At 41.6% G+C, this 57,671-nt stretch carries 50 protein-coding genes (2 of these 50 running past the window's edge); 11 read left to right on the forward strand and 39 right to left on the reverse strand.

What is annotated here, in order from left to right; translation table 11 throughout:
* The 4 genes from NST74_RS18715 to NST74_RS18730 all read right to left on the reverse strand — a co-directional run.
* Positions 1-358: the beginning of an ABC transporter substrate-binding protein gene (locus NST74_RS18715; RefSeq protein ID WP_042129109.1), read on the reverse strand. 1,097 nt of this gene lie to the left of the window's left edge; 358 of the gene's 1,455 nt are visible here — the first part of the coding sequence; it begins with the start codon at positions 356-358; the stop codon falls past the left edge of the window.
* A gap of 57 nt (positions 359-415) precedes the next feature.
* A complete protein-coding gene (gene murQ / locus NST74_RS18720) occupies positions 416-1,321 on the reverse strand; it encodes an N-acetylmuramic acid 6-phosphate etherase (RefSeq protein WP_042129111.1) in 906 nt (301 codons plus the stop codon).
* Positions 1,322-1,895: 574 nt separating this feature from the next.
* Positions 1,896-2,759, reverse strand: coding sequence for a MurR/RpiR family transcriptional regulator (locus tag NST74_RS18725; protein ID WP_341113777.1), 864 nt, complete (start codon positions 2,757-2,759; stop codon positions 1,896-1,898).
* A gap of 511 nt (positions 2,760-3,270) precedes the next feature.
* Entirely contained in the window at positions 3,271-3,546 is a 276-nt protein-coding gene (locus NST74_RS18730; RefSeq protein ID WP_081954129.1) for an MMPL family transporter, read from the reverse strand.
* Between the two features lie 223 nt (positions 3,547-3,769).
* Here NST74_RS18730 and NST74_RS18735 point away from each other — a divergent pair, with 223 nt between their 5' ends.
* On the forward strand, positions 3,770-4,471 hold the full coding sequence (locus tag NST74_RS18735) for a response regulator transcription factor (RefSeq protein WP_076121043.1): 702 nt from the start codon (positions 3,770-3,772) through the stop codon (positions 4,469-4,471).
* A 6-nt stretch (positions 4,472-4,477) separates the two neighbouring features.
* Positions 4,478-5,869, forward strand: a complete 1,392-nt coding sequence (locus NST74_RS18740) for a sensor histidine kinase (protein WP_341113779.1) — start codon at positions 4,478-4,480, stop codon at positions 5,867-5,869.
* An 82-nt stretch (positions 5,870-5,951) separates the two neighbouring features.
* Here NST74_RS18740 and NST74_RS18745 read toward each other — a convergent pair whose 3' ends face one another.
* The 4 genes from NST74_RS18745 to NST74_RS18760 all read right to left on the reverse strand — a co-directional run bounded on the left by NST74_RS18745 (position 5,952) and on the right by NST74_RS18760 (position 10,382).
* On the reverse strand, positions 5,952-6,305 hold the full coding sequence (locus NST74_RS18745; protein WP_076121081.1) for a YxeA family protein: 354 nt from the start codon (positions 6,303-6,305) through the stop codon (positions 5,952-5,954).
* Between the two features lie 5 nt (positions 6,306-6,310).
* The gene (locus NST74_RS18750; RefSeq protein ID WP_341113781.1) at positions 6,311-8,230 is read right to left on the reverse strand and encodes an ABC transporter permease; all 1,920 of its coding nucleotides are present in this window, start codon (positions 8,228-8,230) and stop codon (positions 6,311-6,313) included.
* Positions 8,217-8,984: an ABC transporter ATP-binding protein gene (locus tag NST74_RS18755; RefSeq protein ID WP_339287275.1), complete on the reverse strand. Its 768-nt coding sequence runs from the start codon at positions 8,982-8,984 to the stop codon at positions 8,217-8,219. Before NST74_RS18755 ends, NST74_RS18750 begins: the two co-directional genes overlap by 14 nt.
* A 249-nt stretch (positions 8,985-9,233) precedes the next feature.
* Complete coding sequence (locus tag NST74_RS18760; RefSeq protein WP_341113783.1) at positions 9,234-10,382, reverse strand: VanZ family protein; 1,149 nt, start codon at positions 10,380-10,382, stop codon at positions 9,234-9,236.
* A gap of 183 nt (positions 10,383-10,565) precedes the next feature.
* On the opposite strand from NST74_RS18760, the gene NST74_RS18765 reads away from it, so the two are divergent.
* Positions 10,566-11,612: a DUF418 domain-containing protein gene (locus NST74_RS18765; RefSeq protein ID WP_341113785.1), complete on the forward strand. Its 1,047-nt coding sequence runs from the start codon at positions 10,566-10,568 to the stop codon at positions 11,610-11,612.
* Positions 11,613-11,758: 146 nt separating this feature from the next.
* Here the strand turns inward: NST74_RS18765 and NST74_RS18770 are convergent, their stop codons facing one another.
* On the reverse strand, positions 11,759-13,027 hold the full coding sequence (locus NST74_RS18770) for a hypothetical protein (protein WP_341113787.1): 1,269 nt from the start codon (positions 13,025-13,027) through the stop codon (positions 11,759-11,761).
* 249 nt (positions 13,028-13,276) lie between these two features.
* On the opposite strand from NST74_RS18770, the gene NST74_RS18775 reads away from it, so the two are divergent.
* On the forward strand, positions 13,277-13,750 hold the full coding sequence (locus NST74_RS18775; protein WP_341113788.1) for a hypothetical protein: 474 nt from the start codon (positions 13,277-13,279) through the stop codon (positions 13,748-13,750).
* 164 nt (positions 13,751-13,914) lie between these two features.
* Here NST74_RS18775 and hcp read toward each other — a convergent pair whose 3' ends face one another.
* The 20 genes from hcp to NST74_RS18875 all read right to left on the reverse strand — a co-directional run bounded on the left by hcp (position 13,915) and on the right by NST74_RS18875 (position 39,503).
* Positions 13,915-15,207 (reverse strand): hydroxylamine reductase, encoded by a 1,293-nt coding sequence (gene hcp / locus NST74_RS18780; RefSeq protein WP_341113789.1) that lies wholly within the window; start codon positions 15,205-15,207, stop codon positions 13,915-13,917.
* A gap of 94 nt (positions 15,208-15,301) precedes the next feature.
* Positions 15,302-16,708 (reverse strand): MFS transporter, encoded by a 1,407-nt coding sequence (locus NST74_RS18785; protein ID WP_156114827.1) that lies wholly within the window; start codon positions 16,706-16,708, stop codon positions 15,302-15,304.
* 207 nt (positions 16,709-16,915) lie between these two features.
* Entirely contained in the window at positions 16,916-17,374 is a 459-nt protein-coding gene (locus NST74_RS18790) for an SHOCT domain-containing protein (protein ID WP_052414648.1), read from the reverse strand.
* A 417-nt stretch (positions 17,375-17,791) separates the two neighbouring features.
* Complete coding sequence (locus tag NST74_RS18795; RefSeq protein WP_341113793.1) at positions 17,792-18,898, reverse strand: GerAB/ArcD/ProY family transporter; 1,107 nt, start codon at positions 18,896-18,898, stop codon at positions 17,792-17,794.
* Between the two features lie 33 nt (positions 18,899-18,931).
* Entirely contained in the window at positions 18,932-20,113 is a 1,182-nt protein-coding gene (locus NST74_RS18800) for a Ger(x)C family spore germination protein (protein WP_341115929.1), read from the reverse strand.
* Positions 20,103-21,680 (reverse strand): spore germination protein, encoded by a 1,578-nt coding sequence (locus NST74_RS18805; protein ID WP_341113795.1) that lies wholly within the window; start codon positions 21,678-21,680, stop codon positions 20,103-20,105. Before NST74_RS18805 ends, NST74_RS18800 begins: the two co-directional genes overlap by 11 nt.
* A 554-nt stretch (positions 21,681-22,234) precedes the next feature.
* Complete coding sequence (locus tag NST74_RS18810; protein WP_341113797.1) at positions 22,235-23,635, reverse strand: ADP-ribosylglycohydrolase family protein; 1,401 nt, start codon at positions 23,633-23,635, stop codon at positions 22,235-22,237.
* 315 nt (positions 23,636-23,950) lie between these two features.
* Positions 23,951-24,622 (reverse strand): CAP domain-containing protein, encoded by a 672-nt coding sequence (locus tag NST74_RS18815; protein ID WP_341113798.1) that lies wholly within the window; start codon positions 24,620-24,622, stop codon positions 23,951-23,953.
* 221 nt (positions 24,623-24,843) lie between these two features.
* Positions 24,844-25,719, reverse strand: a complete 876-nt coding sequence (locus NST74_RS18820; RefSeq protein ID WP_341113799.1) for an amidohydrolase family protein — start codon at positions 25,717-25,719, stop codon at positions 24,844-24,846.
* The gene (locus tag NST74_RS18825) at positions 25,706-28,882 is read right to left on the reverse strand and encodes a GNAT family N-acetyltransferase (protein ID WP_341113800.1); all 3,177 of its coding nucleotides are present in this window, start codon (positions 28,880-28,882) and stop codon (positions 25,706-25,708) included. Before NST74_RS18825 ends, NST74_RS18820 begins: the two co-directional genes overlap by 14 nt.
* 221 nt (positions 28,883-29,103) lie before the next feature.
* Positions 29,104-30,279, reverse strand: coding sequence for an MFS transporter (locus tag NST74_RS18830; protein WP_341113802.1), 1,176 nt, complete (start codon positions 30,277-30,279; stop codon positions 29,104-29,106).
* A gap of 230 nt (positions 30,280-30,509) precedes the next feature.
* Positions 30,510-31,529 carry an LCP family protein gene (locus NST74_RS18835; RefSeq protein ID WP_341113803.1) on the reverse strand — a complete coding sequence of 340 codons (1,020 nt, stop codon included), beginning with the start codon at positions 31,527-31,529 and terminating at the stop codon, positions 30,510-30,512.
* A gap of 30 nt (positions 31,530-31,559) precedes the next feature.
* Positions 31,560-32,681, reverse strand: coding sequence for an FtsW/RodA/SpoVE family cell cycle protein (locus NST74_RS18840; RefSeq protein ID WP_341113804.1), 1,122 nt, complete (start codon positions 32,679-32,681; stop codon positions 31,560-31,562).
* 145 nt (positions 32,682-32,826) lie between these two features.
* Positions 32,827-33,360: a hypothetical protein gene (locus tag NST74_RS18845; protein ID WP_076121127.1), complete on the reverse strand. Its 534-nt coding sequence runs from the start codon at positions 33,358-33,360 to the stop codon at positions 32,827-32,829.
* 90 nt (positions 33,361-33,450) lie between these two features.
* Positions 33,451-34,836, reverse strand: coding sequence for a sensor histidine kinase (locus tag NST74_RS18850; protein WP_076121128.1), 1,386 nt, complete (start codon positions 34,834-34,836; stop codon positions 33,451-33,453).
* A gap of 3 nt (positions 34,837-34,839) precedes the next feature.
* Positions 34,840-35,544 (reverse strand): response regulator transcription factor, encoded by a 705-nt coding sequence (locus tag NST74_RS18855; protein ID WP_341113806.1) that lies wholly within the window; start codon positions 35,542-35,544, stop codon positions 34,840-34,842.
* 137 nt (positions 35,545-35,681) lie between these two features.
* The gene (locus NST74_RS18860) at positions 35,682-36,764 is read right to left on the reverse strand and encodes a Gfo/Idh/MocA family protein (RefSeq protein ID WP_341113807.1); all 1,083 of its coding nucleotides are present in this window, start codon (positions 36,762-36,764) and stop codon (positions 35,682-35,684) included.
* Positions 36,765-36,781: 17 nt separating this feature from the next.
* Positions 36,782-37,699: a helix-turn-helix domain-containing protein gene (locus NST74_RS18865; RefSeq protein WP_231573819.1), complete on the reverse strand. Its 918-nt coding sequence runs from the start codon at positions 37,697-37,699 to the stop codon at positions 36,782-36,784.
* A gap of 30 nt (positions 37,700-37,729) precedes the next feature.
* The gene (locus tag NST74_RS18870; RefSeq protein WP_341113808.1) at positions 37,730-38,734 is read right to left on the reverse strand and encodes a Gfo/Idh/MocA family protein; all 1,005 of its coding nucleotides are present in this window, start codon (positions 38,732-38,734) and stop codon (positions 37,730-37,732) included.
* Positions 38,735-38,948: 214 nt separating this feature from the next.
* Positions 38,949-39,503, reverse strand: a complete 555-nt coding sequence (locus NST74_RS18875) for a GNAT family N-acetyltransferase (protein ID WP_341113809.1) — start codon at positions 39,501-39,503, stop codon at positions 38,949-38,951.
* An 86-nt stretch (positions 39,504-39,589) separates the two neighbouring features.
* Here NST74_RS18875 and NST74_RS18880 point away from each other — a divergent pair, with 86 nt between their 5' ends.
* Together NST74_RS18880 and NST74_RS18885 are read left to right on the forward strand one after the other, a co-directional pair.
* Positions 39,590-40,171, forward strand: coding sequence for a LysE family translocator (locus NST74_RS18880; RefSeq protein ID WP_341113810.1), 582 nt, complete (start codon positions 39,590-39,592; stop codon positions 40,169-40,171).
* Positions 40,172-40,190: 19 nt separating this feature from the next.
* Positions 40,191-40,964, forward strand: a complete 774-nt coding sequence (locus NST74_RS18885) for an AraC family transcriptional regulator (RefSeq protein ID WP_341113811.1) — start codon at positions 40,191-40,193, stop codon at positions 40,962-40,964.
* A gap of 27 nt (positions 40,965-40,991) precedes the next feature.
* Here the strand turns inward: NST74_RS18885 and nagA are convergent, their stop codons facing one another.
* From nagA to NST74_RS18915, 6 genes are all read right to left on the reverse strand, one after another.
* Positions 40,992-42,134, reverse strand: a complete 1,143-nt coding sequence (gene nagA / locus NST74_RS18890) for an N-acetylglucosamine-6-phosphate deacetylase (protein WP_341113812.1) — start codon at positions 42,132-42,134, stop codon at positions 40,992-40,994.
* A 23-nt stretch (positions 42,135-42,157) separates the two neighbouring features.
* Positions 42,158-42,943 carry a DeoR/GlpR family DNA-binding transcription regulator gene (locus tag NST74_RS18895; protein ID WP_341113814.1) on the reverse strand — a complete coding sequence of 262 codons (786 nt, stop codon included), beginning with the start codon at positions 42,941-42,943 and terminating at the stop codon, positions 42,158-42,160.
* 166 nt (positions 42,944-43,109) lie between these two features.
* Positions 43,110-43,589: a DinB family protein gene (locus NST74_RS18900; RefSeq protein WP_341113815.1), complete on the reverse strand. Its 480-nt coding sequence runs from the start codon at positions 43,587-43,589 to the stop codon at positions 43,110-43,112.
* 38 nt (positions 43,590-43,627) lie between these two features.
* On the reverse strand, positions 43,628-45,094 hold the full coding sequence (locus tag NST74_RS18905) for a protein adenylyltransferase SelO (RefSeq protein ID WP_341113817.1): 1,467 nt from the start codon (positions 45,092-45,094) through the stop codon (positions 43,628-43,630).
* A gap of 198 nt (positions 45,095-45,292) precedes the next feature.
* Positions 45,293-46,582 (reverse strand): L-cysteine desulfidase family protein, encoded by a 1,290-nt coding sequence (locus NST74_RS18910; protein ID WP_341113818.1) that lies wholly within the window; start codon positions 46,580-46,582, stop codon positions 45,293-45,295.
* A 110-nt stretch (positions 46,583-46,692) separates the two neighbouring features.
* The gene (locus NST74_RS18915) at positions 46,693-47,400 is read right to left on the reverse strand and encodes a DNA alkylation repair protein (RefSeq protein WP_341113819.1); all 708 of its coding nucleotides are present in this window, start codon (positions 47,398-47,400) and stop codon (positions 46,693-46,695) included.
* A 402-nt stretch (positions 47,401-47,802) separates the two neighbouring features.
* Between NST74_RS18915 and NST74_RS18920 the strand changes: the two genes are divergently transcribed.
* Positions 47,803-48,648 carry a lipase family protein gene (locus NST74_RS18920; RefSeq protein ID WP_341113820.1) on the forward strand — a complete coding sequence of 282 codons (846 nt, stop codon included), beginning with the start codon at positions 47,803-47,805 and terminating at the stop codon, positions 48,646-48,648.
* 62 nt (positions 48,649-48,710) lie between these two features.
* Here NST74_RS18920 and NST74_RS18925 read toward each other — a convergent pair whose 3' ends face one another.
* The gene (locus tag NST74_RS18925; RefSeq protein WP_341113821.1) at positions 48,711-49,052 is read right to left on the reverse strand and encodes a DUF4181 domain-containing protein; all 342 of its coding nucleotides are present in this window, start codon (positions 49,050-49,052) and stop codon (positions 48,711-48,713) included.
* A 414-nt stretch (positions 49,053-49,466) separates the two neighbouring features.
* Here NST74_RS18925 and NST74_RS18930 point away from each other — a divergent pair, with 414 nt between their 5' ends.
* Positions 49,467-49,898, forward strand: a complete 432-nt coding sequence (locus NST74_RS18930) for a flavodoxin domain-containing protein (protein WP_341113823.1) — start codon at positions 49,467-49,469, stop codon at positions 49,896-49,898.
* 144 nt (positions 49,899-50,042) lie between these two features.
* Here the strand turns inward: NST74_RS18930 and NST74_RS18935 are convergent, their stop codons facing one another.
* The gene (locus NST74_RS18935; RefSeq protein ID WP_341113824.1) at positions 50,043-52,112 is read right to left on the reverse strand and encodes a serine hydrolase domain-containing protein; all 2,070 of its coding nucleotides are present in this window, start codon (positions 52,110-52,112) and stop codon (positions 50,043-50,045) included.
* 83 nt (positions 52,113-52,195) lie between these two features.
* Positions 52,196-52,918: an MOSC domain-containing protein gene (locus tag NST74_RS18940; RefSeq protein WP_341113825.1), complete on the reverse strand. Its 723-nt coding sequence runs from the start codon at positions 52,916-52,918 to the stop codon at positions 52,196-52,198.
* A 216-nt stretch (positions 52,919-53,134) separates the two neighbouring features.
* Here NST74_RS18940 and NST74_RS18945 point away from each other — a divergent pair, with 216 nt between their 5' ends.
* The 3 genes from NST74_RS18945 to NST74_RS18955 all read left to right on the forward strand — a co-directional run bounded on the left by NST74_RS18945 (position 53,135) and on the right by NST74_RS18955 (position 56,411).
* On the forward strand, positions 53,135-54,583 hold the full coding sequence (locus NST74_RS18945; RefSeq protein WP_341113826.1) for an ATP-binding protein: 1,449 nt from the start codon (positions 53,135-53,137) through the stop codon (positions 54,581-54,583).
* 92 nt (positions 54,584-54,675) lie between these two features.
* Complete coding sequence (locus NST74_RS18950; RefSeq protein WP_341113828.1) at positions 54,676-55,527, forward strand: AraC family transcriptional regulator; 852 nt, start codon at positions 54,676-54,678, stop codon at positions 55,525-55,527.
* Positions 55,527-56,411, forward strand: a complete 885-nt coding sequence (locus NST74_RS18955) for a DMT family transporter (RefSeq protein WP_341115930.1) — start codon at positions 55,527-55,529, stop codon at positions 56,409-56,411. The genes NST74_RS18950 and NST74_RS18955 overlap by 1 nt, the downstream gene beginning before the upstream one ends.
* Positions 56,412-56,747: 336 nt before the next feature.
* On the opposite strand, the gene NST74_RS18960 is transcribed toward NST74_RS18955, so the two are convergent.
* Positions 56,748-57,671: the 3' portion of a hypothetical protein gene (locus tag NST74_RS18960; RefSeq protein ID WP_341113830.1), read on the reverse strand. Its footprint extends 3,558 nt past the window's final position; only the last 924 of its 4,482 coding nucleotides appear in the window; the start codon falls outside the window, past its right edge — the gene reads right to left on this strand; it ends in the stop codon at positions 56,748-56,750.

Raw genomic sequence — 57,671 nt, forward strand, 5'->3', positions numbered from 1 at the left:
AAATTCCTGAAGCACCGATAAAAGCAATATCTGGAGGAGAACCTGCATTTACTTGAGTATCAAGTTTTTGCGTCATATCTTCCCAGCTCGCTGGCTCGATTTTCAAAGTCAAGTTAGGATGTAGTGTATTAAATTCTTTTTCCATATCAGCAAAACGTGTTTGATAGTTCGCTGATATCGGAGGTAAAAGTGCTGTAATCGTATCCTTTTTAGGCTCAGAACCACCGTTACTAGTTCCTGTGTTACCGGAATCTGTAGAAGCTGGAGCGTTATTTCCGTTTCCTCCGCAAGCCGATAATAGTGATACCATCATGATTCCTGACAAAAACAGAGTTAATCCACGTGATCTTTTTTTCATCGAAAACAGCCTCCTCAATTATTAATAGCATCCATCCTGTTATTCCACTTTTCACACCTAAACCAATGATGCGATTGCCTGTTTCAAGCGTCCTCCGTTTGTGTTAAGTACTTGTTCTGCTTCTTTTGCATCTAACCCCGATTTAATCATCATAATTGCCAGCTTACAGTTCATAGATGCTTTTTCAAGTGTTTCTGCGGCGGTTGATGTATCTACACCAGTCGTGTTCATGATGATACGAATCGAGCGATCTACGAGCTTAAAATTACTAGCCTTCAGATCAACCATCAAGTTGTTGTACGTTTTTCCTAACTTGACCATTGTGCATGTTGTCAGCATATTAAGCACCAACTTCTGAGCAGTTCCTGCCTTTAATCGAGTCGAACCGCTAATGACCTCAGGTCCTACAACAGGTGTTATACAAACATCTACAATGGGTTCGAACTTTGAGCCTCTGTTGTTACAAACACCGATAGTGGCTGCTCCAAGTTCCTTTGCTTTCGCTAAAGCTGCAATAACGTAGTTTGCACTACCGCTTGCCGAAATCCCAATAAGTACATCTTTGTTTGTTACACCAATGCTTTCGATTAATGCGATCCCTTCATCCATATCGTCTTCACAGCCTTCAACCGCAGTACGCAAAGCAATATCACCACCAGCAATATAGCCCTGCACCAAGGAAGGATCTGTACCAAAGGTAGGAGGACATTCGGAAGCATCCAGAACACCTAATCTTCCTGATGAGCCAGCTCCTATGTAAAACATTCTTCCACCATTAGACAACCTATGATGTAGAATATCTACCGCCTTTGCAATCTGCGGAATCTCCTCAGCTATAGCTCTGGGGACCAGTGCATCTTGTTGATTCATTAACTGGATCATTTCTTCCGTAGTACATTCATCAATCATTAATGTGTCTGGATTCACAGCCTCTGTTGTCAATCCCGCAAGGTAGTCATTCATAGCCATCCTCCTTCTTCCTAGCCTTAATCTGTCATGAAATTAACAATACGCGTTAGATTAACTTACAATTATTATGTTCTTATACTAATACAACACCATCGCTTCGTCAATAGATTTTGAAATATAATTTCATAAAGAAATTATATTCTGATGTTTTATTTCATTCCTTACACACTATGTTATACCACATTTATAAAGCGCTTACAAGATACAATTTAAATTTTTACAAATTGCTTTGATCGCTATGGCTCTAAGGTTAAAGCGATTTAAAAAAAATGTATTATTTGCTGATTATCGCTCCAAACGAAACATAAAGTTACATCATCCGTGTTCAACCGGATGATGTTTCATCTTCAATTCCATTCATTTTCTTCCTCATAATTGTGTGCCAAGCTATTAATTATTGAATTAAACTACTTATTATATTCATTAGATCAACGTATTCATCATGTAGATAATCTGACATGGATTGATAAGTAGTACATTTTAGTACACGAATAAGTGAATGAAATACAAAAAAAAGAAAGCATTGATCCATGATCAATGCTTTCCTCCACATTCATTCTATCAGAACCTAATTTCTAAGTTTTTTCTTTAATATATTATGCGTTTTTGTTAAGTAGGTTTTTACTTCTTCATATTCTGCACTTGCCACACCAGCAAATAATATGTCGATGATCGTAAGCATCGCAATACGCGAGCCCATAGCCCCACTGCGGATTGTTATTTCAGGTGTGGATATGCTCAGTACAATATCCGCCCGCTCCGCAAGCTCACTTTTATTGTACTTCGTAATCGCAATACATTTCGCTCTATTCTTTTGGGCAATTTCCAGTGCATCAATAATATCACTAGTTGCTCCAGAGTTAGAAATGAAAATGGCAACATCATCTTTCTCAAGTAAAGTTGCTGCCGTGAGCTGACTATGACCATCTGTATAGGCATGACACATCTTATTAATTCGCGAGAACTTCTGTTCCCCATCCATACAAACGAGTCCCGAAGCACCTATTCCAAAGAAAACAATTCGCTTACTATAACATAGTAATTCTACAGCTCTTGTAATTTCTTTTCGATCAATAACACTAAGCGTATCCTCAATGGACTTGCAATTATTCAATGAAATATTTGATATAATTGTCGAGAGATCATCACCTGGCTGAATATCTGTATATTGAGCCTTTGAATCCTCATCACGAGAACCCAAAGATGCCGATATACTCACAATAAAATTGCGGTATCCGCTGTAACCCATCGTCTTACAGAAACGAAGGACAGATGCATCGCTTGTCTTACTCGATTGAGCCAATTCCTTAATCGACAAATGAGGGATCTCTTCCGTATTTTCTAAAATGTAATCTCCGACCAATCGTTCAACTGGTGTAAAACTCTCTCGCATATCACGAATTTTAATTAATACGTTGTCATTTAGACTCATAATCTACCTACTCTAGATTTAATTAACACCTTTAATATTATCATAAACAATATAAACAACCTATTTCAATAACAAAATACGTTTTGGCATATCAAAAGCTAGTATTAATTAATCTATTAAAATCATCCTACTCTTAGGTCATCTGGTGACTTTACGTTGATTATAGCGTAATAAAGTTGTAAGGTATAGTCGATAATTACATACTTTCTGATATGGTGAAACTAGCGACCACAAAGGTCCCCTAAGATTCTTTCTATTGTTCTCAGCATACGTAATACGCATGTATTTTTAAATTTTACTGCCTTCTAAATATAACTCGATTTGTCAACTACATTCTTTGATGTAGCACCATAAAGGCAGTAGACAATACTACGCCAACCATATAACGCGATGCCACTCCATTCTTGATCCAACATCCCCTTCAAGCTCGTTATACCGCATCATCGGGAATATGCTGTAATCAACGCCTAGGGCTGCAACCATAATGAAGCTGAAAATGGAACGATCCAACTCAAGATTTCACTGATTCCAAAAGAAGTAAGTACACTAGCACCAAGAAAGCAATAATGAACAGAGAACTGGACACAGAGCGCGTAATGACTATTAGCACAATTATGATTCCGACCAGCATAATCACAGCTGTACGTACAAAGTCATCCTGTGAAATATTCTGCAAATCAACATTGGTTGCTGTTGTTCCTGTTAAGTCTGCTTGCACTCCTGGCAAGTCGCTGCCATTTAACGTAAGCTCTACTTGCTTGTCCTTGTTTAGATTCATACTTATCATTTATTTCCAATAAACTCACATGGATACCAAAATAGGATCTCCCTATCGTCAGAAGTGATATTACTGGAATAACCGGAGAGCGGAATATAATCATTCACCGAATATTGCTTTGCTATGTTCGTCTAAGTAATACCCATCTTCATGCAAGCCTTTCTTTTGCTTTTTTGCGAAAGAATTAAAGTACTTTATAATGTAGATAATGTTGTGTGATGGAGGGAAACAAATGGCAAGTCATAAATGGGTATTAATCATAGACGATGAAGATGATTTAGCGCGTCTGATGAAGGCAGTTTTACATAAAGAAGGTATTCCGGACGTTGTAACTGCCGGTACAGTTGCAGAGGGATGGGACAAGTTTCAGGAGTATAATCCTGAACTGATCTTGCTAGATATTATGCTGCCAGATGGAGAAGGCTATGACTTATGCAGAAAAATTCGGGAAACATCAAATGCACCGATCTTATTTATGTCTGCAAAGGACGAGGAAATTAACAAGCTTTTAGGGCTGGCGATAGGTGGCGATGATTATATTACTAAACCATTCAGTCCAAAAGAAGTCGCTTATCGGGTAAAGGCACAACTAAGAAGAGCTGGCTTTACAGAGGAAAAAAAGGCTCCGAAGAGCTTGCAGGTTGGCCCCTTTGAGCTTAGTGCCAATGAGACAGAATTAAAAAAGGATGGCGAACTCCTTGTGCTTACCGCCAAAGAAGTCGGTTTAATGAGCTGTTTCATGCATCATCCGAATCAGATCATAAGTAAAGAGACCTTGTTTGAACAGGTATGGGGTGAAGATTTTTTTGGTTCCGATAATACAGTGATGGTACATATTCGGCGCTTACGCGAAAAAATTGAGGTAGACCCTTCAAAGCCTGCCTTTATATTAACGGTTAAAGGGTTAGGTTATAAATTACATACCAAGGGGTGAGACAAGTTGAAATGGAAATTAACACTCCGATTTTTAAGATCGGTTATGACTATTGTTGTAATCGTTGGTATCGTAAACGCTATTTTGTTCCTTTCCCTCTTCTTTATACAGCTAAAGAATAATAATTTCGGTACTGAAGAAGCGTCTGCAGAAACCTTTAGCCGGACCTTTTCACAATATGTAGAACTACAATCTGGCAAACCTGTTGTAAACGAAGAAGGCCTCAAAAAACTACAAGAAATGAGCGCCTGGGTACAATTTCTGAATGAACATGGGGAGCAAGTATCAGCATTTAATACCCCTGAAGAGTTGCAAACAGAGTATTCCCCGATTGAGATTGTACAAATGTATAAATATAAAGAATTAGATGCTAGCACGACGGTTTTTGTCAGCGAAGCCCAAAATTCCAGTTACTTTTTAGGGATTCAAAATCCTAAAATAGGCCGGTACGTAATGACCTATGACTACGCTAAAATTTTCAAAGATGTTAATGTTTTTCTTTCCATTTTTTTAATCGTGGATGTGCTTATTGTAATTATCATTGGATTTCTATTTGGGAAAAAGTTAACTGCACCCCTTCATACCTTAATAGATGGTATTCAACAGCTCAGGGAACGACGGTTTAAGAAAATGCCTGCTCCCAAAGGCGTTTATGAAGATGTTTTTCGTAATATGAATGAACTATCTGAAAAGCTTGATCGGCATGAAGAGGAACGTAAACACCTCGACCAAATGCGTGAGGAATGGATTAGCAATGTTTCGCATGACATGAAAACACCACTGGCTTCTATTCAAGGTTATGCAGAATTTATAAACGACAGTGCCACAGATTTAACAGCCCAAGAATTACAGGAATACACAGCAATTATCAAGAGTAAATCGATGTATATGAAAGATTTGTTAGATGACCTCAATTTAACGACGCGTTTGCGTAATCACCAGCTATCCCTGCAATTTGAAGAGGTGAATCTCGTTCAGTTTCTACGAGAAATAACAATTGAACTTTTAAATGACCCAACCTTTGGTGAAAGGCAGATCGAATTTGAGGCAGATGAGGTTAAAGCCGTACATAAAGTGGATAAAAAATTACTAAAACGTGCAATCCTTAACTTTATTTACAATGCGCTGGTGCACAACGATGAAAATGTCGTGGTGAAGATTCGAGTGGAGACCATTAATCCGCATACCCAAATTACAATTTCTGATAATGGCCAGGGTATTCCAGCTAAAGATCTGGAACAGGTTTTCGAACGCTACTATCGGGGTACAAACACAACAAGCAAGCATGGAACTGGGTTAGGAATGGCCATCGCAAGAGACATTATTTGGGCTCATGAGGGGAAACTCGATTTGACAAGCGTTGAAAATACCGGAACCACCATTACTATTCTTTTATAATATAATTACCTTACTTACTCATTAGACAGAGAAAAGGGCTGTGCTCCATTTACTTTTTTGGAGACAGCCCTTCTTCAATTTATTAGTTTTTTATTGCTTTTAGCGGAATATCCTCTAATTTCACTTCATCATATGAGGAGACTTGATCGCCTTTTTTTACATACATTTTCAAGTAGGCGCCTTTACGAAGGTTTTTCTGTGCATTAAATTCCAGTGGAATGGTATTACCTTTAGCATTTGTAGCCTCTAGTGTATAAGAATAAGAGGTCATGACTGAACCATCGCTCAGTTTATATTCATGGGGTTCCCCATCCTCTGTGATTTGTAAGTAGTAATTTTCGGCATTGAAGCGATTGAAATCAATCTTCGCTATAGCAAAGACCCCTACAACTCCAATAACAAACAAAATACCAATAGTAATTAGAAATTTTTTCATCTCAATCATCCTTCTGTTCTATTATTTAGTGTAATAATACGATTGTAAGAGGCTACGGTTAAGAAATAATACAACCCGTAAATTACGGTATAAGCAATCATCCAGAGCAACACAGGTTTTGCTAAATCTATCATCATTAGACTAGAAAATGCTTTTAAAGCCACTACACTATGCAACAACCCTACTATAAGCGGTACAACAAAGATAACGAATACCTGTGACGCAATGGATTTTCGCATTTCTTTTGCACTGACACCCATTTTATGCAGCATATTGTACTGTGATTTATCCTCTTCTGCCTCTGTTAAAACCTTAAAATAAATGATACTGCCTGTAGCAGCCAGAAATACTAGACCAAGGAAACTTCCGATAAACAGTAGAGAACCCACACCTTCCAAACTTGTTTGGTAATCTTGTGGACCACTTGAAAATATCGCTTCTTCAGGTAATTGGTTTGCAATTTTTTTAGATAAATCCACAGACGCATCATCTACCCCAAGAACACGATAGTGCAGCACTTCCCCATCATTATGCAACACTTTATACTGGTCCTCCGAGACTACCACGGTTATACCTGCTGTGCCTGCATTCAATACGCTTTGCGTTTTAAAGCTTTGGAATGTGAGAGGATGGCCGTTGCCTGTTGTTATCGTTTTCCCTGTATATATTGGTGAGAACCTTTTGTCATATCCGATATCTAAAATAACCGCGTAGCCGTCCTTTACATCTAATTTTTCTTTATGCTGTACACTTGCTAATTGGTTGTATGTTTTTTCATCGATAACTGTATATTCTCTTTTATCAGTGCTATCGAACGTTGATGGCGAGTTTAACTCTTTCGTATGAAATGTAATGGATAGTGCTTCAATATTTTTATCGTATTTTGTATCTGGTAACACAGCACTCACTTGTTTATCCATTTCTGCATCTGTTGATTGATACATAAAGGTATTCGGATTAATTGTTTTCGCCGAGTCATTCGTATTGTAATAAAGGCCATACACCGCTCCACCGGCAGTTACTGTCGTAGCACTTAACACAGCAATCACAGTTAATGTACGTGCATTTCCACGGATACGATAAAGCAATTGCGAAATGGTAATTACATGAAGGCCTTTCCACAGCCACTTTTCATTCTTCTTAATCATTGCTAACACAAAGCCAGTCACACTATGGAACAATAAAAATGTACCCATAATAACCGTTGTTAAAATAATTAATACAGTCATGAGAAATCCGATTTTTTCCCATATCTTAGAAGTGAAAAGGTCCTGCATCGCGAGCCAATAGCCCAAGACAATGAGCAACACTCCAAGAACAGCTACTATCATAGATGGTTTAGGTGCCACTTCTCCCTTTTTGGAAGCATGAAATAAATCAATCAGCTTAAATTGATAGATCAAGCGATAGCCCTGAAACGATGTCACTAAGAAAATAACTAGAAATACGATAGCCGTGTTCATCGCTGCCGACGCTGAAAATGTAAAGGGTGCTACAACGTCATAACCCATTAAATGAATCAAAATCGTCATAAATCCTTTTGAACATAGGAACCCAAGTACAATTCCTACTACTAAAGAGAATAATCCTAACAATAAATTTTCGAAAAAGAGCATAAAACCTATTTGTCGATTACGTACCCCTAGCAACGCATACAGTGCGACTTCTTTTTTACGTTTTTTCATAAAAAACGAATTGGAATAAGCTATAAATATGAATACGAAAAAGATAAGAATGACTGCCGCTCCACTCATTAGTGAACCAAGTTTTTGGGATGAAGCTGTCTGTTCTGCTATCGTATCGCTATATTTTAAGGTCACAAATGTAAAGTAAATGATGATACTAAACACCATCGATGCAATGTATAAGAAATATTGAGAGAAGTTTCGTGCTATATTTTTTCTTGCTAGACTAAATAACGTCATCAACCTCACCCCCAATGGCCGCATGAACATCTAAGATCTCTTGGAAGAAGGCTTTGCGTGTCTGATCACGACGATAGATTTCTGTTGAGAATGAACCATCCTTGATGAAAATAATCCGGCGGCAGAAGCTTGCGGCAAAGGCATCATGGGTCACCATCATAATGGTCGAATTATTATTTTCATTTAAAGAACTTAAGCTTTCCAATAAATCTGTTGCTGATTTGGAGTCAAGGGCACCAGTTGGTTCATCAGCCAATATCAGCGCAGGCTCTGTCACAAGCGCTCTAGCCGCAGCGGTTCTTTGCTTTTGACCACCAGAGATTTGGTACGGATATTTGGTCAGTAAATCTTCAATACCAAATACTTTGGAGATCTGAGTCACGAGGTGATTGATTTTCTTCGCTGGAATTTTAGCAATCGCCAGAGGAAGCAATATGTTCTCCTTTACAGTTAAGGAATCGAGTAAATTGTAATCTTGGAAGATGAAGCCGAGATTTTCACGTCGGAAGTCTGACAAAGCTGCTTCCTTCATATCATGAATACTCTTGTTCTTCATATAAATTTTCCCTTCAGTTGGAGAATCAATGGTTGCTAACAAATTTAGCAAGGTTGATTTTCCAGCGCCGGAAGGTCCCATAATCCCTACAAACTCACCTGCTTGAATATCAAAAGACACGTTTTCTAACGCTGTGTAAGCAGCACTTAACTTCCCGTACACTTTTTTTATGTTTTCTACTTTTAATAATGGTTCCATACATTTCACCTCATAATTTGCTGATACTTTTACTATAGGCTGCGAACCTTACAGCAAATTCATGCCAACCTTACAACAAGCTTAAATCTACCAAGAAGAAACGAGTTGTCTTCCTTTAAAGAAGACAATGTTTCTCGAAGAAATATAAGGATAATTTATAACATGGAACATATAAATTCTTATATTTAAAAAAGGGATGCCCTGTAGCCATTTAAGACTACGGAGTATCCCTTTGCTATTGAAAAGAACTCATTTTCTTCTGGTTGTATACAAATCAGAAGCTTCATCAAAGTAAAAGCGGCGTTTTTGTTCGCCAAACACGACTAAGATCACATGGATGAACAACACGATCGTTAAAATGATAGAGGTCAATCCAGCACCTAGTGTTAAGAATATAGATGCCTTATAAAATGGTGAGTCCATTGATAGCTTCACGTTATTCAAGGTTTTCGCAATGACCGTTATGAAGTACATCGCGTAAATCGCACCAAAGCGTTTAAATAATCGCTTGTTAGTTTCCCCTCGACTTATATTACTGTCATAGCGATAACGCATTATTTTCGTACCGATTGTCGATCCGTTCCAAATCCATGGAATAATAAAGAAGGTTACAAAAAGCGTAATTGTACTCGCAATAAATTCACTAACCATATTAACGTTGGTCATACTCAGCACAACTTTAACTACCATGTTGCTGATCAATAGATCAATAATAACTGCCAACAACACAGACATCCCTCTTACTTCATCAAGAGCTAATAATCTTTCTGCTTTCTCATTAATTTTCTTTTTTGATGGGAATAACGCTAATACAGCTGGAGCAATAAAGAAGCCCAGCACCCCGCCGGCAGTATTCAACAATAAATCATCCACATCAAAAATGCGATAAGGGCAATTATAAATCCCATAAATGCCGGTTACCTGTGTTACCTCATAAAATAATGTTAATAAGAACGTGATTGCTAGCGCTTTTTTCCAGTATTTCTTCTCTTGAAAAAAATATCGCAAATAAACACCAAAAGGTAATAATAGCAAGAAATTAAAAAATGCTTGATAGAATGAAGGTTGGCTAAATAACAGTCTATAAGTTGAAGGCTGTGATAACACGATACCACTATTCCCAAAGGTGCTCACAATAAATTGAAATGGCATAAGTGAATAATGCTGTGTACCCGGTTTTTGAAGAGAACAAGTGTTGCGTACCTCTGGCAACGGTAACAATACTAAAAATAACGCTGCTAGAAAGTAAAAGATAAACGAAAATGAAATTAAAGTAGTAGAAAATGGCAGGTAATTGTATTTTCTATACGTATAAATGAGCCATGGAATAAATAAAGCAAATGCTAAAACAACAAAAAAGATTCCAGCCACAAAGATTGGCTGAGTATATGCTGACATTTCTAGTTCACACCCCAAAATGATTTAGTATTTATATTAACCATATAACGGATTCTAATTCAACTGGAAATGGAACATTTTATCATATTTAAGGATTCTGTAATGTTGGCATCAAATTAATGTAAGGTTCGCAACTTATACTGACTCCTAGATAATTAAATTTTTTTCAAAGGAGAACCATTCATGAATCCCTCCATTTCACAAAAAGAAAGAATTATTTCACTCGATATCATTCGCGGGCTTGCTCTTTTTGGCATACTGCTTATAAATGTCGGGGCCTTTAAAGTTATTATTGAAGGAGATCCCTTACCAGACTATAGCGGCATTAATGGAATCATCAATAGTTTGATAATCATCTTCGTACAGAAAAAGTTCTTTTCTATTTTTTCATTCCTGTTTGGAGTAGGTCTATTCATCTTCGCCTCAAGAGCCGAAAGCCGGGGAGATAAACCAAGATGGCGTACGGCTAGACGATTACTAACCCTCTTACTGCTGGGAATCGTGCATGTGTTTATCTTTTGGGGAACCATTCTACCCGTATACGCCATTATCGGATTGTTTCTGATCCCTTTTTATCACACAACGGTTTCTACACTTAAAAAGTGGCTTATTAGTGTGACATCCATATACATCATTTCCTTGACGGTAAAAATATTTTCACCATCGCTAGGGACAATCTCATCTATCCTTGATATTTTTTCTAATGACGCTATGCTAATCTTTATTATGTTTTTAGCTGGTTTTTTAACTGCAAAGTCAGGTTGGCTAACACATATACAGGAATTATCAAAACCAATTAGATGGATTCAAATGGCATCATTTCTTGTGTTCGTTGGTTTCTCATTATGGATTTGGAACGCTACTCAAAGCGGGAGCAGCAATGTGGATTCAGTTACGGGCTTAGGATCACTTCCAACCACTTTGTTTTACTTAACAACATTATTTCTACTATTAGAAAACAAACAAATGGTGAAATTCCTGACGCCTATATCCCGGGTGGGTCAAATGGCATTTACAAATTATGTAGCTCAAAGCATTATTGGGACGGCAATCATTTCGATTATAGGTCTCGAAGTCGTTTCACCAAAAGATATTCTCTACATCGCAGTTCTGATTTATATGATTCAAATCATTTTTAGCACCATCTGGTTCAAGTTCTTTTCCATGGGACCTTTAGAAAAGGTCTGGCGCTTGATAACCTATGGAACAAGGCATGGAGCAAAAAGATAAAAACAAAGCTTCATAGGGTTGGAGAATTGTTTAAGTCTTATACCTCTGAGTATAAAAAGCAAAAAAAAGAGTCTGAGTGATACGGATATCTCCCTTATCACTTAGACTCTTTATCTAATCATATAGCTATAAGATAGCTTTCACTATCATTCCAAACTACCCAACTCCACCACATCTCCGTTAGTGGCCTTCACGGCATAATTACAATCCAGCTTCCCGCACAGCACATACTTTTTCTGCCCAGGATCATACACATAGACAGGGGATAATTCGAGCCATTCTTTGAGCTTGGTATAGGCTTCGTTATGACTTACAGCAATCTCACCTTCGCTCTGGAACTCATCAAACGTATCGAGCAGAGGCTTGTTATCCATATAATTTATAACCTTATAAAGGTTCGCATCGATGAACAGGAGGAGCTTACGCTGAAATATACGATTACTTGGTGTATTCATCCTCAATGTCGCTTGAATATGTCCTCTTTCCCGATGTAACGTCTTCAGTATCCATTGTCCGGATTCATCCGGATAGAGCTGGCTTAGACCAGCTTCGACTCCGGCTATGCACTTGAATAATTCTGCATCTGTGATAGGAAATGAGTCTGGATGCGGTTCACGAGCTATTGCCTGTTCGATTGTAACCACTTCTTGCAGACGTATCTCCGTCCTTACAAACGGTTCCGTATTCGCTTGCTCCCAATGAATTACTTGATCTATATTCAGTTGTGCTCTCGTGCCTGAAATAATCTCAAATGGGATGGTGGATGTTCCATCATTTGTAATGTAGATTTCTTCAATCCCATAGATCGGCAGGAATTGCTTCATCTCGTAAACCGGATATTCTATAAGTTGTAGCTGTTTTTTGGCTTGTGGCTCTACCGCTTGAAGCGTGAGTGAATAGTTCTCTTTTTGCACAAGGGATCTAGAAGGAAACTGGACATATACACTGTAAAAAATAAGCCTCCCCTCTGCATCAAAGCGGAGCTCCATCCGCCCACCGGGGGAGACCGGCACGCCGTCTATAGATTCGGCAAAATGATATTCACCTACCTGTTCCTTTATTAGGTGGAATCCTTTACCGTACACGATCCCCGCCTCGGCTTCCATCCACTGGATAACGCCGTTTAAATCAATATTTTGAAATGGTGCCCCATTCGCATATGATTTCCCACCCACAAAAATCACACTTTTATAGTTGCGGGATTGCAGGTCTATAGTGATGACAGCCGTTCCTTCCGGATTGTAATCCTCCTTCCACTCTGTAATATGTGAAGGAAACCATTCCATACTAAGCAAATAGTCGGTCTTTCCCAGTATCGAAACTTCGCGATAAAGTTCATGTGTATGTAAGTAGTAGTTGTCCAATCCGTACGTTTCCTGTGCAGCATTAACTAGTTCTTTAATTCGGATATCCATATCAGTGTCCCCCGCAAAATTGATGCCTCCATCATAACATTTCTGTTACATATTCCACGAGCTTATGCTATGGACTTTGCTGGTGTTCAGAAAATGATCAGTAGCATGGGGTTTAATAATGTTTAAGGGCTTCAGACCCTCTAAAGGAGGAATAGGATGACTCCAATTAGGCTGCATCCTCTAACTACTCCTTCATCAGAATACTAGAAGTGTTATAGTGACCATATTTTTTATTGGGGGTAAATCATCATGAATGACATCATCAAAGGAAACGGGGAATTAATACAATTCTTCCCGCTTCCACCGCATCTTTATAGTAAGGATATAGCTTGTCTTGTAGCTGTGGCTTATGTTGAAGAACAGGGAGCAAATTTAACGGGCCTCATAAATGCTCTATACGCCAAGGGATATACAAACCTGGATCATTTACTAAATTCCACATGGAAAGAACTATACCAGGTTCGGGGGTTGGGCTACAATAGACTGAAGCTTCTGCTTCGTTTACTAGAACGAATTTCTGCAGATCCCAAGACCATAGAAAACTACAACATCGTCCCTCGTGTTACAATCCACAGTAAAAAGGAAATGAAAGAATTAACTTTAAAAAAGATTATTAAGAAGTATAACGAAACATCAGTGGAGTTATTGACTAAAGCTGCCGAAAAAGAAGCTCGTTTAAAGAAAATTAAAGATAGACTCCGTGAAATGGGGATGATCCTTTAACAAAACCCCGCCAGTATAAACTGACGGGGATCTTTTTATCTAAAAATACACAATTCATATCTATAGAAAATAACCCTATATAAGCGACAGACACAAGAAAAGCCCAAGCTTTATCCTCAGCTTGAGCTTAGTCTTGCAATATTAAATGTAATGCCCTTATTACCTTACGACAAAGCCAACATCGCGTTCATATCTTCCTCGGCAGTGGTAATTAGCTTCAATCCAAAAAGCTCTACTAGCACATCTAGCACACCATCCGAGATGAACTCCGGCGGCTTCGGCCCGATGCGAATGTCTTGAATGCCTAGGCTGAATAAGCCCAGCAGAATGGCTACCGCTTTTTGCTCGAACCATGACAGCACTATGCTTACAGGCAGCTCGTTCACCGTACAATCAAATGCTTCAGCCAGAGCTAAGGCAATCTTCACCGCAGAACCGGAATTATTGCATTGTCCAAGGTCAATGTAACGCGGAATGCCCGTATCTCCAACGGTTCCATAATCCACATCATTAAAGCGGAATTTCCCGCAGGAAGTGGTTAAAATGACGGTATCGTTTGGTAAGGAAGTCGCCAACTCGCGGTAGTAATTCCCACCTTTACCTGGCGCGTCACAGCCTGCAATAACGAAGAACCGGCGGATATGCCCGTCTTTAACAGCCTGAATGATCTCTGGTGCCAACCCGATTACTGTTTCGTGATGGTATCCTGTCGTGAGTACCAAGTCTGATTCTACATCAGCCGCAGGTAATGACAACGCACGATTAATCAGAGGAGAGAAATCGTCATTCGTGATTTTTGCAACACCTTCCAGCCCCGCCACCTCATATGAGAAAAAGCGGTCTGCATACGTGCCTTTAATCGGCATCACGCAGTTTGTAGTTGCAAGAATCGCACCGGGAAACTGCTCGAAAAGTCTGCGTTGATCGTACCATGCTTTGCCGATATTGCCTTTCAGATGCTTATACTTCTTAAGCGCCGGATAACCATGGGCAGGTAACATTTCCGAGTGAGTATAGATGTTGATGCCCATTCCTTCCGTCTGCCGCAGCAATTCCTCCAGTGCATACAAATTATGCCCTGTCACCACAATACATTGACCTTCTATTTTGTTCTGGCTGACTGTAATGGGTTGTGGAATCCCAAAGCGATCCGTATGCGCACGATCTAATAGATCCATGACGCGAACCGCCGCATCCCCGACCTTCATCGCCATCTCCAAATGCTCCTGCGTATTAAAGTTAGAATTGGTCAAGGTCATATACAAAGCTTCGTGGGTAATACGGTCCACCTCGGGATCACTATATCCTAGCTGCCGAGCATGTGTCGCATAGGCTGCAATTCCTTTTAGAGCAAAAATCATCGTATCCTGCAAACTCGCGATGGTTTCATTTTTGCCGCATACTCCCACAACGGTGCAACCGCCAGTTGGTGTCTGTTCACATTGGTAACAAAACATATCGTTATCCTCCATATCGAGATAATCTTTCGTTACTCACAACGTAACAGAACACCAAACCTTGAGTTGTGATTACACACACATTTTTTTTATATCAAAGAGATTTTAATGTCCGTCTATTAATAACAATCATCAATATAATAACGCCTATACAAATAACAATATTAATCCCAAAAACCATTTTGAACGCCTGAATCGAATTCCTCTGCCCTATCTCCCCGCTCACCATCCCTAGCCCTAGCCCAAGCGCTGAGCCAAAGACCATACCCGCATTTCGTGTTAAGGCAATTAATCCTCCAATTGAACCTACGTGTTCCCTGGGCGTCTGCTTCATAATATAACTATTATTCGGTGAAGCAATAAGCCCCATCCCGAGTCCAATAAGACATAGAATCGCAGCGATTCCATACACCGGTATATTCTCCAAAAATATTAGCAACAGGATGAACCCGCTTCCCATGCAGCTCAGCCCCATTAACATCAGCCGACGAGAACCATAACGATCGGACCAGTAACCGGCAAGAGGACCTGAAAATGCTAATGCAATGGGATAAGCTGCCATAATGTAGCCTGTCTTAGATGAAGTGAATCCAGCCGCTGTTCCCATTAAATAAAATGGAATAAGGACGAGCACGGTATTAGAAAGGATAAAAGAGGCACAGCTAACGATCAAGCCACCCGCTACAGCAGGAATTTTCAACGCCCGAAGAGGTAGAAAAGGTGTCTTTTGCCTCCGTTCCCATAATAGATACGTAATCAACAGCAGGAAAAATCCCATCAAACTAGCCATCGTCCGCGTGGACACCCAACCCCATTTGCTCCCATTTGTAATAACGAGAAGTAGCAAGGTAAACCACGCCATGAACAAGCCCGCGCCCGCGATACTTACAGTTCCCGACTTGCGCTCATGCACACGGCTCGGAATGTACCGATAGGCCATAACTGTAGCCACAATTGCCACAGGAACATGGATCAAAAATAGCCATTGCCAACTGAGCCACTCCGCAATCAGACCTCCTGCAATAGGGCTGGTCATCCCGCCCAGTGCGACAGCAGTACTTAGAATTCCGAGTGCCCGTCCCCTCTGTTCTTTCGGCATATGAACGCTGATAAGCGCAATATTCGTTGCTTGAAACATCGCAGCTCCTATCCCCTGCACAACTCTAAGTACAAGTAATATTGGCAGATTAGGTGAAAAAGCGACCATGATCGAACCAACCGTAAAAATCACATATCCGAGATTGTGAATACGGCGAAAACCATAACGATCACCCAATTTCCCCATCACAGGGAGAAGCGCAGTAATCACAAGTAGATACCCCGTTGTGATCCATAATCCTTTTGCAAGCTCAGTTTGAAAATGACTTATAAAAAAAGGAAGCGATACATTCATAATTCCGGCAGTAAAATGAGAAATAAAAGCCCCCATACAAATAGCCGCCATCATACCCAACCGCTGCCTGCGCGTACCTGTTAGCTCTGTATTTTTTGCAATACTCATGCTGATCCCGCCCCCACTCATCATTGTCTAAGAATTACTAACAATTATAAGTAGATCCCTTACAAGGACAATCCCATAAAGATGGGATAGAGAGGGGGCCTGTTATCTTATTAGTTCTAAAAAGACAATGAAGCCGCTTATTCTCCGTAATTGGAGAACAAGCGGCTTCGTATTTCGGATCATGCATTGAATGAAAAAAAGTCCATTTTATAATCCAAGGATTTGCTTTTTCTTGGCTTCAAATTCTTCTGGAGTTATGATACCAGAATCCTTAAGTTCTGCTAGCTGTCTCAAATCATCGATCGACCCAACAGGAGCTGGAGGATTAGGACGATTGTGTTTTTCTGATTTATATACTGCTATGTAATCACGAATTTTTTCGGCGATTTTCATTTTTCCCGGTTGAATAAGAACAACGTTAGCACTCGCTCCTTTTAAATTATCCTTTTTCGATGTTTGAAGGTTGGCTGTAATTACTTGTAAATAAGGAACTTTTAAAAAGGGCTTAACTATGCTGATCGTAATGACAGAATCCAACGGAATCGTTTGAGTCTGTCCTCCCAATTTTTGAACATTACTAGGCTTAATTACTAGGTAATCCTCGTATAGTTCAAGAGATGATGTACCGCCGCTGATCTCGTGTATCATATTATCCACCTCATTCATAAGATACCCCTATCTTATCATATATTTACAGATTTCTTCTATATTTATCCTCTACTTCATAATAAAATCAAAAGAATGAAAATGCCGCAAAATAAATTCCATAGATTTCAGTCACTCAATCCCGCTGAATAAATTCCTAAATCAGGGAGAAGATAAAAGCTTGTGTTTTGTTTTGGAATGTCGTAGGAATTGTCATCGAGATTGGTCACTTTTATTGGATCCCACATGAAAAAGTATAAGAATCAACAGTTCTGATCCAATTTTTAGTCACAGTCATATATTATTTCTGCTTCAGCTTACCCTTTTCGCAATTCGAAAAGCAGCTATTTCGCCTTCTTCGGTATGCTGTAACGCGATGGCTCCAATGGGTTGGATAAGCCAGCCCTTCTATACGCTTCAAAAGAGAAAGCAAGCTTCTCAATGTGCAGATTTCAGCTTCTTCTTCTCTTGAAACCAGCCCATCACTAGAAGTATTAGTGGAATGATAAACAGCATCGGAATCTGGACATAGAACCGGACGACACGTAATCCTGTATAGATAAATTCTACATAGTTTCCTGCCATCGCAATGGAACAAATAAACATAACCATAGTCACGGGGATCATTAATTTGCGATAAGAGGGAATACCGAACAATGTTGCCGCACCGATTAGCGTCGCATATAAATAAATGCCGATCCGGAAAAAACCACCGACAATAGCCGTGACGAGAAACAATACATCCAATCGTTCTAGTAAAGCTCTTCCCTCAATCAACTCCGAGGTGGTCAGCAATGGGTATTGTGTTCTTGTAAATAGATCCGCACCGAGGACAGACACATTTAGCATCGTAACAAACGCGATAAAAGATCCGCTGATCAATAATCCTGTAATCACTGTTTTCTTCACTTGTTGCGGTTTATTCACATAGGGAAACAACATCAAGAACACTATAATCTCTCCAAAAGGAAATACAACGGTGCTTGGAATCGATTGCCTCAGTACGGTTAACCATCCCTCTTCAAGTACAGGTCTTAAATTTTGAAGATTTACATTCCCAGACGTAAGAATCGAAGTTAGACCGGTTACAGTAACAAGAAGTAACACAGAAAAAAAGAGCTCCGCTGTCCTCGACAACACCTCAATACCTTTTCCAATGACATACATAACCGAAAGTAACATCAAAGCAATAATAACGAGAAAGGGAGTCTGTGTAAAAACAAAGGATACAGCCATTGAGGCGAATTCACGGACTACAAAACTCCCATTAAACAAGAAATAGACGACATATAACAAGGCGACGATACGACCCACAACGGGCCCTAATATTTTTTTCGCATATTCCGTGAGCGGAAGATCCGGATAAAATAAAGACAAGCGATGATAGATTAGAAATAAACAAATTCCCCCGAGCATACCGAGAATTGCGGTGATCCATGCATCTTGCTTGGCTTCCGAACCAAATCCGGAGATAATCGCGCTCACGATTTCAAACATCAACACAAGGATAAGCAATTGACGGGGACTGATCTTTGCTTTTTCCAATGTCACTCCTTCTCTCTATGAACAATTCATTTATCAGTTATTATCGATACTTTCCATTATGGTTCTATTACGCAACCCAGTATTACGCAAATAAGCCTCCACTTTCACTTTTACTTCAATCGTGGGAAAGGTCACATCGTTCCAATCCCGCTTTAACGTTCTCCATTGCTTAGGGTGATCACGATGCACCACTTCTCCAAATCCAAAAATGTCCGACTTTTGCTGTTGCATTAATTTAATCGTGGCTACCGCTTCATCATGAACCGCTTGCATGTACAGGCGCTCAATTTGCAAGAACAATCTCGGGTTAGTTACATCAATGGGGACATCAACCTCACCAATATTTGCATCCGCGCCAATCTTCACTTCAATAATTGGTTTACCGGATTTATCAAAGCTTGAATGAAATGATGATTTGGTTCGTATATTCTCGATCCCGATTGTATGTGGCTGACCATTCCAATCCATGGTTAACAATGTCGAATTAACTCTGCCTAACACCCATAAGAATCCACGGCTTTCATTTCCGTCTAACCACTTCATTAATTTTCCATCTTTAAAAGTAGCAATCCCATTAGCCATTAATTTATCTTCTTTATTTGTAGAATCGAATTGAATGCCAGTAATCGTAGGTTCTTTACCAGATGAGACGATGGCTTGAATGACTTGGTATATTTTCTCATCAATATTTTCACCAAAGGCTTTCTCGGTTTCAGCTACCATTTTCTTAATTTTAATGGCAGGTGAATTATCGAGACTCGTTCGTTGTTTAATGATTTCTTCTCCTGTTGTTCCCCTCGCGATAACCATTGTAGCGGAAGGACGAAACTCACTATCCCGCTCAATGCCGTCAAAAAGCTTCTTTATCCCTTGTGTTGTAGCTAATTCTTCACCTACCAAGAGAACTACTGCATGACCATAATGCAATTGCCTAGAAAGTTTTCTAGAAAGAACGCGGGTGGCGTCAAATACATTATTTCCTTCTGCTGAATATGTGGTTGGAGGTAAAGGAGCAGGGCTACCTCCTCCTTGTGTACTTGAGACATTTATTGGATTCACGATCTGAACCGTAACCCTAATGTTCTTTGTTTCTCCTTTATCAATCGCCATCGCAACCACAAAACCGATATCCGTTAACTCTCTACTATCCCAACAACCCGTAAGTAGAACAATCATAACCATCGACAAAGAAAGTCGTGCCATTCTACGTCCCATCTTGATCACCCACTTGCTCTGTTGTAGGCTTCTTCATCAATTTGGGAACCAAATGTCTCATCCAAATCGGTAAAGGTGCATGAATCTGACTATTTTTTACATGCATCATTGGACTATAAGGAGCCATGTAAGGTACACCAAATGAACGTAAACTACACATATGTGCAATGATCATAATCAAGGTAAGAATCATTCCAAAAAAACCGAACGTTGCTGCACTGATCATGAGGAGAAAACGTAACAATCTCGCGGATACAGCAATCGAGAAAACAGGCGTCGCTAGACTAGATATAGCTGTAAGTGAAACAACAATAACCATTGCCGTTGACACTAAACCTGCTTGTACAGCCGCCTGCCCAATGACAAGTGCTCCAACGATGGATACGGCTGATCCAATTGCTTTTGGCATACGAACACCCGCTTCACGCAGAATTTCAAAAATAACCTCCATTAATAGCGCCTCAACAAACGCGGTAAATGGCGTTGCTTCTAGCTGTGAAACAAGCGAAATCACTAACTGCGTTGGTATCATTTCTTGATGAAAGGTTGTTGCTGCAATGTAAAAAGAAGGCCCAATCATCGAAATGATGAACATTACAATTCGTAACAGCCGCAATGCAACACTGATATCATACCGATGATAAGAATCCTCTGTAATTTGAAAGAATTGATTAAAAACGGCTGGGATGATTAGCATAAAGGGGGTTCCATCCACCATAATTACAATTTTTCCTTCTAAAAGATTAGCAGCGACGGTATCTGGGCGTTCTGTAGGTAGGATCGTTGGAAACGGAGTAAAACTCTGATCTTCTATCATTTTCTCAATATATCCTGATTCCAGGATGCTATCCAATTTGATCTTGCGGAGACGTCGCTTCGCCTCTTCAACAATGCTATCATCCGCGATCCCATTTATGTACATGATCCCTATCCTGGTATGTGTAACTTGTCCTAACGTCATCGATTCCAGCCATAAATTAGGATTTCTTATGCGACGCCGAACCATCGAAATATTTGTCGTTAAGCTTTCAACAAACCCTTCACGAGATCCTCGAATAGAAGTATCCGTACCGGGCTCATCTATGGCGCGGACTTCACCGCCCGATGTAGCAATCGCTAGAGCTTCATTCGATCCATCAATTAATAAAATGGTCTGCCCCCATAACAGAGCATCATAGAGTTCATCCCATTGAACAAGCGTCTTCAGACCACCGATTGGAACAATTTTATCAGTGATTACTTGGACCAGATCATTTAATGTCCTTTGTTCATTACTCAGCATGACGTTCAGCAAGACTTCCATGACAAATTGATTAATGGTTGTATTGTTAACAATGCCATCCACATAAATAATTGCGGCTTGAAGCTCCTCCTCCGAGCCTCCTATCGTAAATTCACGAATAAATATATCTCCACTATTCCCTGTCTTTTGGCGAATCTGCTCTAAATTGACTCTTAATTCTGTTGAATCAATCGGAATTGAAGGGACGGTCCATTGTGGATTGCTTCCAGCACTTTTGCTACTTACATTGCCATCCTCTGCCATGCCCTTCACCTTTCTCTCCATTATTTGCTGCTCATTGCGTGATTATTCTCCCCATTAACAGCAAATATTATTGGAAGATTAACAATGAAGGCAGGGAAGTGGTATGAAAATATTCGTCGCAACTGTTGTATTATTAATCTTAGTAATAGCACTAATCTTTCTGCTTGATATCATTTCCCTCTTTAGCATACAAGAATCATTTCGTAATTTAGTCGCATCGTTTCGCGTCATGAGTCTTTCTGAAATCATCATCTTTAATTTCATGATTGTGGGCACAATAACTTATTTATTGTGGCCACTGATACAACAGCGGCTGCCGCAGCAGTCTCCATCATCGAAGAAACACCCATCTAAATACGCTGACAATAACCCGACCAAATAGACTCTTGATATCGGTATCGTTCTTCCATTCACGCTTAAAGCGAATGCCTGCATTTCAATACATCAACGGATACCTGTTCAGTCCTAGCCTAATTCAAAAATAAAAAGCAAAAAATCCACTTGCAACATTATTGCTGTGGACTTTTTGTAGGCTTATTATGTATGTTGTATTTGCTCAGGTTTATTGATTGATATTAAAGGCCGAGGCCGGTATTCTTGTTAACATAAAGTTCACTAGGTAGAACTCGATGTTGACCGGTTTTCAGCAGCTTTGGTAAACGCCCCATCCGCTCCGCTAAAGTAGAAAGCTTTTGCTCATGAAAATTAGATAGTCCCGTATGAATCCGGTCTTGAAAAGGCTTAAGCCATCTAGATTCCAAACTATCTGGACCGAAATAAACCCCGAGCAGTGAGCCAGCCGTTGCCCCGAAGCTATCCGTATCGTTGCCTTGCATTACCTGCTTGCATATCCCATCACCAACATTGTCTGCAAACCGCAGGGTATTAATTAAGGTTCCTACTTCTTGATAAACCTGACAGTGGCAATATGTCTCATACTTTTGGTTAATACTCTGATATGCTTCCAGCCAGTCATCTGCATTCGCTACCATTTCAAGACAATCCTGAGTAATCTCATAGAACCGGCTTCTTTTAGGGATGAATTGCAGTGCAGTTTTGATTATTTCAATGGGATCACGCAGCACGTGAGCAGCAGCAATCGCAGCAGCAATGAACATCGTGGCGTAAATGCCGGTCCGGCGATGTGTAAAGCTTGCATCCCGCCAAGCTAGCTCAGCAGCCAGAGCAGGCTGACCAGGACAGGCATAGCCGTAGGCATCTGCACGAATCGCCGCCCCGCATAGCTCTGTACCCTGTACCATAAAATCAGGCCAAGCCTCTATTTCAGAATGATTGAATAATTCCTTATCATGTTCCAAATAGCTAATCCCTGATCGTAGTAAAATAGCCCTTTCCGGACCCCAAGTTGTACTTATCGGAAGGTGATTTAACCATAAATCCCTTAAATCTCTTTTCGTAAAACCTTCACCGAATTGTTCTAGCACCATCATTCCCATTAATGTGTAATTGATATCATCATCAGGTGCTACATAACGAATTCGCCCTCGAGTAGTCTCAAACCAAGACCAATGACGACGATCCAGCGCATGGAGAATTTCTTCAGAAATATAATCATTCAGTGGCCATTCCCCTACAGAAGTTAACGCTTGACGTAATTCCGACAAGCTGGGGTTTACCTCTATTGTTTTGCCCAGCATGGAACCGCAGACTGAAGCGAGGAAACCAGCCTCCACACGCTTGGAGCTATCCTTCAGATTCAAAATTCCGATCTGCCCGAGAGGTCGAGCCGGATCGCTTTCCCGCCATATCTCATCTAAATCGTTCGGCTCATAGTAAGGCCAATTATCCCTCATAGGAATGACAGCCAAGCTATGGGCGAATTCCAGATAGGCATCATAGCTTGCGGGAAGCTGTTCCAGCTTGGCTAAATAACCGGAGGTTTGGTGTCCCTGCTCAAATTTATTACGCAGAATCCCTTCCAATTGAAGTTTAAGAAATGTGAGTGATGGTAGCATACTGTATCTCCCTTATACGATTATTAATCTACATGAAATGCATACTCAAATTCTTAATACCAAATTTCAAGTTACCCCTTCCCTCCCTTGCAACTTACTTTCACACAAAAATGACCAATAACAAATAGAAAAGCAACCATATCTATCCACAAACCACAATACATCAATATCACAAGCTTTAGTAGTAAAAGATGACTCGATTCGGTAGATAAGCATGTAAGCTGACTTCATTGTATCTAATCATAATAAAAACCCATGTCAGATGACATGGGCTTGATATTAGTTGTTTATCAACCTTATTGCTTTATTGATTTTCTATAAACCAATAAATTCTTGAACCCATTCAGTGTTATATGAAGCAATCCCAATTTCAGTGAAGCTGCTATTCAAAATGTTCGCGCGATGACCAGGACTGTTCATCCATTGATTCATTACTTCCTCCGCGCTCTTCTGGCCTTTGGCAATGTTTTCTCCTGCTGAGCTATAGCTAATTCCGAATGCCTTCATCATATCAAAAGGAGAACCATAAGTCGGTGACTGATGATCAAAATAATTGTTGTCATACATATCCTTTGCTTTTGCCATAGCCATTTTTGAAAGCTCACTATTCAGACTTAGTGCTTTCAAGCCAGCATTTGTACGTTCCTTATTCACCAAATTCAACACTTGCTGAACGGAATCAGATGTATTGGCAGGCTGCTGCGGATTGACGGACGGTTGTGGATTGGCAGATTGTTGTGGATAAGCCGAATATTGTGGTTTCGCGGACGGTTGCGGATAAGTAGTCTGATCCGCTGTGCTACCTGTAGGTGGTGAAGTACGAATAAACCCATCCAGCCATTTTGATACATCTCCGCCAGGTACTTGTTTAGCCTTAATCGTTGAATTTCCTGCATTCTCTGTGGAAATAGAAGACGCTTGCGTTAAGGTTGACGTTGCAGCCATTTTGCCAGCATGATGTCCAACCTTCGTTTGTTGAGTAGTCATTTGGTTGTTGGCTGAGTGATTACCCGAACAAGCTGTAACGAGTAACAACGCAACTATTACGATAAATGGTTTAATAACGACCCCTCCTGATTTGGTAAAGTAATGACGAATCGAATAAAGTTTTTGTTAAGCACGATTGAATTATTCATCTCTAATTCAAAAAATAAAAACAAAAAAAAGCCATCCTTTAGATATCCTAAGGGATGGCTTGTTCGTAATACTTAGAGCGCCGCAATCCGCTGCTGAATGCGCGGAAATAAGGCGAAGGCATTCTCGTAAAATACTTTCTCATGGTGCTGCTCAGGGACGAGTCGGCGGACAAATTCCGCATACAGGTCAATAGGCGCGAGTGGCCAATCCGTGCCGAACAACATTTTCTCATAATGATCGGAGTACACCAGCGCCCGTCGAAAATGATCCATGAACAGTGGTTCATTCATGAACCGTTCAAAATGAGGCCGGTCACCGACCACAAGGCCGGACAAATCGGCATAGACGTTTGGATTTTTGGCCACCACTTCGGCGGCGTCCATCACCCAGGGATCGCCAAGATGGCAGATCATAAAATTCACATCACGCCGTTGGAACGCTAATTCATCCACGGTAAGAGGATGAGCATACTTAAGCAATCCATTCATCGAGTACGTATCACCGGTATGAATGACGACAGGCGTACCATACTTGGCCGCCAACTCATAAATCGGCGAATAAATTTTGTCGTAAACGTAATGATGATAGTACCCGGCATAGAGCTTAATGCCTGCTACCTCGGACGCTTGCAGCCGTGCCTCAATTCGGTCCAGCTCCTCTTGAGCATCCTTACCTCCGAGCATGTTCGGATTGATCCCCACGCATTCCATTAAGAAAGGCGGCACAGTGTCTTCCAAGTCAAGGCCCATCGGATTAGGGGAAGTGGAGTCAGGGAAAGCTCCCTTCGTCTGCTCCGTGACCCCCATTCCAATACCAAGAACAACATCGTTCTTATCAAACTCTGCTTTGAGCCCGGCAGCAGTGTAATCGACTTTGGAGAGATCCAGTGCTGTTTGATGAAAGCTGTCGATGTCCGACAGATGAATGTGAATATCAATGATCGGCATTTGAGATCTCCTTTTCGTCAGTAGGTCTGGCAAAGGTCAGCTTCAAAAGACTGCGGACATCCTCTGAGTTCAGAGCGAGTTCTCCCATGATCAGGAAGGTCGGCTGTGTCCACACAGTTTCTCCATTCAGAAGTGGAAGGTGATGATGCACCCCGTGATTAAATACTTTATTGTTCACATACGCCGAGGCACTCTGATTCGGATGATTGCTCACCAAATGCAGCATATCCTTACGCGAAGATGCACCAATTCGCAATAGTCCCTTGGCCTCCAGATAGGATTCAACCGTTCCTAATAAGAACTTACCCTCCTTGGAGAATTCCATCCATCCTTCGGCATAGACTGGCGAAGGTTGGATATAATTTTCCTCCGACAACGAATAATTCGGCAGAGTCATTCCGCTGTCATTGGTCACCGAATGCAACATACAGAGCACAGGGACACCTGGGAGCATAAGGTAATGCTGATTAACAACAATTCCTCGGTTCTTTTCCTGCTTCTCGATCGAAGTAGTGATACGTAATCCTTTCCATACATTACCCTGAGCATCCATTTGCTCGGTCCAAGCTGCGCTTCTTGGCTCCTCCAACCGACTAAATCCACCTATGCCTGAAATACCCACACCGAGTCCACCATGCCAAGGATTCCACCAGGAACGTGGTGCTGCTTCCGGATAGGAGCTATCCAGCCATTCTTCTCCATGGTGCTTCAGGGAATGCACAACACTGCCGAACTCAGGAGCAGCTGCAATAGAAAGAACTCCGTTGCTCACAGTGTAAATAGTACCCGCTGGTCCCTCTTCTGTGTCACAGACAACGGCTGCTGTTTCCGTTTGTGGGAACCAGAGGCCTGTTCGCTCTTGAATACGATCCTCTCCACGATAGACGACTCGAACCTTCTGTCCTGATTGGCTGTGTTCTGAAGAAGTCTCCGCTTCCTCAGATGAGAGCTCAAAGCCCGCGGAGTGCAGATTCTGCTCTCTTAGCAGCTCCATCTCAGCGACTTTCTGCTCCTCTCCTCTATCCGTTTGTACATACAGCTCGAGGCTCCCGTTAAGCGAAGTCATCTTTCGTTCGAGTAACTCCGCATGAAGCGCCCCCGCCGCAAACAGGTTTCCACCGCCGAGCGTTAATTCAAGATGATCATCCAACACCGGTGTGATCGGATCCAGCTGCTTCCGTGCAAAGGTGCGGAAATCCGACCACTTCAGGAAGGTGTTTAAAGCGAACACCAGCGTCTTTGTTCGTACGACATCTCCAGCAGAGATTTGACCAAGATTATGCTCCAGTCCAAGTGGATACTCCGGACGAAGCAGCTTCAACGAAGGGTCCCAGCAAACGCCGCATGTGACGTTTTCTTCCTTGCTGAACAACCAATTTTCCGTAATTTGAGCGCTGTCCCAATTACCCGGATCGCCTGAATAAGCATCGCCCATATCTACGTAACGACCCTGATAGGGCAGGATGAGGCGTTTGCCAAAAAACCCGAAATTCGTTAGCAGATACATATCCTCTTCCAACGTTTGGTTACTAGTATTGCGTACCTCGCTATAAAACTCAGCGATTCCGTTCGCAAAGAGCTTAGCCACTCTTTTTATCTCCAGACCCGGGAATTCATCTGATTCATAAAGGGTCTCTAGAACTTGGCCCTCTCCTTCGGAATAGATCTTTACTGTTTTAGCCTGTTTCTTCGAGAATTCTTCGGCGAATGGTTTACCTAGCTTCGGATGGGTCAACCAGAAATTATGGCTCGAGCCGGGATATTCAATCCACATCCCATTGTCGTTATGATTAAGATGTACGGAGTAGGCGCCGTTTACAGCCACCCACTGATCCCCGTTTTCCCCGCCAAAGCGGCCATGTGTTCCTTTCATTAGCACAGATAATTTGCTGATGAAGGACACTGCCTTCTCTCCAGCCGGAACGGCCGTCACCTCAATATCCCGTGAATAAAGGCCATATGAATTTAGGGTAAAGGGTACTTGGACGGAAGCCTTACTTTTAGCTGGAACCGAGAAGCTTACTGCCCGATCCGCCCACGTCAAAAACTCTTCCTCTGGCAAATCAAAAGAAAATTCCGCTTCCGCTGCAAAATTATTCTCAACATTTAAGAATAGCTCAGCGGGAAGACCCGGATGCAGCTCACGTGTTGGCAACTCCATCCTCATTTTCAGTGGGAATTTAGGAGCAACACCTATACGAAACTCAGCGCGCTTGCCACCGATGATCCATTTGCTCATAACCACAGGGTGAGTCTTCTTGTCGTTTTGCTCTTCACGAATCGGATCAAGCTCGAACTCACCTTCTACGATAACTGTTTCTCCTGGCGCGAGTGTTGGTGCAGCAGACAAGGCAAACTGAATATTTTTGTCATTTTGCCCTTTGATCTCAATGGCCAGATCAGACGCCGAACGATTCTTAATGTGATAACGAATCTTATATGTGGAACCGAATACAAGATCGTGATCGTCAATCTCCGTGGAGATTTCATAGTCAGGTGTATCCAGAGCCGTCAGGCCGCGACCGGTCTTCTCGAATTCTGCGCGTAAGGAGAGTTCTCCCTTTTGCCAAGTGTAATCGAAGAAATCAAAACCACGCTCCCGGCGACCATCTGGCTGAATGGGCAGTTCACGGGTACTATCTGCATACCAATCCAGCTGCTCAAAATAAGGAGCAAGTGCTTCCGTTTGCAGAACCGTTGGAATAAAGTTCATTAGATGTACGTAATCCTCATTTTTTTCCCAAAAGAATCCACATTTCTTATACATCGGTACAGCCTTCGTATTGCCTGCCCAAGTAAACAGATCAAGACGCGGCCAGCCCGCTTCAATTGTTTTGCGAACAGCGTTCAAAATCAGGTTACGACCTACCTTGTATCCGTGATAATCAGGTCTTACATTCAACAGCGGGACATACAAAGCCCCTTCGTCTTGACGGTAATGGGCAAAACTGCAGAAGCCTACCACTTCCTCGCCATCAACGGCGAGAAACACATTTAGATTGGATGAGATCTCCATCTCGCGGCGCACTGTATCCTCTGTTCTCTGATTGGTGCCTCCACCCCAGCTTTCATTGCTACGGTTCCACATTTCCGCTACCGCCCTAGCATAAGAAGGATCATATTCGATAATGCGGATTTGTTCCGCTGTAGTCTTTACAGTCATGCTCTCATCTCCTTATTCATCAATTATGAGTATGTATACAACTTTTTTCAAATAACTCCTACGAGTTCTTATTATACTATTAATTGGAAGGCAGTTACGAGGTAAAAAACTCTTTCTCCTTATTCTCTACATAAAGCCACTGCCTGCAGAAAGCTGCAGAATAAAAAGCTGTCGAGACTCCCTCGACAGCTTCGAATCTACTCTATGAACAGCATTTCTTTTTAACAACTCTCCACACGATCCGCTGATCTTTTTTTCAAATTCGCGATACCTACAATACTAATCAACAGCACGCAGAGAGCATACGGAAGTGCCATATTTGCGGTATATAAAGCTGTTCCTATAACTGGACCTATGAATGATCCCCCCCCTTGCAGGGCCGCAATAAAGGAAGCAACGCTTCTTTGCTCGTGATCTTGAACCGCCATTGAAGCACCCGCACTGTAGCCAAGCAATGTAAAGCCGATGCCAATTCCCAAAAATGTAAAGTCTACATAAGCAAATCTGATAAACAATAACAAGCCCAGCAGACCCAAAGCCACAAATAATAGCCCTACTAGCAGCACCTTTTTAGGATGCCATTTGAGATATTTACTGATCACAATTTGCGAGAGTACCACCATTATTCCCGAGATAGCCAGACCTGTTCCAATTAACTGAGTAGCTTGCTGGGTACTATATCCAAGGCTATCCTGCACAAAAAATCCGATAGTAACCTGCACGATATTCAGAGCAAACGATAGCAATAGTCCAATCCATAAATAGAGGCGTATCCTCTTGTCGTTGGGTGAAAGTGAAATCGTCTGCCGTTCGATCTCGATATTCTTTTCTTTAGGAATAAACACTAGAAATAAAATAGCCAAGGTGAATAATAATATCGCTGCGGCGTACATTGGTGAGGTGAGTCCCAGCGAAGCCATTCCTCCGCTCATTGCAGGTCCTACTACGAAGCCAAGTCCATTGGCTGCACCGAATAATGCCATTCCCTGTGTACGGGTCTCTTTTGTACTCCAGCCCATAACATAAGCTTGTGCTAATGCCGGAATACCTCCAAAGAAAAAGCCGGCGATTGCGCGAAGTATAAAGAAACTCCAAAATAGGCTAGTTTTGCTCTCAGCATGTACTGCATAATCAGCCAGCAGTGCAAAAATGACTAGTGTTGCCATATAGACGAACATAATCGAAGCGAGCAGCCATTTTCGGCTCATGAACGTTTGTTTTTCCCAGAAATATCCTCCGAGCAGCCAGCAAAGTCCCGCAACCGATACCAGACATCCTGATTGAAAATCACTAAGTCCCAGATTTCGAGCAAGCGGACCAATAATCGGATTAAATGCGGCTATTGATATCATCCCTGTAAGTACGATTAGAAACATAATACTCAGTCTGTAGTTCATGAAATCCCCTTCTCCTCCCAACAAAACCAAAACAATATACGATTCATAATCGCTGTGTTCATGGTACTATGTCTGGAAGCCGGGCCTCTACCCCTTAGCGGATAACTTTAACGGTTATCGGGATTAATAGAAGAGCACGCAAAAAACTGCTCCTAAGAGCAGTTTATAGAACAACATTTTATTGAAACGATTTTCGAATAGGAATGGGAAGACTCTCTGCAAACTTGAGGTTAATCTACCGTCCCAATATTCTCCAAATGTAATGAGCTTTCGGAGCTAACGCCCGCTTCCGTACTCAGAGTAGTAAGCGCTTGTTTAAGATCCTCTTTATTCACATACACGTATGGACTCTTCCAAAGCGATTCCACATGTAAGGAATTAATATGGTCTGGTTTTAGTTTCGGAAAGTTCAATAACCATTGCTGGAGATCCGCTTGAGGAATATCTGTCTTCACATTATCACCAATGATATCCAATACATTTCCCCACTGGGACACGCCTTGGAAATTCCCCAGCTTATCCAGAATTTGTTTAATTACTTGCTGCTGTCGATCATTGCGCTGAAAATCAGAGGATTCAGCCGTTCCTTGATTCGATTTCCGGTAACGCACAAAATCAAGTACTTGTTTGCCGTCCAGCTTCTGCAAGCCCTTCTTTAAGTCGATGTTCGTCCCATCTGCCGAATCGGTATATTTCATATCCATATCGACATCAATGGTTAGTCCGCCAAGCAAGTCCACCGTCTCCTGCAACACATCAAAATTCACCACAACCATGTGATCAATCGGCAGACCCAGTAAATTACTGAAAAACTCTTTTGTATTAGGAATAGCCTCTGTTTTGTCTTTTATGTAATGGTAAGCATAATAATAATTGGCTTTGCGGGAAGGTAACGATTTAGGTTTTAACAACAAATCCCGCGGTATAGATAAGAAACTCGTCGACTTGGTATCCGGATTGAAGCTGACAAGCATCAGCACATCGGTATTCATTACCCCGCCACCGCCGTCCCGACTATCTACCCCGGCAAGCAGAACAATCATTGGTTCAACCGATACCGATTCTTTTTTTTCCGCTGGAGCAGCTGTTGGCTGGACGGTGACTGGAGCAGCCATACGCTGAATCGCATCATCCGTCTTTTTGTACAAATACCCTGCATACCCCCCAATCCCTATTATAGTCGCTCCTATGACAAGACCAATGCTAATCAGAATTTTACGGGTTGTTGTCCACTTGCGTTTGTTAGACATAATTTCCTCCACTCAGTTCCAGTAGCTTTTTCAATCCAAGCTTTCATCTTTATGAACTTTGACACTTAGCACTATGCCAATCGCAATCATATTAGTGAGCAATGAGCTGCCTCCATAGCTAATAAAAGGCAATGATATCCCCGTCAGGGGCAGCAACCCCATATGCATTCCAAGGTTAACAGAAACTTGAAAGATGATCATGGCGATAAATCCGGTGACAACGTATGCCCCCGCACGATCCCTGCTTTCGAGCGCAATAAAGATCATGCGATACACGAGCAATAAATAAAGCATTAGCAACACGGATGAACCTATAAAACCGTATTTTGCACCGATAACTACATAGATCGAATCGGAATACGCGTAAGGAATATATCCTTTTCGCAAAAAAATACCTTCACTGCCCGATAATCCTCCGGAACCTATGGCTATCATCGCGTTTTTAACATGCCAAGATTTATCAGGATCACTCTGCGGGTCTAAAAAAGCTTGGATTCGTGACAGTTGATGGGGCTCGACAATCTTGGATAACAAGTCGAAGTTGGCATAATACAGCCATAGTATCGTGCCGATCGAAATAATCACAACACCGAGGATCAGGAGCATATAAAGCGCACGGATGTTACCAATCCAAAGCATGCTTAGCAATATACCAGCAAAAACGAGTGCTGTACCCAGGTCAGGTTGGTCCATGATCAAAATAAAAGGAATACAAAAAACGAAACAAACCGGCACTAAATCTTGAAAAAAACGAAGCTGCTGCCCCTCTCGTTTACCCAATAGATGAGCAATGAGCAGCACTGTACATATTTTAGCCAGCTCCGAGGGTTGAAGCTGAAAGCTTCCAATACTTAACCAGCGTACGGCACCGTTGAGGTTTTCTCCAACCAACTTAACCAGCACGAGTAGACCTACACCCACACCATATAAGAGATACGCTAACCTACCCAATAGAATCTGATAATCTACCAACGCAATGAATAACATGGGTATGCAAAATATAGCAAATAAATACAAAGAACTAATATAAAGACCGTCTAACCGTGTATCCGTAGTCGCTCCATAAATAGCAACAGTACCAATACCAACTAGGCATGTTACGAGAAAAAGTACGGATCTGTCCAGCTTTGCAATTTTGGTGGAGATAATCATGAACCAACCTCTATTTAATTTCTGTATTTTTCTTGTTGTGTACGGGAAACATGCATGAAAATGAGCAGCATAAATAATCCGCTGAGCACATATACACCTTCTTTGAAGATGAAGCTGAAGTGCTACGGATTATTTGGTTGAATGATTATCTCAGATCAAATTTGCCCTGATACGCCTTTTTCGATAACAGCTTTAATTGATCTTCACTCAGCGTATAAATATCCAGGCCGTTCCCTGCCTCACCCAATGACCAGCCCAGCGCGAGCTCGTTATGCCCATCATCATCGACATCATAGAATCCGGCATAATCCAGGCCATACCCAAACCCCTCAACCTCCGAAATCTTTTGCCACGCTTCATTTTCCTGTCTAAGCAGCATTGCTTTTATAGAAGAACCTTTGTTTTTGCTGTACTCATATACAACTACAGCTTCGTCGATACCGTCACCATCCATATCCCCAAAGGAGATCGCATTATCCTCTTGTCCATCCAACGGAGTTATCAATTGAGCTTTGTCGGGAAGCCATTTGATAAATTCCTGGCTCGTTTTGTCTCGCTGCAGGCTTGCTTCCGATGATGGAGGCTTAATCAGCTCTCCGGGTGTCGCTGGGACTCCGCATCCTCCGAGCAAAAATAACGTTGTTAACATAGCACCTATTTTTATGAATTTGCTCGGCATTTGGATCATCGACTCCTTGCTTATCCGCATATATAGTATTTTATCTGTGAAAGAGATGAAAGTGGTTATGAAATAGTTAAATTTGAGTTCTTATTTTCTCGGTAAGTCAAATTGGACAATCGTTCCCTTGCCTAAAGTACTGCTTATTCGCAGCTCACCTTGATGCAATGTAATGATTTGTTCGGAGATGGACAAGCCCAAACCGCTACCTGACGCTTGTTGATCCCCTTTGTAGAATTTTTGCCGCACATTCTCTAAATCCGTTTCTGCGATGCCTGAACCAGTATCCTCAACCGTAATTACAACTTTCCCTGGAACCGTATGGGCGCTGATAAGGATTCGACCTGAGGAACTAGTAAATTTAAGCGAATTATCGATGAGATTAATCATGACTTGCTTCACACGATTCTCGTCAGCTTGAATGACCGGCAGATTCTCTTCTATTTTCACTTCGAGTGAAATGCCTTGCCGGGTTGCTCTAGGCGTGAGTTGTCTGCCAATATGCTGCAACAGCTCCGTTAGATCCACAGATGTGAGATGAATAGCGATTCTTCCGTTATCCAATTTGGAGAAATCGAGCAGTTCATCCACCATATGAGTTAATCTGTCACTTTCAGATTCAATGATATCTAACCCATCATGAAACAGAGCTTGATTACTTCCTCCAGCCGCCTTTAAAGTTATTACCCAGCCTTTGATCGAGGTCAGAGGCGTACGCAGTTCATGGGATACGGATGTGATAAAGTCATTCTTAAGTTGCTCACTTTTCGAGATTCGACTGGCCATCATATTTAACGTATCCGCCAAGGAACCAAGCTCGTCTTGGTATCGCTTTTGTACTCTTATGCTGAAATCTCCTTCGGACATTTGGTCTGCTGCCAGTTTTAGATCTTTAATAGATCTCGTTATAGTCCACGACAGTAATAATCCAAGCAGGGTGACAATACCAATCACTAGCAAACCTACCCCGATCAGCAAAACTGCAATTTGATTAACTGTATGTATCGTTTCCGTTAAGGATGTAATAAATCTGACTTCCCCTACAATATTCCCTTTGGCTTGTAAAGGATAGGATACCGCAAAAATAGCTTCCTCAGTTACAGGGTCCTCCCCCTTCCAACTGCCAGGCTGCCCTTTCATCGCTTCTTGCACATCCATGTAATCTGTCATGGTAAAATCGCCTTGGATTCCATTTGAATCCTGCAACAGCCGACCTTCAGCATTAATAATCTGTACCTGTGCATCGGAATGGCTGGCAAAACCCTTTAACAATCTATCCGATTGTTCCTCTAAATCCTCGTCGCCAAAATATTGCTGATAAAAAGAAGCCGACAGCTCTGCTTGATTCATCAGGGTTTGCTCAATATTATGGAAATAATAATATCGTACAGAAATATTAAGAATAACTTCAAGAATGAGCACAGTAAGACAGATCACTACAAAATAGCTTCCCACTAATCTTTTCTGAATCCCCATTCTTCAACCATCCTTTCTAAAGCGGTATCCGAGCCCCCATACAGTCTCAATCCAATGCGGGTTTGAAGCATCCTCTTCAATCTTCTCTCTTAGCTTACGCACGTGAACATCCACCGTCTTTGGATCGCCAATATAATCCTCACCCCAAACCAAATTCATTAATTCATTCCTAGAGAGTGCTGTATCCGGATGCTCCAGAAAGGTCTTCATCAATAGAAACTCCTTCGGAGTTAATTCAATAATGTCATCCTGCTTAAACATCTTGTTCGAGTTCAGATCCAGGCGAATCGGTCCAGATTGAAGTATAGTTCTTTGCGGTTTTAGAGCTGTTTCTGTACGACGCAATATCGCTTTAATCCGTGCCACCAGTTCTAATGAATTAAAAGGCTTCACAATGTAATCGTCGGCACCAATTTCTAGGCCATTGATTTTATCCAAGTCCTGTCCACGTGCAGTTAAGAAAATGATGATGACCCCGGGGTCCTGCTCTCTGATCTTGCGACAAATCTCAAACCCATTCGAATCCGGCAGCATGATGTCCAGAACAATAACGTCTGGCCGGTTCGCATTAAAGCTCTGCAATGCTTGTTCACCAAAAGCAGCCTCACTAACCACAAACCCATTATTCGTTAGATTGATAGATATAAATCGTCTAATATTATCATCATCTTCCACAATAAGCACATGATTGCGTTCTTCAGTATCCATGATTATCCCCCTATTCCTCCGTACTCAACAAGCAAAAAAAGCAAAAAGACTCTCCCTGTAAAGAGAGAGTCTTGTCTCAAATCCTTATCATTAAATCACAGTTGGATATTACTCTAAATCGTTGTGCTTGTCAAAATCTAATCTAAATACACGGCCTTGCCTGTTTGTGCAGATTCATATATTGCTTCTAATATTTGCGAAACAACATAAGCTTGTTCAGGCGTTACAACCGGGTCTTTATCCTGTTCAATAGCTTCGATCCACTTTCTTAATTCGATGTCAGGCGCACTTTCTGCTTTACCTTCATAGTAGGCTACACCGCCTGCACCAAGCTCGACTTCATTGGTGTACAGCTTACTGAATTTCTCTCCATTAATTCTAAGTCCGTCCTTCATATCGGCGCCAGCTTCCGTCCCGCTTAAGCTGCACTTCGCTTCATGTACGTCCAGTGAATTAAGTGCCCAGCTCGCTTCCAGCATAATCGTAGCTCCGTTCTCCATCACGATCATTCCAAAGGCTGAATCTTCTACAGTGAATTTCTTCGGATCCCATGGTCCCCAAGCGTTTGCAGCTTCTTCTTTTTGAGACAGTTCATGATATTTGGTACCCAGCACGACTTTCGGTTTATAGTTATCCATCATCCACAGCGTTAGGTCCAGCGCATGGGTTCCGATATCGATCAGTGGCCCGCCCCCTTGCTTCTCTTCATCGAGGAAAACTCCCCATGTCGGTACGGCTCTCCGTCTGATGGCATGTGCTTTTGCAAAATAAATATGACCAAGCTCCCCGGACTCACATGCTTTTTTCAAATACAGGCTATCTTCTCTGTAGCGGTTGTCATATCCAATGGTTAGCTTCTTACCTGTACGTTTTGCTGCCTCAACCATTCGTTTGGCATCTGCCGCCGTCTTAGCCATTGGCTTTTCGCACATGACGTGTTTTCCTGCTTCTAAAGCCGCAATTGAGATCTCTGCATGAGCATCATTCGGCGTAAGTACATGAATAATATCGATAGATTGATCTTTCAACAATTCTGTATAATCCGTATAGACAACAGCTTCAGTACTTCCGTATTTCTCCGCCGCTTCTTCAGCACGTTCTTTTATAATGTCACAGAATGCAACGATCTCAACCTTACTTTGTCTGCTCAAACTTGGAAGATGCTTACCATTTGCAATTCCACCACATCCAATAATTCCTACGCGAAACACTTTACTCATATCTTTCACCCTCACTTCTAATTGGTTTGTTTTGCATTTCGATAAGTTGCCGGAGTTATGCCTAAACGCTTGCGGAATACGATATGCAAATATGTTGCATTCGTAAATCCTTCCGACTTAGCAATTTGTTCTATCGGATAATTGCTTTCTTCAAGCTTTCGACAGACCGCTTGTAATCGAATATCCTCAAGCGATCGACTAAAAGATTTGTCAGCATCCACTTGCTTAAATACTCGTTGCAGCTGCCTAGCGCTAATATTCAATTTTTCCGCAACATTCTCCAAGGTAACGGCTCCTGAATAATTAGCTTCCATATATTGAATGGCATAGTGATACCGATAAGTTAACATATCCCTAACAGGCGCTTCTGTTCGAATTCCACCTGAATCATACGTTCTTACTGCTTTTAATAAAATGCTGATAACAAGATGTTTAATGGAAGTATAATATCCCGTCAGTTTACCTTCACAAGCTTCATAGGCTTCGAGAAAACACTTCATAGCGCCGTGATAATCTTGTGCCGGAACTAGTGGCAGCTCCTTTAGCTTCTGAACACAGGTCTCTGCCTCCGCAACCTCCCAAGGATCTGCATCCTCTCTGAACTTCTCTTTGATGTCCACATGCAGACACAGTTCTTCCATGGATTCTTCTGGGTCCGCCTCTTGGCGATGCATCACACCCGGTCCGGTTAAATAGAGCATTCCCTCAGACAAGGGGTATTTTAGATCGCCTAGAATAACTTCCCCTTTTCCTCGTGGGATAAAATGAAATTCGAATTCAGAATGATTATGGAAATCTATGACTCTTCCCGGCGGAAAAGAGATCAAATGAAATCTAAGCACTGTAATCTCGTAATGTCCCCATTGAATAGAAATATCCAATCTCTCGAGCATATCATGCTTCTCAAACATCATCTCATAGGGAAAGTTACTCAATGTTAAATCCTCCTAACAGGTGGAGACCAATTAAGCGTCTAAATCGGCTAACCGAATCATACGAGCTTCTTTAGCAGAACGATTCGCCGCTTCCATTAATCTCGTAAGCTCCACAGCGGTTTGAACATTCTGTGTGGCCAAAGTATCCTTTTGGATATGATTAACCCATTGATGGAATGCGCTTTCACGATTAGCGTGCAACGCTACTTCTTTCCATCCTTCCTCTTTGTCAGCAGATTTGTTACTTTTAAGTAGAAGCTTATCCTCTGGTGTTCCGTAAAGAAGCGTACCTTCGGTTCCATGCACCTCGATCGTAAACGGCGAATGACTATTCACAAACCCAGCCTCGACCACACCAATAGCTCCGGAATTCGTATATAACGTCACCACTGCATTATCTTCTACTTCCTTGCCCGTAACATAACCAAAATTAGCACTTACACCGGTCACGTCTTGACCTAAGAAAAGCTTCGTCAAATACATCGGATGACAGCCAAGATCAATCAAAGCACCGCCACCGCATTGTTCCAAACTGAAGAAATGCTCAGGAAGCCAGTTTTCTGTAGCTCCATTATGGGATAAACGAACTCTAACGTAAGTGATCTCTCCGAGCAGCTCTTGACTCAGAACCTCTTGGATCGTTAATGTATATCCATCATTTAGACGTGGCAAAGAGACGGTCAACTTCACCTCATTCTCTTCAACTGCGCTAATGATTTCTTCGACTTCTTTATGAGTTGGGGCAATTACTTTTTCCGTAAATATATGTTTACCCGCTTTAGCCGCAGCAATGATTACATCTCTATGCACATTGGTAGGTGCATCCACAATGACGGCATCTATATCCTCCTGCGCAAGCAGGTCATCCAGTGATTCGAAAAAAGGAACATTCAAGCTTTCGGCAGCTTTTTTCCCTCGCTCAGCATCTTCATCCCAAACCGCAGCTAATACAGTATCCTCATGCTCTTGAGCTTGCTTCGTATAGTCCCAAGCATGAACATGCCAATAGCTAATCTTACCTATTCTAATCGTCATTTGCTTGTGCCTCCCGTATATATGTTATTCTGACATCTATTAATAAAATAGCATATTATAAAGCGCTTTATTAGTAGGTAAATGCGACATCTAATATATAATATTACGACACATTCATTCCATATGACATACAATTTCCATTTTATCACTGGAGTGCTCATCCATAAAAAAGAAACCTCTACTATAAAAGCTAAAGGCTTCAATTTTTAAAAGCTTAGTTCAAATGATCACTCACATTACACAACCAAACCATATGAGCGGAATCGGGTCCCCAATAGTCTTTTACCACCTTATAAGGCTTCCCAAATTTACGCTGCCACTTGATTTGTGCGCGTTGATATCCACTGTCCAAGCAAAATTGCTCAATTCCTTGTTCGTTTAGAAATGTCATCATTTCCTTAATTAATGCTGAGCCAATCCCTTGACCCTGAAAGCGTGGTACCACGTATAAACTACCCAGTTCCCCCAAATGATCCAACTGATGCTCTGCACAGATTTGAATTGCCTCACCGCAGAGACCATAGGAAATCGTTCCCACAACCGTCCCATTGATTTTAGCGATAAAGAAACACGTATCCGAGTTTGCCTGATCCAGGGAGCAAAGTGCCTTTTTCTTTTTATCGTCAATTTCACCTTGTATATCCTCTTGTAAGTGACCAATTCCCTCTTTGTTAAAAGCATCTGATATCGATTCTTCAAACACCTGGCATGCAGTTTCATAATCAGCCATGGTGAGAACAGCTATGGTACATTGATTTGTCTCGTTCATTCTATTGATCACCTCTGCAATAATATACTATAACCATTCTAGCTAGGAGGTTTATATTCATAAGACTACTTTTACTGGAGGTCATCATGAATATAATTTCCTTTTTAATCTACTGCATCGTCGTTACATTTACGCCTGGCCCAACCAATATTGTTATTCTTTCTTCTGTGCAGCGTTCAGGGGCCAAAAAAACTATGAACTATGTATATGGAGCTACGGTGGCTTTTGGACTACTGCTTATCCTTTCAACCTTGCTTAACCGTGTTCTTGTTGAGGTCATCCCAAATATTCTGATCTTTATGCAAATCATTGGGAGCTTATATATGCTTTATCTTGCTTATAAAATCTTTAAAATGGGTTCAATGGAAGAACAGTCTAACTCGAATGCCGATTTTTGGCCAGGCTTTCTTATGCAGCTAGTGAATCCGAAAGTGCTCTTATTTACACTAACCGTCATTCCCAGCTACGTTATGCCATTCTACACTTCATCCATTACCTTGACCCTATTTGTTATAATTGTAACTTTAATCGGATTTCTTGGCTTCATAACATGGATTATTTTTGGCGCGATCTTCAGAAGCTTTCTGCAACATCATCAAAAAGTTCTAAATACCCTGATGGCACTTTTTTTAGTATACTCGGCCATTTTGATATCGGGAATCCTATAAAGGCATGGAGGATAAAAACGTGGAAACATTCAACTATAAAAAATCAGCAGATATCCTAACCTTGTCAGCTAGCATGACTGATTTCACTTATAAAAAACATTGCCACGAGGAATATGCACTCGGTGTAACGCTTCGCGGCATTCAGCAATATAACCTCGACGGTAGCTTGCAATCCTCCCATAAAAATGGGATTATGCTGTTCAATCCAGAGCAGACACATGACGGCAGATCGTTTGACAAAGCAGGCATTGATTATGTCATGCTTTATATCAAGCCCACCATTATACAAGAGATACTAGGAAAAAAAGAACTGCGGTTTACCTCTCCTATCCTATACGACAACAAATTGGCACAGTGCATATTGGCGCTAAGTCATGCCATCCAGCATGGCAAAGAGGAGTCCTTGTGCAGTGAGCTATTGTTAACTCTGCTCGATTTAGTATCCCATACTGAAATAGATACCGACCGCAGAACAAATAGTAACCTCGTCAAAAAAGCGAAGGAAATGATGTACTGCAGTTTAGATCATGTGCTGAAGCTAGACGACCTCTGCAAAGAATTTAATCTATCCAAATATCAATTTATCCGAGCGTTTAAAATGCACACAGGAATATCGCCTTATCAATTCTTCTTAAATTGCAAAGTAGAGCATGCCAAACAGTCCATTGAGAAAACCAAGGATATCTATGCGGCGGTGGCAGAGTGCGGATTTGTGGATCTAACTCATTTGAACCGGCATTTTAAAAGCGTGTTTGGCATAACCGCACATGAATACAGGTTACAACTGCATTGAGCAGAAGTAACCTGTATTCATCATGATTTATATAATTTGACCATCCACCATTGTCCAGAGTACTTTAAATTCATCATTCAAGAGGACCAGGTCAGCATCAAAACCAGCTGTTATCGTCCCCTTCTGTTGAAGCTCCAGAATATTGGCCGGCGTAGTTGAAGCCATCTGTACAGCATCGATCAATGGAATTCCAGTTTCAACAGTATAACGTAAGGCTTCATTCATAGTCACGGTGCTTGAAGCTAATGTTCCATCCTTTAGTCTCGCTACCCCCTCGGATACCGTAACATGATGGCCTCCAAACATATAATTCCCATCACCTAATCCCATAGCTTGCAGTGCATCTGTAATCAAGACCATGCCTTCCGGTCCTTTCAAGGTATGCATTAATCGAATAATTGCAGGATGCAGATGGACATTGTCCACAATCGCTTGAAGGCTTACATGCTTCTCTTCAAAAGCAGCCACAATTACCCCTGGATCTCGATGATGGATAGGCCGCATGCCATTAAAACAATGCGTTACATGACTTGCCCCCGACGCAAAGGCTTGTTTAGCCTCTTCATAAGTGGCATCCGAATGAGCGATGGCTATTACTACGCCCTTTTCTTTCAAAAAGGAAATAAGCTCCATCCCGCCCGGCAACTCCGGAGCAATTGTAACCATCTTAATGAGTGAACCCGCTTCTTCAAAAATTAGGTTCATTTCCTCTAAGTTGGGATGACGCAGAAACTTTTCGTTCTGCATACCTTTTCGCTTCGGGTTCAGGTAAGGTCCCTCTAAATGAATGCCTGCGATCTTTGCACCCACTTCATGTCCTATCACACGCTTAACACTACGAATCATTTCTAAAAGATCTTCTAGCGTAGAACTGACAGAGGTAGCCAGAAATGAGGTGCAACCAGACGCAGCACAAGCCTTTGATACTTCTTGAATGCTCTCTTCCGTACCATCCATCATATCAAAACCATTAGCGCCATGAATATGAACATCTATCATTCCGGGTACTAACAAATGGCCACCGCCATCTATCCGTTCATAATCTCCCTCTGAAATCGAAGGGGCCTCTGCCTCTATCTTTATGATTTTCCCTTCAAAAATCCACACATTAGCTGCTGGAACAATACGATCCTGAAGCACCAATTGCACATTTTGTAAAATACAACTCATAAATATCCTTCTCCTTTATGTCATCAGTCTTGTGATTGAACCTCTTTCGTCTCTTCTGAACACTCAATAACTGTGATGTTCTTCTGATCTAGAACTTCTCTAATCTGACTTGGGAGTTCTCGATTGGTAATTAAAATATCAACGAAATCAAAGTCTAGCCGATAAAAGGATTTGGCATTAAATTTGCTGTGATCCGCCACTAAAATCACTTGATCCGCTCTTCGCGCCATTTCTCTTTTTACCCTCGCATCTTCTTCATAAGGATAGTAGAGTCCATCAGCACCGATCGCGGATGCTCCAATAAAGGCTTTATCTGCACGGATTTCACTAAGCTTATCGATAATGGAAGGACCATATAACAAGCGGTTCTTCACATTCAAGTAACCGCCAAGAACATAAATTTGCAGATCTTCCCGTTTGGACAAGATCCCTACGTTATCAATCGAGTGTGTAACAACCGTAATATCCTTCGCGGTGATTTGTTCTGCAACAAACTGTACAGTGGTGGATACATCTAAAATCACAGTCTCATGATCTTGAATAAGCTGCGCTGCAGTCTTCCCTATTCTCTGCTTACTCTCAGATTTATCGATCAATCGATCCTGATAAGATAACAATTCTTTTTGTAACTCAGGTAACGATACCCCTCCATGCGTTCGGATCACAACACCTTCTTGTACTAATCTAACAATATCCCTACGTGCGGTATCTCTGGATACATCAAATTGAGTACAGATCTCTTGAACACTCATCGATTGGTGTTGTTTCAAATATTCGAGTATCTTCAACAATCTCTCCTCTTGAAACATCTTGTATGCACCTCCTAAAGTCATCATAAGTCATTTAATAAGCATTTACAAGTATTAAATATAATAACTTAAGTATTTATAAGTGATATTCTATATCTTATCCTCATTGATATTCACAAAAAAAGACGTTATCCAGATGGCTATACATCCGTTAACGTCCTTCAATTCACTTCACATTGCGATTCCAACTCTTTTGGATCTTCCGAATAAAAACAATCTGCCCCACGTGATAAGCATTATGTGTCGTCACATTACCTAATACTTCCCACCACAGACTGTCTGGGAACCCTTGAACATCAGCTTCCAATTCGTCCTTCGTAATCAGTTCCTGCCAACGTAGAAGAACTTCTAAAAGTTGTTGTTGAAGCTCTTGGAACGTTACTCCTTCTGCAACAACAAAGGTATCATTGTTATCTACAGAAGGAACCGCATGGACGCTCTTTTCTTTATATCTTGTTTGCCAAGCCTCATTCCAGTAGAGCAGATGCTGCACAATCTCAACAATACTATTGCTTTCTTCTGTTACTTTCCAAGATGCTTCCTCTTCGCTTAAGTCTTTTACGGCTACCTCAAAGGGCACATACCAACTTGGATCATTCGCATTCGCTAGCAACTGGTTAGCCAGAACATCATATGCATGAAACATTCTTACTTCACCTCATTATTTAGATCATTATTTGCAAATCAAGTGCCGCAGAAGGTTCGATAGGGTCTTGCTGATTCCTCAGGAAGTGCCGAGTATTCATCTTGTTCAGGGGTATACGCGTAAGGATTGGAAAGAGCTTCAAGCAACCGCTCCATCACACTGTAATCTCCCTGTTGCACTGCAGCTTGGAGTGCTTCCTCTACCCTGTGGTTTCGCGGAATGATCGCAGGATTACTATTGCGCATTAGCTGCTGTGAAACCTCTTTCGATTGCTGCTGTCTGCTAAGTCTAGCCTGCCATAACTCATGCCACTTGGTAAATTCCGCTGCACTAAACAGAGCGGTTTCTTCCAGCTTCTCCAAGGTTAGGGCACGGTAGGTATTGGTATAGTCCGCCCGGTATTTCTGCATCAAATCTAGCAGGTCTTCAATTAGCGCAACATCCTCTACCTCTTCGTTGAAGATTCCGAGCTTCGCTCTCATTCCTGAGAGCCAATGATGATAAGACCGCTCTTTAAAATCTGCAATCTCCTCTTCAGCGAGCTGAATCGCCTGTTCTTGATCATCAGCCACCAATGGCAGGAGAGTCTCCGCGAATCTTGCGAGGTTCCAAGAGGCAATCCCCGGCTGATTGCCATAGGCATAGCGACCCTGCTGGTCTATGGAACTGAATACGGTCTCCGGATTATACATATCCATGAATGCGCATGGACCATAATCAATCGTTTCTCCGCTAAGCGCCATGTTGTCCGTATTCATCACTCCATGAATAAATCCTACAAGCTGCCATTTGGCAATCAGTTCAGCCTGACGTCCAATCACTTCCCGAAGCAGGAAAAGATATCGGTTCTCTTCCATAGGTACTTCGGGATAGTGTCTTTGCAGCGTGTAATCAGCCAGAATACGGAGATCATCTGCATTCCCCCATGCTGCAACATATTGAAAAGTACCCACCCGTAGATGACTGGCTGCAACACGGGTAAGAACAGCACCGGGCTGCTCTGTTTCTCGAATGATCGTTTCTCCTGTAGTGACCACCGACAAGCTGCGAGTGGTAGGAATACCAAGGCCATGCATGGCTTCGCTGATGATATATTCACGCAGCATCGGGCCAAGTCCGGCTCGGCCATCCCCACCACGAGAATATGGCGTTCTTCCCGCGCCTTTAAGCTGAATGTCTACGCGTTCACCTTGGGGAGTGATCTGTTCACCCAGCAGCACAGCTCGGCCGTCACCTAACATGGTAAAATGTCCGAATTGATGTCCAGCATAGGCTTGAGCAAGCGACTCTGTACCTTTAGGAACTTCATTGCCCGCAAAAATCTGTACACCATCCTTACTATGTAGTGCTGTGCTATTCAGCCCTAAAGTAGCAGCCAATGGTTCATTTAAAATAACTAACTCCGGCTTTCGCACAGGAGTAGGTTTGATCCTTGTAAACATGGATTCCGGCAGATGAGCATAACTGTTCTCAAAGTTCCATCCTATATCTATCTTCTCCGTCATAATATCTCCTTTTTATACCATCAGTCTATGCCTTTATGATCTCAGAATAAGTTATGTTAAAATTTAATGCAAATCTTCTTATAAACCTAGGACCTTGCCGCAGAATTACAAAGACCGCCCGGACTCCTGCCATTTTAAGCAGGGAACCGGGCGGTCTTAATTCATGATCTCTTATTTTGTATCTAAGTTACTATAAGGTTACTTCGCTCCACCTTTGGAGAGCATGATATTTAGAATGGTCTTGTCAGTATCCGCCAGACCTTCTTGAACCAGTCGCTCCATGTTGCGAATAGTGTCTTCCACCTCTTCGAAAATAACTCCATCCTTGGTCGTAGGGGCAATATTATTCATCGCCAATGTGGCTGCCTGAATCGCTGTATTGGTGGAGGTGGAAATCTTCAGTGCACAGGTTGAATTCGCACCGTCGCAGATCATGCCTGACAAAGAAGCTATTGTATTCTGTATCCCATGCTTAATTTGCTCAAGACTACCGCCCATGAGATAAATGATCCCGCTATTCGCTCCTACCCCGCCAGCGATCCCTGAACCGCATAAAGGCGACAACCGCCCGATATAATGCTTGATATGCACAGTGACCAGATTGCTTAGTGCAAGCGCCCGAGCCAGCGTCTCTTCATCCTTGCCGAGCAATTCCGCCAATGATATTACGGGAAGCGTACAGGCGATGCCTTGATTACCGCTGCCCGCTGTTGTCATCACAGGCATTGCACTGCCATCCATGCGAGCATCTGAAGCCGCGGCAGTGGCCGCTATAATTTTGTTCGCCACATCATTGCCGAATAAATTCATCGCAGATTGCTGGTTCATCTTCTTCCCTACTTGCAACCCATAATCGCCTCGAAGTCCCTCATCGGAAATCGCTTTGTTCATCCGAGCACCTTCCAAGAGGAAGCTAAGGTCTGAAAATGGAGCCGTACTTATAAACTCAAAAATCCGATCTACAGAGCCTTCATAAGCTTCAGTATCGGACAGACCGGGCTTTCCACAGTCAGCTTTAGACTTCTTAGGTGTCACTTTTTTTCCGTCTAGAGCTAGGTATTCAATATTAGTGTGTTCCTTAGCAAGGATGGCAATTGCCGTATGGTTCTCTGTCTTCACCTGTGCTTCAATATATAACTTCTCAGGAGTGTCCATTATCTCCACTTGCAGCAGCTTTCGATCTAGCAGATCATTAGCCAGCTTTAGCTCATCCGGAGTCAGACCTGACAGAATTTCCAGCTCCTTGTGCGAACGTCCGACCACCGCTCCAAGGGCTGCTGCGATAGGCAGACCTGTCTGGCCTGTCCCAGGGATGCCCACTCCCATTGCATTTTTGATAATATTACCGCTGAGATGCAGCTGAATCCCCGTTATTTCTCCTTCGAGAAGTTCTGCCGCCAAGGAGACGGCATACGCAACTGCGATCGGCTCTGTACAGCCTTCAGCCGGTACGACTTCCTTGTGTAAAATATCCAAATAGTTGCCCATGTATGCTTTTCCCCCTACTTTCTCCTCTTGGTGTCATTTCTATATAGTAACTCAGAGTGAAGCATCAGGGAATCCTTTTTCCTTTTTCTTCTCTAGAAGCTTCTGCTAGATCAACATCTTACATGCTTGCGTTTAAAACCAAGCTGAGCTTTGTCGACTGCTTTTTGAATATTTGCGTACGCGTGAATCAATTTACTTTTTGCCTTATCCTTGTTGACTTCAACTGGACCTACAGTCCTAGCAGTTTCGCTAGCCTTATCATGTAGTGGCGAATAAGATACGGCTACTGTGTATAAAAAGTTATTCATTGAATATTGGGTACGTTCTAGAGAATCATGAATCGTATTCTCCACCATCTCAAGCATACCAGCAAGCTTGCTTTCGGAAAACTCAACATCCGGCCGACTGCCAAGCAGCCAGCAGTAACAGCTCCAGCCCGCTGACATTCTCAGCTCTTCACCGCTCGCGATCCATTTATCGGCCACTTGTTGTGCAATATCCGCTTCTGCCAAGGTTACTGCCACTACAAAGTCGGACAGCATATAAAAATAAGCCGCATCCATCCATCGGTCATAATCCGCTTCCGTCATTGCATTGGGATCAGCAATGATGCCGGCAAAGTACATAGCATCGTAGTTCCCTGTCGCGTAAAGCTCCTCAGCCAATGGCTGATTTATTTTTGTTTTCTTGAAGATTGGCTTCATTGCTCCGGTAGCCACGCCAAATAGTGGTTCCTTTGCTCCATTGGACATATATATTTTCTTGGTTCGTTCCTTGCCGAGCGCTTCCAGCTCCTGCATGACCATCTCTAAATCCACTATTTAACACTTCCTTTTTCAAAGTTCTTTCCCAAGCTATCTTAGGTTTGTACTAGTTAAAGAAAGTGTACTGTATGGGTTTCCTTGTCGCAAGTTAAGTTTCCGAAGGAATCCTTATGTGTGCGCAGAAACACCAGAAGTAATTTAGGGGGCTGTTAGCTTCGATCGCTTCATTTGATTTATGGTAAGCTAGAAAACCGAAGGCACAAAGTGGAATCATAGCAAAGAGAAGAAATGAAATCATTAAGTGCCGCTGAACCTTCGACTTTCGAAGTAAAATCATTTGAAGTAACAATTTAACTGTATAAATTTAGATATTTCTAATTGGTACAAGGCCTCCTATGATATAGGAATCTCTCTCTCGTCCTCCTAATATAGTTTAGGAAGAAGGGCGGGATGCACATGGGTACCAAAAATGATCAAGAGCAAAGGGCTATCTTTCTAGCTGCCATCTGCGGACAGACCTATGCGCAGTTCTCAAATACAGAAGGTTTGTTCGTCGTTCCATTAGATTATCAGATCGTGGATACAATTGAAGCAAGATCCATCAGCGAGGTATGGGAACGCTTCGGATTTATTCTGGAGTCTCCACAAGAGATTGTTGTGGCCTTCCGGGGAACCAGTTCCACAACCGATTGGATGTCTAACGTTATGGCCTCACAGGAGAGATTCAAATACATTAAAGAAGATACCCTTACCCACCGTGGTTTCACGAATATTTACGCCTCAGCTCGCGATGGGATTATCTCTACACTTGCTAAGCTATCTCCCGATAAAACCTTATACATTACTGGTCACAGCCTCGGTGGAGCACTCGCCACTTTATGTGCTATAGATATTGCGGCCAACACCTCGCACATCTCACCTAATCTGTTCACCTATGGTTCACCACGTGTAGGTGATCCGAACTTCGTGAATGTTTTTAAACCATATGTCCGGAAGAGTTACCGTTATGCCAATCTTTTTGATGTTGTTACGTACGCTCCTCCACATGTATATAAGCTGCCTAAACGGGAAACGAAGTACTATTACAGTCATGTCCATACCTTCGTATCACTTTCTTTCCAGAATGGATCTGCAAGTAGCAATCATATGATCGGCAACTATTTTACTGAACTTTCAAAGCTCCAACCACGGTACTCCGAGCAGATATGTTTAACAAACCCAGGATTCTGTCCAGTTGTAAGTAACCCCGTCATAAGCGCATCCATTCCACCAGCTGAACCTCATGTACCAAAAAGGTCGTGAAATTAAAAAGCCTAATCCCTTATGTACGCTGACAGGGGATTAGGCTTTAATCGTTCAACCTATTAGAAAAAGAAATAAACTAACACCACACCTTCGACTAACAAAATCAGTGAAACGATATGTTGTTTCGTATGCTTTAAAAATTTCCAATCAATATATGACTGAAATCCTACGGCAATAATTATGAATACAATCCAAAACCACTTCATTCCTGTCCCCTGTACGCCATCAGCTATCATTATGACAATTGCCGAAATTAATCCAATAAGTCCGAGTATTAATTTACCTTTTATATTTAGCTCATTACCGTCGTCAGAAATTTTTTCTTTATCCGGGCCAACAATCCATACCCTTAGAAAAAAACCAGAAAAAGCAAGAATTAATACTAAAAATGGAATGGCCAATCCTGTTTGCCCTCCTTCTAAGAAGTTATTCGTATTTATTTCTTATCATTAGTTCTTTGATTTCTCTTAGCTCATTTAATATTTCCTTTGATATTTGCGTACTTCTAGAGTTATCAATGCCTAATTTAATCACGAATACTCCAAGTAAAAAATAGATGACTAGCATTACGATGATACTCAACTTATCTCCACACCCCTTTTTATTGTAATTTCTTTAAAGATATAGCTAACGATAGATCAATTATTCCTATGATACCATAATAAGGATGTAGAATTAGTACATAAGAACTTGCTGTTAACTTGACAAAAGATCGCTATTTTCGATAATATATATATATTATCTCGATAATCAAGATAATTGAATTACAAGAGTCTTTGGGACCTGGATAATTTAAGCTGAAAAGAGGAACCACAATGGCAGTACTTATTCTATATGCAACAAAATCAGGAGCAACAGAGCAATGCGCAAAGGTATTATCAGAAGAGATTCCTCAGAGTAAGATCTGTAATATTGAAATAGAGAAACCAAATCTTGAGGAATTTGATAGCATTATTTTAGGTGCCGGAGTAAGAGATGAGAAAATATACAAAGCGATTCGTGATTTTATCAAAAAAAATAAAGATGAGTTACTAAATAAGAAGATGGGCTACTATATTTGTAACGAGAAACCGAAAACAACTGAGGAATTAATAGAGAAGAATTTTCCGGATGATCTAAAAAAATATGCGATTTGTATCGAATCCTTTGGAGGTTACAAAGCCTATAAAGCTCCTAAGGAAGGTACGGATCAGCTTAAGGGGATTTTTGTAGATAAAATAAAAGAGTTTTCAAAGAATTTCAAATAGGAAGATAGAATTTCAACTAGCATAATTGCCCTCTGCGTCCCTATAAGGACGGGAAGCGTTTATATATAAAAAATCCTGTTCCCAAGATAAAATAATCTGGATAACAGGATTCTTTTTTTATAAAAAAAATTAAATTGATTATTACTACTTGATTGTCAATTCAAACTTCGCACCCACATCGCTTACAAATACAATTTTCCCGTTACTCGGAAGTTTAACTTGCGTAAGACCGCTGATCGTAGAGAAATTCACACACATACCATTCTGATCATAAACAGCAAAGGAACCTTTAGCTGGTAGCTCTACTGTCATCAACTTTCCTGATGCTGTCTCAGGTATTTCATACCATCTCGCATATCCATCTGCTTGGATGGTTACCCATGATTGCGGGCCGGCATAGATAGGTTTAATGGCATCCTGTGATATAAAATATTGGTTTCCAACCTTAAGGTACTCCACACCCTCTTTATTTTCAAAAACAAGATCCGCAAGATCGCGCCCACCTAAAGTTGGAATTTGCACAGTCATTTCAGCTTTATTCGGACCAGTTATTTTATTCGAGCCCATATAGCCCGGTGCATCAGGGAACATAGCAATTCCAGCTACTGGCATACTCATGTAAAATTGTGAGGTATACTTCTCGCTGACATCAAAATACATTTTTCCTTGACGCTGCTGCCATGCTGACAAAACCTCATTGGATAAAGAATTCGCCTCTAGCTTTTCTGCTGCATATTGAGTACTGGCAGTCTCACCAAGCCCTGGAATGACTCCGTACCCTTGACTCCAAAGATAGATACGACCATTGCTCTCCTTCACAAAGCTAACTTTACTCGTACCCACTACATCTAAGAATTCACCGTTCGTATGATACGAAAATTTCTGAGCTGGCATTGCAGGTGCCATGATCGAAGAGATACTCAATTCCCCAGCTTTACTAATCTCTATCTTCATTAGCTGCGTAGAATCAGCATAAACACCTGCATAACTTAACAAATCCTCTGGCATCTTCTCTTTGTTCGTGGCTTTAAATGTAGGCGTAGCTTTCAGTTCCTTGATAACTCCCTTTTCTTGTAGAGCACTGATCAAAATTTCGTTAGCAAGCATCTGATCGGTAGTGCTCGATCCTCCAGAAGATACCACAGCTGCTGCCATCCGCTGTCCTGGCAACACGACAAGTGAAGTATGATACAGACTTGTATCCCCGCCCTTAGTCAGAGCTTTGATCTCGTATTGATTGAATGGATACAAATTCACACTGTCCCAGCCCAATCCATATGCGAACGAATTATCGATTCCTTTTGGCCACATTCCACGTTTATATTCCTCTTGCTCCATCGCATTTACTGATTTCTCTGACAGAATCCCTTTCGATCCTCCAGTGAAAATAGTTGCAAAGCGCACCAAATCTTCAGCCGTGGAATAGATGCCCCCTGTTCCAATTACGTTAATGGTCTCTTTGGGTAAAGCGGCTGGGTAGGTAGCATTGTATACACTTGCCAACTGGCTGGAATCCACAGAATCTACTGGCGTTTTCGTATGCTGAAGCCCTAAAGGACCTGTAAAATTTTGATGAATGAATGTAGTGAAGTCCATGCCACTGACCTTCTCAACAATCAACTCCGCCAGCGTAAATCCATCATTACAATATACAGAGTACGCTCCTGGATCTGCCTTTAGGCGTTGTGTTGACAAAGTCGTTAGCAAATTATCTTTGGCGATAGAATCAGAATCATTAAATAAAAAAGAATTTGATAAGTTCGAACCCCCAAGACCTGATGAGTGATTCAACAGCATACGTACGGTGATTTGCTTATAACGTGAATCTTCCATCGTAAAATTATTCAAATAAGTTACAATGGGAGCCTCTAAATCAACTTTCCCTTGTTCTACGAGCTTCATAATAGAAGCTGCCGTATACACCTTACTCGTCGAGCCAATTCCATACATCGTTGTAACGCTTGGTGCCGTCTTGCTCTCCACATGGCTGTATCCTGCTTGGCCGCTCACAACGATTGTATCCCCATCCATCAGAGCATATTGGAGACTCGTCGTTCCTATCTTTTCCGTTAAGAATGCTGCCTTCTCAGCCGCCACCTTCTGAGTGTTCACGTACGTTTGCGTTTTTCCACTATCCGCTGCAAAAGCATTCGTAGGAATATACACGACTAAAAGCAGAAATACCATCAACAGGGATATTATTTTCTTCTTCATACATTCCCTCCCTCTATGAATTTGTCATTCCTTTTAAGGGTAATTTATCCATATGAGAATGTAAAGTAAGTTTATATCATACGCTAATCCATTAATTCTACTTTGTCTCCGATTCTAATTTCCCCTGTCTTAACTACAGAAGCATACACACCGAAGTGGAGTTCAAACTCTTGGTTCAGTTTTTTCAATAGTTTAGGGTCTCTTTCCAGACTATCCGGGTCCATCGTGATAACCATACATCTCTCACAAAAACTATCTACCTGTAGCTGCACTTCTCCAATGGAAAGCTGCCGACCGATCCAATCCCCTTCAAAAAGCGATTCATCATTTAAAGCGATAACAAAGTTCCCACGAAAACGTCGCTGATCTAAGGAATTTCCCCATGATGCCTCAAGCTTCTTTAAGCTGGCATCCGTTATGAGTAAGATACTAGCGCCATCCACTGATAACAGTTGCGGATGCTCCGGTTGTGGATGCGAAGCTTTTATAGTAGACATGGAGATTTGTGTTTTAGTTTGGCTTTGAATTTCTTCCAACAAACGCTCGTCCCACCCAAAGGTTCGTCCATCCGAAGCTCTTACATGAATTTCTCCATTGATAAATTGGGCTTGATAGGTAAGCATTTTAGGATTATTTCTAGCCGTAAAATAACGCCACCATCCCTCTTTTGACTCATCATAAAAGGCACAGAAACGATCCCCAAGCATTCCATATGGTTCTATCATACAGGTTTCCAATCGTTCACCTGCAAATGACTTGACTGGATAGCGGTTAATTTCTCGGATTTCACCAACGATTGATTGCACAGTACAACCCCTCCACTTTCTATAAATGCACGTATTCTCTAATATTACCTGAAACCACTTGACTCTTGCACCCTTATTTTCACAACAACACATAGCTTTGATTGGTTCTTGTTTACATAAAAATTTATATATTTTAATAGAATATATGTTTTATACTATGACTATTACATATGGTGGAAAGAATATGAGAGGTGAATAGCAGTGCGGCCCTATGAATTGCACAGTTTCGATTTTGCTTTTACACATGCTGTAATTGGAATGGCGCTTGTTTCGTTTGATGGAACGCTCTTGAAATGGAATTCCGCCTTAAGTGCCCTTTTGGGATATGATCATAGCGAGTTACCAACATCCTCTTCAACTGTTCGTACGCTTCTAAGTCAGATCCGTGAAATTGCTGAGCTTGAAGAGTCTTTTTCCTCGTTGAACATCCATCCGCATCGTTACCAACAGGATTATTACAAACCAACTGGACAACTATTATGCCTAGAGATCTCCATCTCTATCATTTCAGATACCAATGGTGCCCCCCAATATTATTTCATTCAATTCGAAAATAAGACGATCATCAAGCAGATAGAAACGCAGCTGCAGGAAGCAGAAACTAATCTGTTGGAGAAAGATGATTCTTTCTTACAACTGCTAGAGGAATTACCTCTGACCGTGGTGATTACAATAAACGGGATTGTTCAGTATGCGAATTCAGCGGGTTTGCAATTAATCCATGCGGAAAACCTTGATCAAGTATTAGGTTCATCTACTACTAGTATTGTAGACCTTTCCAATTATCAAATTCTTCAAGAACGAAGGGAAAGATATTACAGCGGTAATACGTCAGGCTCCGTTTGCTACTTAATTAATTGCTTAAATGGTCAGCAGAAATATGTGGATGGGTTCACGCTACCGATAATCTTCAATGGAAGCAGAGCATTTATTGGAATTTTTAAAGATATCTCACAGCAAATGCTGGAAGAAGAACGGCTAATCCAATCCGAGAAATTATCCACCGCAGGGCAATTAGCAGCTGGAATTGCTCATGAAATCCGGAATCCGCTTACAGCCATTAACGGCTTTATGAAGCTGCTTCGCTCTTCCGAGCGCATGAATGATAAATATTTTTTCATTATAGAGTCCGAATTGAAACGCATCGAGTTTATCGTCAACGAACTGCTCGTCTTATCCAAACCACAAACGACGCATATCAGTAAGCCTGTCGATTTATTATCTTTGCTCGAGCAAGTTACTACATTAATGAATGGTCAAGCTGCACTAAGAAACCTTAAGATTCTCCCTGTCTGTGCAGATCAACCCATTTGGATTCATGGAGAGGCTTATCAGCTTAAGCAGGTGTTTATTAATTTACTTAAAAATGCGATGGAAGCAATGAATAATGGAGGAAACATATATATTCATGTGCATACAACTGAAAGTGAATCACGAATTAGTGTACAGGATGAAGGTTGCGGGATGTCAGAGGAACAGATCAAAGCACTAGGCAAACCATTTTATACGACAAAAGAATCAGGAACTGGCCTTGGGTTTATGATCACACAAAATATTGTACATAATCATGGCGGAGCTATAACAGTAGAAAGTATTCCTGAGCAAGGTACCACTTTTACAGTAACCCTTCCAATGATATTAGAGCCCGAGGAAGCTGCGATCTAGCAATTGATGAACCGCAATCGCAACATCGTGCAAGAATGCTCCTAATTTTAACATTATAATGGGGTTACATAACTGGAAAAGAAGGTGCAGCAGTGACTCGTGAAGTTCGAACCATCGTCTTCGATAGCGACTTGAATTTTGAGGCGTATCGCTTTGAAGGGATCATGCAGAAATTCCCCAACCATTTCCATGACTATTACGTTATTGGTTTTATTGAACAAGGCAAGAGACTTATGATTTGTAACAATGAAGAGCATATCCTTAACAGCGGAGACGTGATCCTCTTTAATCCGCAGGATACCCACTCTTGTGAACCGTTGGACGGGAGTTCCTTTGACTATCGCGCCTTCAATATTCAGCCAGAGGTTATGCGTAAGTATGTGCTTGAAATTACCGGCATGGACTACTTGCCTCGGTTTACACCTAATGCTCTTTACCAAAGTGAACTGACGGGCTCATTACATGATCTACATCAAATGATAGTAGAGGATCAAACTGATTTTCAAAAGGAGGAATTGTTTCTGTTTCTCCTAGAGCAGCTTCTGAGAGAATATTCCGATGCGGAACCCTTCTATTCCTCACAGGACCTTACCTCTGAAATCAAAACGATTTGCGAATACATAGAGACACACTATGCGCAGAATATTGCTCTTAATCAATTAAGTGAATTGACAAGCTTAAGCAAATATCATTTGCTGCGTTTATTTACGAAACAAAAAGGGATATCACCTTATCGATACTTGGAGACCATTCGGATTAACCAAGCTAAACGACTATTAGAACAAGGAATACTTCCTATAGAAGTGGCCTCGCTAACCGGGTTCAGTGATCAGAGCCATTTCACAAATTTTTTCAAAAAATTGATCGGCTTAACCCCTAAACAATATATGCGTATTTTTAGTCAGCAGCCGAATCAGAGGCAAACAACGGATCGCACGATATGATGGATCAACGTAAAACTAATACGGGACATTTACTGGCTCTAATTACAATTTTAATCTGGGGAACAACCTTTATCTCTTCCAAAATACTGTTAACTGACTTTACTCCTGTTGAAATTCTGTTCTTCCGCTTTCTATTGGGTTACTTTGTATTGTTACTGATCTATTCACGTCCAGTGCGAACGAAGTCGTTTAAGGAAGAGCTGCTCTTTGTTTCAGCAGGCTTATGTGGAATTACGTTATATTTTCTTCTAGAGAATATTGCCCTAGTATATACCCTCGCTTCCAATGTAGGCGTGATTGTCTCGATCGCTCCTTTCTTCACGGCAGTTATAGCTCACTTCTTTTTAGAGGAAGAGAAATTCCATCGTCAGTTTATAATTGGCTTTGTAATTGCGCTGTCAGGAATTATTTTAATCGGGCTGAATGGGAGTTTTCTTCTTAAACTGAACCCGATCGGAGACCTGTTGGCTTTCATAGCCCCTATGGTTTGGGCCATTTACTCTGTATTAATGCGTAAGATTAGCGGCTTACAGGTTCATACGATTGGGGCTACCCGCAAAGTATTTTTTTATGGAATCCTATTTATGCTGCCGGCTTTGTTTATCTTTGACTTTCATCTGGATCTAAGCAGATTCAAAGACACCCAAAATATGACCAACATCCTCTTTTTAGGATTGGGAGCCTCAGCTTTATGTTTTGTTACTTGGAATCGAGCTGTAGGTATCTTAGGGGCCGTAAAAACGAGTGTTTACATTTATATTGTGCCTGTAGTTACAGTGGCAGCCTCTGCCCTTATCCTGAATGAAAAGATTACCTGGGCCACCTTGCTGGGAACCTTTTTGACACTAACCGGCTCTTATATTTCTGAACGCAAACCGAAATAATCATTCATCTCCTAGAATTAAAGTAAGAATCCAATATATGGAGTGGATCTAAAAACTAATTAGGGAAAACCTCCCTAATTATGTGAGATTTATCGTGCTCCAAGCGACAATTAGGGAAAACACCCCTAATTATCAGGGTAATTCCTTCGTAAGGCGGGTATTCACGAATTTATTAGGGAGGATTTCCCTAAAAAGTCACACATTGAGCTGGTAATTGGCTAATTTTAGGGACAATTTCCCTAATTCATCCTAAACGCGAAAAAAGGGGCGTACCGGAGTAGCTTAATGCCACTTCGGTACGCCCCTTTCATTATGGACGCTGGTAAACGCTGCTGATCAAAAAAGCGAAACCGGAATGAGCTTTCTTCCTCCCTTGACTAGAGTGGATTCTAACATATCCCCTTTAACACCTCCGAAATAGAGCTGCCAGTACACACCAAAGCGAACGCTGACGTCATTCTTCACTAGCTCCGGCGGCGTAACAATCAGCCACTGAAATTTGAGAGCCTTAGAAATTTCAAATACGGGATCAAGTACGTTATTAGAAACCATTTCTCCAAAAGGATTGTCATATAAAAAGACCGTCCACCCTTTGTTCTCACGATTCACTCGTTTATGCGTCATGATCATCATGGCTACCAGCAGCTGTACAGATTGACGCTGTCCACCACTGCCGACAGCCTCATCCAGCGCACCGCGATTGATGATCTCCCAGTCGGAATAATGATAGTCTTCCGGAGCGGCATAGAGGAAGTAATTCTCCGTTACCGGTTTATATACTTGAAGAATCGGGAAGCGATTCTGAAGTGCCGCATAGACGATTCTTCCATCATTAATAACCTCTTTGATTACCACCGCTGGCACTTGTTCAATCTTTGGATATTTTGCAAGCAATTCCTGGATACATCGATTGAAATAGTCACTCACCATCGGTTCTACTTCATCGCTTGCTCTCGGTACATTGATATTCTTATAATTCAGTCGTACCAGCGGGAAGGCATAATTATTCTCATTATGAATAATCATCCGTCGTTCCATTCGCTTCATAATATCAATGATTTGTACTACACGATAAGAAGCCCGAGCTACCCACATCTTACGGGACTGATCCATATCTTCCTTATCGTTTTGAATGCTCTCAATCTGATCACGTGAACTACGCAACATCGAATCTAGGACTTGCTGAGCAATAGCGAAGTTATCCCAATGCACCGTATTTAAACGATCCAGAATCTTGGTCTCCAGTTCAGAATTCCGTTC

It is taken from the genome of Paenibacillus sp. FSL F4-0125 (assembly GCF_038008565.1).
Taxonomy (GTDB): Bacteria; Bacillota; Bacilli; order Paenibacillales; family Paenibacillaceae; genus Paenibacillus_AQ.

Coding starts and splice junctions, on each gene's coding strand:
- NST74_RS18730 (WP_081954129.1), bottom strand. CDS start 3,546: ATGATAAGTATGAATCTAAACAAGGACAAGCAAGTAGAGCTTACGTTA.
- NST74_RS18910 (WP_341113818.1), bottom strand. CDS start 46,582: ATGGGCAACTATTTGGATATTTTACACAAGGAAGTCGTACCGGCTGAA.
- NST74_RS18820 (WP_341113799.1), bottom strand. CDS start 25,719: ATGCCGATCATTGATATTCACATTCATCTGTCGGACATCGACAGCTTT.
- NST74_RS18845 (WP_076121127.1), bottom strand. CDS start 33,360: ATGCCGAGCAAATTCATAAAAATAGGTGCTATGTTAACAACGTTATTT.
- NST74_RS18905 (WP_341113817.1), bottom strand. CDS start 45,094: ATGACGGAGAAGATAGATATAGGATGGAACTTTGAGAACAGTTATGCT.
- NST74_RS18930 (WP_341113823.1), top strand. CDS start 49,467: ATGGCAGTACTTATTCTATATGCAACAAAATCAGGAGCAACAGAGCAA.
- NST74_RS18750 (WP_341113781.1), bottom strand. CDS start 8,230: ATGACGTTATTTAGTCTAGCAAGAAAAAATATAGCACGAAACTTCTCT.
- NST74_RS18955 (WP_341115930.1), top strand. CDS start 55,527: ATGGATCAACGTAAAACTAATACGGGACATTTACTGGCTCTAATTACA.
- NST74_RS18810 (WP_341113797.1), bottom strand. CDS start 23,635: ATGCTACCATCACTCACATTTCTTAAACTTCAATTGGAAGGGATTCTG.
- NST74_RS18805 (WP_341113795.1), bottom strand. CDS start 21,680: ATGGAGAGAAAGGTGAAGGGCATGGCAGAGGATGGCAATGTAAGTAGC.
- NST74_RS18775 (WP_341113788.1), top strand. CDS start 13,277: ATGAATGACATCATCAAAGGAAACGGGGAATTAATACAATTCTTCCCG.
- NST74_RS18755 (WP_339287275.1), bottom strand. CDS start 8,984: ATGGAACCATTATTAAAAGTAGAAAACATAAAAAAAGTGTACGGGAAG.
- hcp (WP_341113789.1), bottom strand. CDS start 15,207: ATGTTTTGTTACCAATGTGAACAGACACCAACTGGCGGTTGCACCGTT.
- murQ (WP_042129111.1), bottom strand. CDS start 1,321: ATGAATGACTACCTTGCGGGATTGACAACAGAGGCTGTGAATCCAGAC.
- NST74_RS18935 (WP_341113824.1), bottom strand. CDS start 52,112: ATGAAGAAGAAAATAATATCCCTGTTGATGGTATTTCTGCTTTTAGTC.
- NST74_RS18870 (WP_341113808.1), bottom strand. CDS start 38,734: ATGACGATTAGAATAGGTAAGATTAGCTATTGGCATGTTCATGCTTGG.
- NST74_RS18880 (WP_341113810.1), top strand. CDS start 39,590: ATGAATATAATTTCCTTTTTAATCTACTGCATCGTCGTTACATTTACG.
- NST74_RS18765 (WP_341113785.1), top strand. CDS start 10,566: ATGAATCCCTCCATTTCACAAAAAGAAAGAATTATTTCACTCGATATC.
- nagA (WP_341113812.1), bottom strand. CDS start 42,134: ATGAGTTGTATTTTACAAAATGTGCAATTGGTGCTTCAGGATCGTATT.
- NST74_RS18800 (WP_341115929.1), bottom strand. CDS start 20,113: ATGGGACGTAGAATGGCACGACTTTCTTTGTCGATGGTTATGATTGTT.
- NST74_RS18735 (WP_076121043.1), top strand. CDS start 3,770: ATGGCAAGTCATAAATGGGTATTAATCATAGACGATGAAGATGATTTA.
- NST74_RS18875 (WP_341113809.1), bottom strand. CDS start 39,503: ATGAACGAGACAAATCAATGTACCATAGCTGTTCTCACCATGGCTGAT.
- NST74_RS18770 (WP_341113787.1), bottom strand. CDS start 13,027: ATGGATATCCGAATTAAAGAACTAGTTAATGCTGCACAGGAAACGTAC.
- NST74_RS18830 (WP_341113802.1), bottom strand. CDS start 30,279: ATGAACTACAGACTGAGTATTATGTTTCTAATCGTACTTACAGGGATG.
- NST74_RS18815 (WP_341113798.1), bottom strand. CDS start 24,622: ATGACTACTCAACAAACGAAGGTTGGACATCATGCTGGCAAAATGGCT.
- NST74_RS18825 (WP_341113800.1), bottom strand. CDS start 28,882: ATGACTGTAAAGACTACAGCGGAACAAATCCGCATTATCGAATATGAT.
- NST74_RS18760 (WP_341113783.1), bottom strand. CDS start 10,382: ATGTCAGCATATACTCAGCCAATCTTTGTGGCTGGAATCTTTTTTGTT.
- NST74_RS18895 (WP_341113814.1), bottom strand. CDS start 42,943: ATGTTTCAAGAGGAGAGATTGTTGAAGATACTCGAATATTTGAAACAA.
- NST74_RS18855 (WP_341113806.1), bottom strand. CDS start 35,544: ATGGATACTGAAGAACGCAATCATGTGCTTATTGTGGAAGATGATGAT.
- NST74_RS18790 (WP_052414648.1), bottom strand. CDS start 17,374: ATGAATGAGGTGGATAATATGATACACGAGATCAGCGGCGGTACATCA.
- NST74_RS18920 (WP_341113820.1), top strand. CDS start 47,803: ATGGGTACCAAAAATGATCAAGAGCAAAGGGCTATCTTTCTAGCTGCC.
- NST74_RS18835 (WP_341113803.1), bottom strand. CDS start 31,529: ATGTCTAACAAACGCAAGTGGACAACAACCCGTAAAATTCTGATTAGC.
- NST74_RS18860 (WP_341113807.1), bottom strand. CDS start 36,764: ATGAGTAAAGTGTTTCGCGTAGGAATTATTGGATGTGGTGGAATTGCA.
- NST74_RS18840 (WP_341113804.1), bottom strand. CDS start 32,681: ATGATTATCTCCACCAAAATTGCAAAGCTGGACAGATCCGTACTTTTT.
- NST74_RS18785 (WP_156114827.1), bottom strand. CDS start 16,708: ATGAGTATTGCAAAAAATACAGAGCTAACAGGTACGCGCAGGCAGCGG.
- NST74_RS18725 (WP_341113777.1), bottom strand. CDS start 2,759: ATGAGTCTAAATGACAACGTATTAATTAAAATTCGTGATATGCGAGAG.
- NST74_RS18900 (WP_341113815.1), bottom strand. CDS start 43,589: ATGTTTCATGCATATGATGTTCTGGCTAACCAGTTGCTAGCGAATGCG.
- NST74_RS18850 (WP_076121128.1), bottom strand. CDS start 34,836: ATGGGGATTCAGAAAAGATTAGTGGGAAGCTATTTTGTAGTGATCTGT.
- NST74_RS18745 (WP_076121081.1), bottom strand. CDS start 6,305: ATGAAAAAATTTCTAATTACTATTGGTATTTTGTTTGTTATTGGAGTT.